This is a genomic window from Stenotrophomonas sp. INTA L402-1 (assembly GCF_059295135.1).
Genome location: NZ_JCAFWP010000038.1, coordinates 1 through 45,262, shown reverse-complemented (window position 1 = coordinate 45,262; position 45,262 = coordinate 1). Strand labels below are relative to the sequence as shown.

Sequence of the window (45,262 nt, the reverse complement as noted above, 5' to 3'; positions counted from 1 at the left end):
CCCCCCCCCCCCCCCCCCCCCCCCCCCCCCCCCCCCCCCCCCCCCCCCCCCCCCCCCCCCCCCCCCCCCCCCCCCCCCCCCCCCCCCCCCCCCCCCCCCCCCCCCCCCCCCCTTTCTCCCCCACCCCCCGGCACCCGCCATCCGCTCGGGTCTGGGGGGCGGGGATTGGTTTATCACCCCCCGCCACTACCGGAACACCCGTGCTGTTGCGCCAGGCGATGGCCGGCGGACGGGAACGCGCGGATTACGGCCCCGGTGGCAGGCGCACTTCGAAACGGGCGCCGCCCAGTTCCTCGGAGCGGCCTACAGCCAGTTCACCGCGGTAGTCCTTGATCAGGTCCTGCACGATCGACAGGCCGATGCCGTGGCCCTGCACGCGCTCGTCGCCACGCACGCCACGCTGCAGCACCTTGCCGATGTCATCCGGGGCGATGCCCGGGCCGTCGTCGTCCACCGCCAGCAGCAGGCCGGCGCGGCGCGCGTTCGGTGCCGGCAGCGGCTGCGCGGTCAGCAGCACGCGGCGGTTGGCCCACTTGAAGGCATTCTCCAGCAGGTTGCCCAGCAGTTCCTGCAGGTCACCCGGTTCGCCGTGGAAGCGTGCGGCCGGGTCGATATCGAATTCGCACAGCACGCCCTTCGAGGCGTAGACCTTCTCCAGGCCACGCACGATTTCCTCGGCGTTGGATTCAATCGGCAGCGGCGCGGAGAACAGCTTGTGACCCGACGACGCCGCACGTGCCAGCTGGTAGGAGACCAGGTTGTTCATGCGCTGCAGCTGCACGTCCAGTTCCTCGCGCAGCGCGCTGTCACCGGCACCACTATCCATCTGCGTGCGCAGCACTGCGATCGGTGTCTTCAGGCTGTGCGCCAGGTCGGCCAGGGTGTTGCGTTGGCGCTCGAGATTCTCGCGCTCGCTTTCAATGAAGGCGTTGATGCTGTCGGTCAGCGGTTCCAGCTCGCGCGGGTGGCGCTCGCTCATGCGCGCGGTCTCGCCACGCTGCACCTTGGTCAGCTCGGTGATCACGCGGCGCAGGGGCCGCAGGCTCCACTGCAGGATAACGGTCTGCAGCAGCAGCAGGATCAGGCCGATACCGCCCAGGTAGAACCAGACCCGGCTGCGGAACACCCGCAGCTGCGCACCCAGCGCACGCGAGTCTTCCATCACGTAGATGGTGTACGGGAATTCGGTGGCGGGATCGGCGTCGGCATCCCACACCAGGCCCAGGCCATAGCGGTACACCGAGCCCTGGCTGCCGTCGATCTGGATCATCGGCAGCGGGCCTTCGAACACTTCCTGGCGCGGCGCCAGCAGGCCGCCGCCGACGGTGGGCAGCATCGGGCCTTCGGCGGACATCGAATTGCCCTTGCCGTGCGGCATCACCACCTGCAGGTACAGGCCGCTGCCCGGCACGTCGAAGCGCGAATCCGGCGGCTGCTCGCGGATGTACAGCGAGCGGTCGCGGGTGAAGTCGATGCCGGCCGCATAGGCGGTGGCGTAGTTCTTCAGGCGCTCGCGCAGGTTCGCCTTCGCCGTATCGGCGAAGGCGGCGTCGAGCGCGTAACCGGCCAGCGCCAGGAACGCGACCAGACCCACGGACGCGGCGAACATCTGGCGCGCCTGCAGTGAGCGCGGCCGCCAGCGTCGGAAGAACCACAGACGGCCGGACATCGTGTTATCGCCAGGGTGAGCCGGCTCAGCCCTCGTTGCGCGGAATCGCGAAACGGTAGCCGCGACCGCGCACGGTCTCGATCGGCTTCAGCTCGCCATCCGGGTCCAGCTTCTTGCGCAGGCGGCCGATGAAGACTTCCAGCACGTTCGAGTCGCGGTCGAAGTCCTGCTGGTAGATGTGCTCGGTGAGGTCGGCCTTGGAGACCAGTTCACCGGCGTGCATCATCAGGTACTCCAGCACCTTGTACTCGTAGCTGGTGAGGTCGACATTGCTGCCGGCCACGCTAACGGTCTGGGCAGCCAGATCCAGGGCGACCGGGCCGCATTCCAGCGTCGGCTTGCTCCAGCCAGCGGCGCGGCGCAGCAGCGCGTTGACACGGGCCAGCAGTTCTTCGACGTGGAACGGCTTGACCAGGTAGTCATCGGCGCCTTGCTTCAGGCCTTCGACCTTGTCCTGCCAGCTCGAACGCGCGGTCAGGATCAGCACCGGGAATTTCTTGCCTTCGTCACGCAGGGCCTTGATCAGCTCCATGCCCGACATCTTGGGCAGGCCGAGGTCGATGATGCCGACATCGAACGGAACTTCGCGCCCCATGTAGAGGCCTTCCTCGCCGTCCTGCGCAGCATCGACGGCAAAGCCTTCGCGCTTGAGCCGGGCTGCCAGGGTCTCACGCAGCGGGGCTTCGTCTTCGACCAGAAGGATACGCATGAACTCTCCCTAGTGTCCTGGGTGTGGCCCGGAGGCCTGTGGGGTACGGGTTGATAGCGACGACTATCCCTGTTCAGGGGTTATCGCCGCGTAGTGATGACATATCCGACCGCGGCGTGCGCGGCTGTGAACGCGACGGGGCGGGGTCGTCCATGTAGCGGACCCGGCCCCGATCGTCCATGTACTTCACCCGGTTGATATCACGACCATCGAACGGCACGCGCTCGGCGCCGAGGATGTGGCCACCGGTGGTGCGCTGCACGCGGCGCACGGCATCGGACAGCGACCGCTCGTCGCCACGGCCACCGCGCTCGCCCCGCTCCATCATCTCCGCCCGCCCCTGGTCGCCGCGCGGCGGCTGTTGCGCCAGCGCCGAAGACAGCGGCACAGCCGACAGGACCACGCAGGTGGCCAGGGCAATGCGGCGATGGAAGGGAGCGGAAGACATCGATGCGATCCTAGCCGAGCACGGCGATTCGTTCAAAAGTCGTAAATCCGGCGCCGGGTTCGAAACCCAGCGTTTTACAAATCTTTTGCAAATTCTTGGTTTACAGCGGTGAATCCGGTCTGAACTTTTCCGGCTTCAACTCCAAGTCGTTCAGCTAAGTGAACATTCGGGACGAATCGCCGCCCCTTGTCAAGTCAGGGATGTGACTGCGGTCACGCTACGGCGCGATCAGATGCACGTTCGGTGACCGCCAGCGCCTGCTCGATCAGGCGCCAATCGGCGCCCGGGCGGTGTGCGCCCTCGCTCAGCACCTGGCGGAATGCGCGGCCGCCGGCCTGGCCGTGGAACAGGCCAAGCACGTGGCGGGTGATGTGCTTCAGCGCCAGGCCTTCGCCCAGCCGCGCTTCCACATAGGGCCGCAGCGCGCGCAGCAGGTCGCCACGGGCCTGCAGCGGGGCGCCGGTATGCAACGCCTCCAGCTGATGCAGCAGATAGGGATCGTGGTAGGCCGCGCGGCCCAGCATCACGCCATCGACGTGCACGGCCTGCGCCTGCACCGCCTCGAGGCTGGCCAGGCCGCCATTGAGCACCACCGGCAGTGCCGGGCGCTCCTGCTTCAAGCGGTAGGCCCAGTCGTATTTGAGCGGGGGAACCTCGCGGTTCTCCTTCGGCGACAGGCCCTTCAGCCACGCGTTGCGCGCGTGCACCACCACCATCGCCGCACCGGCGGCGACCTGACGGTCGACGAAGGCGGCGAACACGTCGTAGTCGTTGTCCTCGTCCACGCCCAGGCGGCACTTCACCGTCACCGGGATATCAACCGCATCGACCATGGCCGCAACGCACTCGGCCACCAGCGCCGGCTCGCGCATCAGGCACGCGCCAAAACGCCCGGCCTGCACGCGATCAGACGGGCAGCCGCAGTTGAGGTTGACCTCGTCATAACCCCATTCGGCGGCGATGCGGGCGGCCTGCGCCAGCAGGGCAGGATCACTGCCACCCAATTGCACGGCCAGCGGCTGTTCGCTGCGGTCGAAGCCGAGCAGGCGCTCGCGATCGCCGTGGATGACCGCGTTGGCGTGCACCATCTCCGTGTACAGGCGTGCGCCCGGCGCCAGCACTCGATGGAACACGCGGCAATGGCGGTCCGTCCAGTCCATCATCGGGGCAACGGACAGGCGCAGGGAATCGGCGTAACGGGCGGTGGCGGACGTCATCGGGGTGTTGATCGTGGAGACTGGCATTGCCAGTGAGATCAATAGTTTACACCGCGTGGCTGAATGCGCCCGGTCAGCCGCGCTGCGAGCGCCGGTTGGGCCCGGCTCCGGCTGGCGGCCGGGGCGGGCTGGGCGGTGGCGGCGGACGCTTCCTGCCCTCGGGGAGCTTGGGGTTCGCGTTCTCCATGGATACGACCAACTGGTCCAGTGGTGGGTTGGAACCCTTCCTCAACTTAGCCATCGTCTGTCTCCTGGAGAATCTCGACCCACTGCACATCCACTGCGTGAATCAGTATGCCATCGAGCTGCGGAAGCTCGACCACGGCGGGGCTGGCCACGTGATCCGCTGCTGGATCGGCACCTTCATCGGGTGGATCCGCATCCACCAGCCAGGCCGGCATCTGCATGTAGAACTGTCCCGCAGCGGGGCTGATCGGCCACTCCTTGGGGTAGCCGGTCAATCGACGGCCATCCTTCAATTGCAGCACCACGAAGGCAGGACGCGTACCCAGCACGCAGTACCACTCGCTCGGGTGGGACGTACGGGTAGTGAAGCCTGCGCGGCGGAGAACCCCATGGAAGAAGTCCTTGTTCGCAGCGAGGGCCAATCCTGCCCCCAGCAGTGCGGCGAGGACAAAACCCCATAGCAGGCTGCTGGACTCGGTCCATGTACCCAGCACAAAGCAGCGACCAGCCAGCAGGAGCAACAGTTCGGTGAACTTCACCAGCACCTGGACGACGAAGGTGAATACCAGCGCTTCCACGGTCCTTTCGAACTGGGGTGGCTTGGGGTGTGAAGTCAGCCCGTAGAACACCCAGGCTGCCAGGAAGCCCGGCAGCAGAAAGGTCAGCAGCGTGGTGGCGTTGTTGAAGAGCGAATCCATTCCGGCAGAAGTACTCCGTCGTGAGGATCACAACGGAGCACGATCGCGGCGATTCTTCCACCTTGGGTGGGGTTCACAGGCTGAAGATGCAGCAACCGCAACAGCGGCCATGGCGTTGCAGTTGCTCCACGAGAGCCGATAGCGTCAATGCGCGCTGCCAGCAGCGCCTTTGCCACCCACCTGCTCAATGAGGGTCTGGCTGGCCGCATTGAGCCCCACCACCGTCACCTCCGCACCGTGCGCGGCCAGCTTTTCCTGCGCCCGCTCCAGCGCGGCAACGGCAGTCAGGTCCCACAGGTGCGCATCGCGCAGATCAATCTGCACCTTCGGCGCCACGTGCTGGTAATCGAACGCTGCACCCAGCTGCCCTGCCGAGGCGAAGAACACCTGCCCGCGCACGCGATAGACCTGCGTGTCACCGGCATCGTCGCGCTGCACATCCAGCATGCGACCAACCTTTCGCGCGAAGAACAGGGCCGATAGCAGCACACCGCTGAGCACGCCCTTGGCCAGGTCGTGGGTGGCCACGGTGACCACCACGGTCAGCAGCATCACTGCTGACGAACTGCGCGGATGCGTGCGCAGGTCGCGCAGCGAGCGCCAGCTGAAGGTGCCAATGCTGACCATGATCATCACCGCCACCAGCGCCGCCATCGGGATCTGCCGCACCAGTTCGCTGCCGTACACCACCAGTATCAGCAGGAACACGCCGGCCACCAGGCAGGACAGGCGGCCGCGGCCACCGGAGGTCACGTTGATCACCGACTGGCCGATCATCGCGCAGCCGGCCATGCCGCCGAGGAAGCCGGTGACCGTATTCGCCACGCCCTGGCCGACGCATTCGCGGTTGCGCTCGCTGGGCGTTTCGGTGATGTCCTCGACGATCTGCAAGGTCATCATCGATTCAAGCAGGCCGACCACGGCCAGTGTGGCCGACACCGGCAGCAGAATGCGCAGCGTCTCCCAGGTGAGCGGCACATCGGGCAGCAGGAAATGCGGCAGGCTGTCGGGCAGCTGGCCCATGTCGCCGACGCTGCGTACGTCTACGCCGAAGCCGATCACCACGGCGGTCAGCACCACAATGGCCACCAGTGGCGACGGCACCGCGCGGGTAATGCGCGGCAGCAGGTAGATGATCGCCAGCGCGGCGGCGCACAGCACGTAGACCGTAGGGCCGCGACCGATCAGCTCGGGCATCTGTGCCAGGAAGATCAGGATCGCCAGCGCGTTGACGAAACCGGTGATGACCGAGCGCGAGACGAAGCGCATCAACGAGCCGAGCTTGAACACACCGGCCAGCACCTGCAGCAGGCCGGCCAGGATGCTGGCGGCGAACAGGTACTGCAGGCCGTGGTCCTTGACCAGGTCGACCATCACCAGCGCCATCGCACCGGTGGCTGCGGAGATCATGCCGGGGCGGCCGCCAGCGATGGCGGTGATGACGGCAATCGAGAACGCGGCGTACAGGCCGACCTTGGGGTCGACGCCGGCGATGAGCGAGAACGCGATGGCCTCGGGAATCAGGGCCAGGGCGACGACGATGCCGGACAGCAGGTCGCCACGGATGTTGCCGAGCCATTGCTGGCGCAGGGGGTAGGACGTTTGCATGGGAAAGCTCCGCGCGCAGGCGGGCGTGGCCGCATGGCGCTGCAGTGGAAAGACACGGGTTCCTGAGCCGGGCAGGCCGGCTGCCGATGTGCGGCAAGGGTCAGGGTGGCGTGATCACTGCAGGCGGGCGTCGGTACGTGGGAGGGACGCAGTCTACGGGAAGCGGCCCCACGGGGGTAGCGCGGATGGCCGGCGAGGCAGCGAAAGGCAGCGGAGCCTGGCTCCGCTCTACAATTGAACCATGGCCGCCAACCGCCCGCAGTTCTTCGACCCCGCCACCGAACAGGGCGTGCTGCGCCTGTCGATCGCCGCCTCTCTGCTGTTGGCCGCGGCGGCGGTGGTGTTCGGCCTGCTGGCCAATTCCTCGCTGATCATCTTCGACGGCATCTACGGCCTGATCGACGTGGTGATGACCTGGCTGTCACTGCTGGTGGCGCGGTTGATCGCGCTGTCCACGCAGACCGATGCGCTGCAATCGCGGCTCAACCAGCGCTTCACCATGGGCTTCTGGCACCTGGAGCCGATCGTGCTGGGGGTCAGCGGCACACTGATGATCGGTGCGGCGCTGTATGCGCTGGTCAATGCGGTGGACGCGTTGATGTCCGGGGGCCGCCACATCGCCCTCGGCCCGGCCATTGCCTTCGCCGGGCTGTCGATCGTGGGCGAAGGCGCACTGGCCTGGTTCATCCTGCGCGCCAACCGTCGCATCGGCTCGGAGTTCATCGCATTGGACGCGAAGAACTGGGTGATCGCGGCCAGCATGTCGGCCTGCTACCTGCTGGCGTTTCTCGGCGGCGTACTGGTGCAGGGCACGTCGCTGGCGTGGGTCGGGCCGTACATCGACCCGGCCATCCTCGCCTTCGTCTGCGTGCTGGTGATGATCGCCCCGATCGGCACGGTGCGCCGGGCGCTGGCCGGCATCCTGCTGGTCACCCCGCCGGAACTGCAGGCCCATGTGGATGCAGTGGCACGCGGGATCGTGGCCAAGCACGGCTTCGTCGAGCACCGCAGCTACGTGGCCCAGGTGGGGCGTGGCGAGCAGATCGAGCTGTTCTTCGTGGTGCCGGAAAACGACCCGCCGCGGCCCTTGGTGGAATGGGACCAGCTGCGCGACGAGATCGGCGATGCACTGGGCGAGGCCTCGCCGGACCGCTGGCTGACCATCATGTTCACCACCGACCGCGAATGGACGATCTAGGCTGGCAGGACGATCGATCAAATTTTTCGTACGCATTGCAACCCAACGTACGCGGAAACCGGGCAAAGTAGGCTCCATCGCAACACCCACCCACCGACCAGGAGCATCCCGATGTCCATCGAAAAGGTTCTGTACACCGCCCAGGCCACCTCCACCGGCGGCCGTGAAGGCCGTTCCGTCTCCTCCGACAACGTGCTGGATATCCAGCTGTCGACCCCGCGCGAGCTGGGCGGCGCCGGCGGCCCGGGCACCAACCCGGAACAGCTGTTCGCGGCCGGCTACTCGGCTTGCTTCCTGGGCGCGCTGAAGTTCGTGGCCGGCCAGGCCAAGGTCGCGCTGCCGGCCGACACCACCGTGACCGGCAAGGTCGGCATCGGCCAGATCCCGACCGGTTTCGGCATCGAAGCCGAGCTGACCATCAGCGCTCCTGGCGTGCCGCGCGAGCAGCTGGAAGAACTGGTGCAGAAGGCACACATCGTGTGCCCGTACTCGAATGCCACGCGCGGCAACATCGACGTGACGCTGATCGTTGCCTGATGCGGTGATGCCGGCCAGCGGCCGGCACTACCACTGCAGAAAAAAATGGGCGGATGCCGGTCGAAACCGAACATCCGCCCATCCCACCTTCGTTGTCCCGCACGGGGGCATGAGGTTGCCGGCCAGCGGCCGGCACTACCAGGTCACTTCTCGCTCGTAATGAGCTGCACGACGCTGGAGAAATCCAGCTTGCCGCGGCCAGCCTGGTGGTTCATCGAGTACAGGTTGCGGGCCACTTCGCCCAGCGGGATCGAGGCGCCGACACTCATCGCCGCTTCCACCGCCAGGCCCATGTCCTTCAGCATCAGGTCACTGCCGAAGCCGCCGCTGTAGCCGCGCGAGGCCGGGGCGTTTTCCAGCACGCCCGGCCACGGGTTGCACACTTCGGTGGCCCAGCTGCGGCCGGTGCTGACCGCCATCATCTGCGACAGCACCTTCGGGTCCAGCCCGTGTGCCACGCCCAGCGCGATGGCTTCACCGGTCACCGCCATGATCACGCCCAGCGCCATGTTGTTGCACAGCTTGGCCACCTGGCCGGCACCGCTGGCGCCGACATGGAAGATGTTCTTGCCCATCGCCTGCAGCACCGGGCGGGCGCGCTCCAGCGCATCCTCCTCGCCACCGACGATGAAGGTCAGGGTGCCGGCCTGGGCACCGGCGGTACCGCCGGATACCGGCGCGTCGATCATCTGCAGGCCACGTGCGGCAGCGGCTTCAGAGACCTTGCGGGCGCTGGCCGGGGCGATCGTGCTGCAGTCGATGACCAGTGCGCCGGCCGGAATCGCGGCAAGAATGCCGTCATCGCCCAGGTACACGCCTTCGACGTGGCGGCTGGCCGGCAGCATCGAGATCACCACCTCGGCATCGGCCAGGGTTTCGCGCGCCGATGCGGCCGCGCTGGCGCCGGCATCGACGGCGGCCTGCACCGCGGCCGGGACCAGATCGAACACGCGCACGGTGTGGCCGTTCTTGACCAGATTGGCGGCCATCGGGCCACCCATGTTGCCCAACCCGATGAATGCAATGCGGCTCATGCAAGGCTCCTTTCAACAAGGGGAGTGCCCAGGTCGGCCAGCGGATGCGCGGCATCGGCCCAGGGGGAAGCGAAGAAGGTGTCGGCCCACGCGCCGGTGGCCTCGGCCAGAGTGGCCGGGTTCCACTGCGGATTGCGGTCCTTGTCGATCAGCAGCGCGCGGATGCCTTCGGCGAAATCACCGTGGGCGGCGCAATGCAGGGCGACGATGTACTCCAGGCGGTAGATCGCGGCCAGGTCCTGGCCGGCACTGCGGCGCTGCAGCTCGTACGACAACCGTGCCGAACCCGGTGCACCGGCGGCGAGGGTCTTCTGCGCCGCCTGCAGCCAGGCATCGTCGGTCTGCAGAGTGGAGATGCGGCCGATGATCGCTGAGAGGTCATCGCCTTCGCACAACGCATCAACCTGCGCCGCATTGGCCAGCAGCGGGCCGGTGGCGGCGTCACTGGCATGCGACTGCAGCAGATGGCTGAGCCGTTCGTGGTTGTGTGCGGCATCGCTGGACCACGCGACCTGCAGCAGCGCATCGAACACCGCGCTGCGGCGTTCTTCGGCCACGTGCACGTCGGCCAGGCCGGCGTAGATGGCGTCGCCCGGATTGAGCAGCGCGCCGGTCAGCGCCAGGAACAGGCCGCCCTTGCCCGGTACGCGCGGCAGCAGCCAGCTACCACCCACATCCGGGAACAGACCGACGGTGATTTCCGGGAAGGCCAGCTTGGAGCGCTCGCTGACCACGCGGTGGCTGGCACCGGACATCAGGCCGATGCCACCGCCCATCACGATGCCATGGCCCCAGCACAGGATCGGCTTGGCATAGGTGTGGATGAGGTAATCGACGCGGTATTCGACGTCGAAGAACTCGGCCGCGTAGTCGTTCTCGCGGATGTCGCTGCGGCCGGCCTCGCGGAAGGCGACCATGCTCTTGTACAGGCTGTGCAGGTCACCGCCGGCGCAGAACGCCTTTTCGCCAGCGCCCTGCAGCACCACCATGGCGATGCCGTCGTCGTCGGCCCAGGCATTCAACTGCTTCAGCAGCAGGTGCGCCATCGGCAGCGAGAAACCGTTGAGCGTGCGCGGCGCATTGAGCGTGGCGATGCCGATGCGCGTGCCGTTGCTGGCGGCGCGCTCTTCGAACAGCACCGGTGCGTCGTCGGCAGCGGTGTCGGTGCTCATGCGTTCTTCCACTGCGCAGCGCGCTTTTCCAGGAAGGCGGTCACGCCCTCGACCTGGTCGGCGGTGTCGAACAGATCGACGAAGGCTTCGCGTTCGGCCACCAGCGCCGAAGCGTGGGTACCGGTGCGGGTGGCCTGCACCAGAGTCTTGCAGGCGGCGATGCTGGTCGGGCTCTGCTTGCCGGCCTTCTTCGCCCATTCCAGCGCCAGCGCCTTGGCTTCGCCCTTGCCGACCTTTTCTTCGGCCAGGCCAATGCGCAGTGCGGTGTCGGCGTTGATGCGCTCGCCCAGCAGGATCATGCGCTTGGCCCAGCCCTCGCCGACCAGGCGCGGCAGGTTCTGGGTGCCACCGGCGCACGGCAGCAGGCCGACGGTGGCCTCCGGCAGCGCGACCTGGGCGTGGTCTTCGATGATGCGCAGGTCACAGGCCAGCGCGCATTCCAGGCCACCGCCCATGGCGTAGCCGTTGATCGCGGCGATCGACACGCCACGGAAACCGGACAGCGCTTCGAAGGCTTCACCGAAGCGGCGCGCGGCTTCACGTGCAGCGGCCTTGTCGCCGGAGGCGAACTGGTTGAGATCGGCACCGGCGGAGAAGAACTTCTCGCCGTCACCGGTGATCACCAGCGCGTAGATCTCGCGGTCTGCGTTGAGCGCGCCGACCAGATCACGCAGCGCCGACAGGCTGTGCACAGTCCAGGTATGCGCAGGCGGGTTGTTCAGGGTGACCACGGCGGTGTGGCCATCCACCTCCACCTTCAGCCCCACGTGCTCCTGGGTACGCCAATCCTTCATCGCAGTTCCTCTTCGGTGTTGAGCAGGTGACGGGCAACGATCACCCGCATGATCTCGTTGGTGCCTTCCAGGATCTGGTGCACGCGGCAGTCACGCAGCAGGCGCTCGATCGGGTATTCGCGGATGTAGCCGTAGCCACCGTGGATCTGCAGTGCTTCGTTGCAGACGTTGAAACCGGCATCGGTGGCGAAGCGCTTGGCCATCGCGCACCACACGTTGGCGTCGCTGGCACCGGCATCGAGCTTGCGCGCAGCGGTGTGCACCATCTGCCGGGCGGCCACCAGCTGGGTGACCATGTCGGCCAGCTTGAACTGCAGGGCCTGGAACTCGGCCAGTGCCTTGCCGAACTGGCGGCGCTCGCCCATGTAGCGGCGTGCGGCATCCAGCGCGCCCTGTGCAGCGCCCAGCGAACAGGCAGCGATGTTGATGCGGCCGCCATCGAGCCCCTTCATCGCCAGCTTGAAGCCGCCGCCTTCCTCTCCCAGAAGGTGGCTGACCGGCACGCGGACGTTTTCGAAGGTGATGCCACGGGTGGGCTGGCTGTTCCAGCCCATCTTCTCTTCCTTGCGGCCGAAGCTGATGCCCGGCAGGTCGGCCGGCACCGCAATGGCGCTGACACCGCCTGCACCGGCACCACCGGTACGCGCCATCACCACCAGCAGTTCGGTGGCACCGGCGCCGGAAATGAAGGCCTTGGAGCCGTTCAGCACATAGAAGTCACCGTCGCGCACGGCGGTGGTCTTCAACGACGCTGCATCGGAACCGGCACCCGGTTCGGTCAGGCAGTACGAGGCCAGCTTGCTGCCCGAGGACAGATCGGTTCCCCACGCATCGCGCAGCGCCGGCTGGCCCCACTTGGACACCATCCACGACGCCATGTTGTGGATGCTGATGTACGCCGCGGTCGACGGATCGACGTTGGCGAGCTCCTCGATGACGACGGCGGCGTCCAGTCGGCTCAGGCCGCTGCCGCCCACTTCCGGGTCCATGTACAGACCGCAGAAGCCCAGTTCACCGGCCTTGGCGATCGCCTCGCGCGGAAAGATGCCCTCCGCATCCCATCGCGCGGCGTGCGGCGCCAGTTCGGCCTGTGCGAAGTCGTGCGCCGCCTCGCGGTACGCCTGCTGCGCTTCTTCCAGTTCCGTCGTCATCGAGTGGCTCATGGCTGCTCCTGCCGTTACTTCAGGCTGATCGTGGTGTTGACGCCGTGGCTGAGCGTCTCGTCATCGAACCAGCGCGCGGTGACCGTCTTGGTCTGGGTGTAGAACAACACCACCTGCTTGCCATACGGACCCAGGTCGCCCAGCTTGGACGCGCGCGAACCGGTGAACGAGAACAGCGGCACCGGCACCGGGATCGGCACGTTGATGCCGACCTGGCCGACGTCGATGTCTTCCTGGAACTTGCGCGCGGCGGCGCCGGACTGGGTGAACAGTGCGGTGCCGTTGCCGTTCGGGTTGCTGTTGACCATCGCGATGGCCTCTTCCAGCGTCTCTGCTTCGAGGATGACCAGCACCGGCCCGAAGATTTCTTCCTGGTAGATGCGCATGTCGGTGGTGACACCGGCAAAGATGGTCGGGCCAACGAAGTTGCCCTTCTCGAAACCATCGACCTGCGGCTTGCGGCCATCGAGCACCAGCTTGGCACCCTGCTCCACGCCCGAGGCGATCAGGCCTTCCACGCGCTCGCGGGCGCTGCAGGAAATGACCGGACCGACGTCGGTGCCGGCGACGGTGCCGCCGCTGACCTTCAGGGTCTTGGCCTTGGTGACCAGGTCCTGCACCCAGTTGCGTGCTTCACCCACCAGCACCAGGGTGGAGGCCGCCATGCAACGCTGGCCCGCGGCACCGAAGGCGGCGCCGACCATCGCGTTGAGGGTCTGCTCCTTGTTGGCGTCCGGCAGCACCACGGCGTGATTCTTGGCGCCCATCATGCACTGCACGCGCTTGCCGGCCAGCGAGGCACGGTTGTAGACGTGGGTGCCGACGCGGGTGGAACCGACGAACGACACGGCCTTGATGTCTGGGTGGTCGCAGATCGCGTTGACCACTTCCTCGCCGCCGTGGACGACGTTCAGCACGCCCTTCGGAATGCCGGCTTCCAGCGCAAGCTCGACCAGGCGCATGGTGACCATCGGGTCCTGCTCGGACGGCTTGAGGATGAAGGTGTTGCCCGTTGCAATCGCCATCGGGAACATCCACAGCGGGATCATCGCCGGGAAGTTGAACGGGGTGATGCCGGCGCACACGCCCAGCGGCTGCATGATCGTGTAGGTGTCCACGCCATTGGCCACGTTGTTGGCCAGTTCGCCCAGCTGCAGGTTGCCGATGGCGGCGGCGTGCTCGACCACTTCCAGGCCACGGAACACATCGCCTTCGGCGTCCGGCAGGGTCTTGCCCTGTTCGGCGGTGAGGATGTGGGCCAGCTCGCTCATGTTCTCGCGGATCAGCTGCTGGTACTTCAGGAAGATGCGCGCGCGGGTGCCGATCGGGGTCTTGCGCCAGGTCTTGAAGGCTTCCTTGGCGGCGGCGACGGCGGCGTCCACTTCGCCGGTGGTGGCGAACGGCACCTTGGCCAGCACGTCCTGGGTGGCCGGATTGATCACGTCCTGCCAGTGGGAGGTGGCCGATTCAACGAACTGGCCATCGATCAGCATGCGGATACGGGGCGCTGCAACAGTCATGACGACAATCCCACAGGGTGCGAAAGATGCTTGGCATTATTCACAGCACCCACCTCGATTTCCGGGCTGAATCCGCTTAATCTGGCCAACACGCCAGACGATTCATGTTAATTCTGTGAATTATTCAGCCCCCCAGCGACAACTTGGCCTGCGCCTGCTGCGGCTGCGCGAGCAGCGCGGCTACAGCCAGGCGGATCTGGCACGGGCGCTGGGGCTGTCGGCCAGCTACCTGAACCAGATCGAGCGCAACAAGCGCCCACTGACCCCGGCTGTGCAGAAGAAGCTGGGCGAGGTATTGGGCGACGTTTCCGCACTGTTCGACGAGGATGAGCCCGCCGCCCTGCAGGAAGCGCTGGGCGAGACCCTGCGCGATCTGGGCCTGGCCGAGGTCAGCGCCACCGAACTGCGCGCGCTGGCCGGCAACCTGCCGCAGGTCAGCCGCGCGCTGCTGGACCTGCACCGCCGCCACCTGGCGCTGCGCGAGCATGCCGCGGCGCTGGAATTCCAGCTGGGCGAGCCCGGTGCCGGCAGCACCCTGCCCGCTGGCGACCAGGTGCGCGAGTTCTTCAACCGCATGCACAACCACATCCCCGAGCTGGATGAGTTGGCCGAGCAGCTGTTCGCCGAGTGTGGGCTGTCACCGGGGCATGTGGCACCACGGCTGCGCCAGCTGCTGGCCGACCGCCACGGCGTGCTGGTGGAGGTGGCCGCACTGCAGGCCGGGCGCGAAAAGCGCCAGTACGACGCCGGCGCGCGGCGGCTGTGGCTGCCCGATTATCTGGAGCCTGGCCAGCAGGCATTCCAGATGGCCGCCGAGCTGGCACTGCACGGCTACCTGCCGCAGATCGACGCGGTGGTGGCGCGTGCCGGCTTCACCGATGACGCGCGCATCGCGCAGGCACGGATCGGTCTTTCCAACTATTTCGCCGGCGCGCTGGTGATGCCGTACATGCGCTTCCTGCGTGCGGCGGAAACCAGCAGCTACGACATCGAACTGCTGGCGCATCAGTTCGGCGTCGGCTTCGAAGCGGTCTGCCACCGGCTGAGCACGCTGGCACGGCGCAGCGCACCCGGCCTGCCGTTTTTCTTCATCCGGGTGGACCGCGCCGGCAACGTATCCAAGCGCCACTCCGCCACCGATTTCCACTTCTCGCAGGTGGGCGGTTCGTGCCCGCTGTGGATCGTCTACGAGGCATTCAACCAGCCCGGCCGCATCCTCACCCAGACCGCGCGCATGCCCGATGGGCGGCGCCACTTCTGGCTGGCGCGACAGGTCAGCAGCGGGCCGGTGGGCCATGGCCAGCCGCGCAAGACCTTCGCGGTGGCGCTGGGCTGCGACCTGCAGCATGCCGAACGGTTGGTGTATTCGCTGGGGCTGGATGTGCAGAGCCCGGGTAATTCGGTGTCGATCGGGCCGGGTTGCCGGGTGTGCCCGCGCGAGGACTGCATGCAGCGCGCGTTCGCGCAGTTGCCGGGGAGGTAGGGAGTTTTGCAGGGCTGCGCCCTGCACCTGCTTCAATTCAAGGCAACAGCAAAAGCAACAGCGGGCCTTCCGTGGGATGGCGGGGTGGGTCCGGTTGCGGGGGACGCTGCAAGTCCCCCTCCGGGGCCCGGCCCAGCCGCTGGCGGCTGTGCGTTCGGGCGCTTGCGAAGCAATGCTTCGCAAGCAAAGCGCCCTCACCCATGTAAGCTCGGTCGCCGCTTGCTCGTGTGCGCAGTCCTGCGCACACGGCAAGACCGGGGTTGGGCGTCCTGCCCAACCCGCCCGAGGCATGCCTCGGGCCCATGCGGCTCACGCCCCCTCAACCGGACCCACCCCGCCTTCGACAGTTTTCCGCGATCTGTCGGAACAGCGTCCGGCCCTGGTAGGTGTCGACCTTGGTCGACACGGATGAATTCGTTCGATATCTGACAGATGTGTCGACCAAGGTCGACACCTACCAACAGCCGCGCGGAACAACAGCCGCAGTTACCAACAGCTGCGTGAACCTGTCGAAGGCGGGGCACTGTGGGTTTGCGGGGTGTGAGCCGCATGGATGCGGCGACCAAGGCTACATGGACGTACTTGCGGCGTCCCCGCACTCCGACACCGCCCCGCCACCCCACGGAATGCCGCTTTGGCTTCGGCCGTTGCGATTGCCGTTGCATTGAGCAGGTGCAGGGCTGCAAGCCCTGCCGAAAACTCCCTTGGGCGTAGAATGCGGCCATGAGCGAATCCCTTGATAACCACCTGGTCCACGGCCGCCGCCAGCGGCCCGATGGTCCGTCGCCGATCGATGTCATCTCGGTCCAGTCGCAACTTGTCTACGGCCACGCCGGCAACAGCGCCGCCGTACCGCCGATGCGCGCACTCGGCGTGCGCGTGGCGGAGATCCCGACCGTGTTGCTGAGCAACGCGCCGTTCTACGACACCACGCGTGGTCGCGTGCTGCCCGCCGACTGGTTCGCCGACCTGCTGCTGGGCACCCACGAGCGCAGCCTGCCGCAGCGGGCGAAAATGCTGGTTTCCGGCTACTTCGGCAGCACCGCCAACGGTGCCGCCTTCGCCGACTGGCTGGACAACATCCTGCCGGTCTGTCCGCAGCTGCGTTACTGCCTGGATCCGGTGATTGGTGACACCCACACCGGCCCCTACGTGGAGCCGGGCCTGGAGGCGATCTTTGCCGAGCGATTGCTGCCGCATGCCTGGCTGGTGACCCCGAACGCCTTCGAACTGAATCGTCTGACCGGTATGCCGGCACTGGCCGAGGCTGATGCCATCGCCGCCGCGCGGACGCTGCTGGACCGTGGCCCGCACTGGGTGATCGCGCACAGCGTGGGCGGTAACCCGGGTGAGCTGGTGACCCTGGCGGTCGGTCGCGAGGAAACCTGGCGCTGGACTTCGCCGCTGCTGCCGGTGGACGTGGCCGGCACCGGTGACGTGCTGATGTCGCTGGTGGTGTCGTTCCTGTTGCGAGGTGAATCGATGCAGCAGGCGATTTCGCGTGCGATTGCCGGTACCCATGCGGCGCTGGAGGCGACTCTGGACAATGGCTTCGAAGAGTTCGACGTGATCGCGGCGGCGCCTGCCGCACTGGCCGAAGGCACGCGCTTCCGTGCCGAACGCGTGGCATGAGCGGTCTGCACGAACGCACGCCGCGCACGGTCGGCATCGTCGGCAGTGCCGGCGCCTATGGGCGCTGGCTGAGCCGCTTCTTCCAGCAGCACATGCAGCTGCAGGTGATCGGCCACGATCCGGCGGATCCGGACTCGCATACGTCGGAACAGCTGCTGGCGCAGGCCGACGTGCTGGTGTTCTCGGCACCGATCCGGCATACGCCGGCTCTGATTGCCGAGTACGTGCGGCAGTCGGCCGGCCGTGAGCAGGACCGGCTGTGGCTGGACGTGACCTCGGTGAAGGAAGCGCCGGTGCAGGCGATGCTGGCCTCTCAAGCCGAAGTGGTCGGCCTGCACCCGATGACCGCGCCGCCGAAGGCGCCGACCCTGAAGGGCCGGGTGATGGTGGTCTGCGAAGCGCGGCTGCAGCACTGGCAGCCATGGGTCGATACGCTGTGCACGGCGCTGCAGGCCGAGTGCGTGCGGGCCACGCCGCAGCACCACGACCAGATGATGGCGCTGGTACAGGCGATGGTGCATGCCACCCACCTGGCCCAGGCCGGCGTGCTGCGCCAGTACCAGCCGCAGCTGGGCGATCTGGCCGCGATGATGCCGTACCGCTCGGCATCGTTCGAGTTGGACACGGCGATCATCTCGCGCATCCTGTCGCTCAACCCGGCGATCTACGAAGACATCCAGTTCGGTAACCCGTACGTGGCGCCGATGCTGGAACGGCTGGTCGGCCAGCTGCAGGCCCTGCAGGCGCAGGTCGGGCAGGGCGACGACCGTGCGCGTGGTGAATTCCGCGAGCAGCTGCTGTCGGCGAACCGCAGTGCCTTCGGCGAGCAGGCGCTGGCGGACGGCAACTACACCTTTGAACGCGTGGGTTATCTGCTGGCTGACCTGACCGAGCGTAATGCGTTGTCGGTGCACCTGCCGGAGGACCGGCCAGGCTCACTGCGTGAGCTGCTGAACGTGTTCGAGCAGCATCGCATCAGCCTGGCTTCGATCCATTCCTCGCGCACGCCTGGTGGCGAAGTGCATTTCCGCATCGGGTTCGTGGCCGGCAGCGATGCGGCGGCGATCACCCGGGCAGCAGCCGACGTGGACGCCAGCGGCATCTGGCGGGTGCTGGGCTGAATTCATCCACAGGCGGTGTGGATGGTTCCTGAGCAAACGTGTGGATAACCTTGCTCAGGCCTTGGCAGCAAAGGCTGTCAAGATGATTGGTGAAAAATTGATCACGCCTTTTGTAGCGTCGAGCCACGCTCGATTGCCCTTGGCAAAAGCGTGTCGACCAAGGTCGACACCTACCAGAGGCAAGAAAGCGGGTCGATCAAGGTCGACACCCGCCGGAGCGGGGCGATACGAAATCGGGTAGCGCCGGGGTCATGCCCGGCGAACCTCAGATCGTCAGTCGCAGCTCGCCGCCACTGGTGGTGAACTCGCGGCCATCGCGCACCAGCGGCCGCCCGTCATCCAGTTCGTAGCGTGGCGTGGCTTCAGAGTGATGCCCGCTGCCATTCGCCTCGGGCTTGAACTCGATGATGATGTGGCTTTCGCCGTTGCTGTCGACGGCGGGGAACTGACGGAACGACATCGTGCACCTCCTTCAGCGGATGCGATTGTTGCGCGGCCAGCTTGGCCGCGCCGATGTTAGCCGGACGTCATCAATCGATGAACTGCAGGCGCGCAAGTTCAGCGTACAGTCCACCTTCGGCCAGCAGCTGTGCGTGCGTGCCCTCGGCGACGATGCGGCCCTGGTCCATCACCACGATGCGGTCGGCCTTGAGCACGGTGGCCAGGCGGTGGGCAATGACCAGTGTGGTGCGGCCCGCCATCAGCCGCTCCAGCGCTTGCTGCACGCTGTGCTCGCTCTGCGCGTCCAGCGCGCTGGTCGCTTCGTCCAGCAGAAGGATCGGCGCATCCTTCAGCAGCGCACGGGCAATCGCCACACGCTGCTGCTGGCCACCGGACAGGCGGGCACCGCGCTCGCCCAGCTCACTGTCATAGCCCTGCGGCAACGCGCGCAGGAAGCCATCGGCCTCGGCGGCACGCGCGGCAGACTCGACTTCGGCGTCGCTGGCCTGCAGGCGGCCATAGCGGATGTTGTCGCGGGCACTGGCAGCGAACAGCGTCGGCTGCTGCGGCACCAGCGCCAGCTGCGCACGCAGCTCGGCCGGGTCGGCCTGGCGCACGTCGATGCCGTCCACGTCGACGCGGCCGCTGGCTGGATCATGGAAGCGCAGCAGCATCGAAAGCACCGTGCTCTTGCCCGCCCCCGAGGGACCCACCAGCGCCACGGTCTCGCCGGGGCGGACGTGCAGGTTGAAGTGATCCAGTGCGGCCTGGTCCGGTCGCTGCGGATAGTGGAACACCACGTCGTCGAACCGGATCTCGCCATGCAGCGGCTGCGGCAGCGCGCGCGGCTGTGCCGGCGCGCGGATCTCGATGTCTTCCTGCAGCAGTTCGCCGATGCGGCCCATGCCGCCGGCCGCGCGCTGCAGCTCGTTCCATACTTCGGCCAGTGCACCCACCGAACCGCCACCGATCAATGCATACAGCACGAACTGGCCCAGCGTACCGGCGCTGAGGCGGCCGTCGATGACGTCGTGCGCGCCCAGCCACAACACACCGACGATGGCGCCGAACACCAGCAGGATGGCGCTGGCGGTGACCAGCGACTGTGCGCCGATGCGGCGACGGGCGGCGCCGATCGCATCACCGAGTGCCTTGTCGAAGCGCCCGCGCTCGTACGGCTCGCGTGCATGTGCCTGCACCGTGCGTACCGCACCCAGGGTTTCACTGGCCAGGCTGTTGGCATCGGCGATGCGGTCCTGGCTGTTGCGTGCGACCGTGCGCAGCTTGCGCGCGCCGATGATGATCGGCAGCACCGCCAGCGGAATGCCAAGCAGCGACCATGCGGCCAGCCGCGGGCTGGTGACGAACAGCATTGCCAGGCTGCCGATGACGGTGACCGTGCTGCGCAATGCTACGGACATGGTCGAGCCGACCACGCTGCGCAGCAGTTCGGTGTCCGCGGTCAGGCGCGAGACCAGCTCTCCGCTGCGGCTGCGGTCGTGGAAGCCGGCGCCCAGCTGGATCAGGTGGGCATACAGCTGGCTGCGCAGGTCGGCCACGACCTTTTCACCCAGCAACGATACGAAGTAGAAGCGCGCGGCCGTGCCCAACGCCATGACGACCGCTACCAGCATCAGCAGGGCGAAGGCACGGTTGATCTGGCCGCCGCTGCTGAAACCGTGGTCGATCATCTGCTTCACCGCCGGAGGCAGGCTCAGCGTGGCTGCAGAAGACACCGCCAGGGCCAGCAGCCAGGCGGTGAACAGGCCGCTGTGGCGGCGCACGAACGGCCAGAGCGTGCGCAGGCTGCCGAGGCGCCGTAGCGGCGGGGTCGAAGCGGGGGCGTCGTCCTTGTCAGTCATCCTGGTCGTCGTCTTCTATGCGGATACGGTCACGGGTGGCGTCGCGCAGGCGGATTTTCAATGCGTCGACCTGATCGGCAGGCAATTCGATCCGCAGGCACACACCATTGGCATCGAACTGTTCATCGCGCTTTTCGGCACCGAAGGCGGGCAGGGTGGCATGCAGGGTACCCAGGTCCTCGAAGCCGGCCAGCAGCTGCAGCCGGGCCATCGCCACCAGCGGCAGGCGCGGGGCGGTGCGCAGGCACTCGGCGGCGGCGCCGCCGTAGGCGCGCACAAGGCCACCGGCACCGAGCTTGATACCGCCGAACCAGCGCGTCACTACCACCATCACCCGGTCGAAACCCTGGCCGTCGATCGCCGCCAGAATCGGACGTCCAGCCGTGCCGGCCGGCTCGCCATCGTCGCTGGAGCGATAGTCCTGCCCATGCCGGTAGGCCCAGCAGTTGTGGGTGGCATCGGCCACCGCAACCTGCTGCAGGAACGCCATGGCCGCTGCGGCGCCATCGATCGGCGCGGCATGGGCGATGAAACGGCTGTGTTTGACTTCCAGCGTGTGGCTGACAGGCTGGGCGAGAGTATCGAGCATTCCCGTCATTCTACGGGGTTGCCGGGTATTCCCGTCCGCTTCAGTCGTCCAGCAGCGGGCGCAGGTCGCGCGGCAGGCGTGCTTCCGGGTACTGCTGCATGTAGCGCTCCAGGCTGGCACGGGCCAGATCGCGCTGGCCGTCGTCGCGTCGTGTACGGATCTTCTGCAGCCACTGCCGGCGCGGCAGCCGTGCGTCAGCGTCCACCTCGGCCTGCACGGCATCCGCGCTCAGGCCCGCATCGCTGCCGCGGCGCATGATGCCAGGTGCGGAACGGCTGGGAGCCTCGCGCTTCATCGAGGTGATTTCTACCCGGTCCAATGCCGGGGCCTGTTCGGCCTGCACGCTGTTGGGCTCTGGCGTACCTGCCGAGCGCGCCTTCAGCGAACCACTGGCGACAACCGGCGCCATCAGCGGCGCGGGTGCCGAGTAGGCGGTGGGAGCCGGAGGCGCAGGGGGGGCTGCTGCCGGCGCTGCGGCCGGCGCGGGCGGCAGGGCCGCAAAGGAGGTATCGGCGGCCGCATCCGCAGCCATCGATCGTGCAGCCTGGGCCGGCGCTTCAGCGGTCCCGGCCGGCGCAGGCTTGCTTGCGCGCGCGATGGCCGGTGCCGGGGCAGCGGCAACCGGGGCTGCCTCGGGTGCTGCGGGCGCAGCGGCCGGTTCCGCAGTCGCCACCGCGCTGTCGGCTGCACTGCGCTCAGCGGCCTGATCGGCAGCCGCGACGTCTTCTGCCGCAGCCGGTGCCGCCGCAACAGCGGCCTCGCCCGCCGGAACCGGTGGCGGTTCCGGACGCAGCTGCCAGGCGATGCCGATGGCGAACACCATCGAAGCGGCGATGCCGAACACCGCCGGCCAACGCGGGCGTGTGCGCTGCGTACGTGGTGCTTCGGGAGAGGCGACCGCATCGGCAGCCGGAGCGTCCACGGCAGCGCGGGCCGCGGCCAGGATGGCGGCGTCCAGTGCGGCGGGCGGTGCCTGTTCGGCGCGACGGCCGAGCAGCCGGGCCAGCTCGCGTTCTTCCGGCGTCAGCGGTTCGTCTCGGTTCATGCGTTCAATCCCGCACGCAGCTTGTCCATCGCATAGCGCAGCCGCGATTTCACGGTTTCCCGGCCTACGCCGGTGATCTGGCCGATCTCCTCCAGGCTCAGTTCCTGATCCAGCCGCAGTTGCAGCACTTCGCGCTGCTCGGGCGGCAGTTGTTCCATCGCCAGCTGGATGCGGCGACGTTGTTCGAATTCGGAAAGCTCGCCTTCCGGGGTCTGTCCATCCTCGATCGCGGCCAGGCGCAGGTCGGCATCGGCCGGGGCAGCCGGCCGGTGGCGGGCGGCGCGCCAATGGTCGTTCAGGCGGTTGTGGGCGATGCGGAACAGCCAGGTGCTGAACGCCGCGTCCGGTTGCCACCCCGCACGGGCGCTGATCACCCGCTGCCAGACGTCCTGGAAGATCTCCTCGGCCAGCGCGTTGTCGCGCAGTTGCCGCAGCAGGAAGCCGAACAGGCGCTTGCGATGGCGCGCATACAGGCTTTCAAACGCGCGCAGGTCGCCACCGGCCCAGGCCAGCATCAAGGCTTCATCGGTTGGCAGTGCGCTGGCTTCCACGGCGTACAGGGTAAGGCCTGCAGGCGATGGCGCATAGCCGGTGGCGAGGGCGGGCAGGGCGAGGGTCATGACTCGGAAGGGGCTACGGTCAGCAGGAAAAACGTACGGGCGCACGATTCGGGGTTTACGGGCTTCCATTGCCCCCCGGGTGGCGCGCTATGCTCGGCGGCTCAGGGGAGGCGACGCACTGACGGCGCCAAGAGATTGTCATTTGTCCACGCATGCTGAACCGGCGGAAGAGCCACCACACGAGGCCGTGCTGAGCACGGCGCTCGTGCGCGCGTTGCATGCGCTTCTGCCGGAAACGGCCGTGGTCCGCGTCGGCTGGGACGACCCGCAGCTTGGCCGTGGCCAGGGTGGCTGGCCGCCGCCAGTGGGTGCCGGCCAGGTGGCCGTGGAGCCGGGAATCGGCGAGGGTCAGCATGGCTGGGAATACGACGGAGCGCGGTTGCTGTTGTCGGTAGCCGGGGCGGCGCCTTCGTCGGCCTGGTGGGGGCTGGCCCGGCAGGCGATGGAGCTGGCCCTGCAGCGTGGCCGCCAGGCTGGGCAGATCAAGGCATTGGAAGAGGCCGAGCGGCTGCAGCAGGCGCTGTTCCAGATCGCAGACCTGGCCGGTGCCGACCTGGAGATGGGCGAGATGCTGCGCCACGTGCATGGCGTGCTGGGCACACTGATGTATGCGGAAAACTGCTACATCGTCGAGTACGACGACGTGCGCGACCAGATCCGCTTCCTGTACTTCGCCGATCAGGTGGATGACTTCGTTGCCGATCCGTCGCAGAGCTACGCCGCCAGCGAAATGCCGCGCAGCCTGACCGTGGCGCTGTTACGCCATGGCCGGCCGCTCAGCGGTCCGTCGCGCGAGCTGCTGGCGCGGGTGGTCGATCAGGAACATGACCCGCAGCGCGGTCCGGAAAGTCTCGATTGGCTGGGCGTGCCGATGCTGCGCGATGGTCGCGTCTGCGGTGCCATCGTGGTGCAGAGTTATGAACATGCCGCGCGCTATGGCGAAGCCGAGCGGGCCCTGCTGGGATTCGTTGCCCAGCACGTGCAGACCGCGATGGACCGACGCCAGGCGCAGGTGCGGCTGGAACAGCAGGTGGAACGGCGCACCCAGGAACTGCGACGCGCCAACCACAGCCTGCAGGACGAAGTAACCGAGCGACGTCGCGCCGAACAGCTGCAGACCGCCCTGTACAACATCGCCGAGATGGCGATGTCGGCCGACAGCCTGGCGCAGTTCTACGGACAGGTGCATGGGGTGGTCGGGCGCCTGCTCGACGCTCGCAATTTCTACATCGCCCTGGTCAACCCGGCCGGCAACGGCCTGGACTTCGTCTATTCGGTGGACGAGCACAACGCCAGCCGCGCGCCGCGACCGTTCAGCCGGGGCCTGACCGAGTACGTCGTGCGCAACCGGCGCCCGCTGCTGGCTTCGCGTGGGCAGATCGACGCGTTGCTGGCCAGCGGCGAAGTGCGCGAATCCGGTACGCGCTCGCACTGCTGGCTGGGCGTGCCACTGCTGCGCGACGACGAAGTGGTCGGCGCGATCGTGGTGCAGAGCTACAGCGAGAACAGCATTTTCAGCGTGCATGACCAGCGCCTGCTGACCTTCGTCGCGCAGAACATCGGCACCGGGCTGGCCCGCCAGCGCGACCAGCAGCGGCTGCGCTCGGCGCATGCCGAGCTGGAGAAGCGCGTGGAAGAGCGAACCCGCGAACTGGCCGAGGTCAACGAAAAGCTGCTCGGCCAGATCGGCGAACGCCTGCGCGCCGAGCAGCGCCTGACCCACCAGGCCATGCACGATGCACTGACCGGCCTGCCCAACCGCCTGCACCTGCTGGATCGCCTGCAGGATGCGCTGGCGCTGGCCAGGCGTGAGGGCGGCCCAGTGTTCGCCGTGCTGTTCCTCGACCTGGACCGCTTCAAGCTGGTCAACGACAGCATCGGCCATGCCGCCGGCGACCGCATGCTGGTGGAAGTGGCCAAGCGCATCGTGTCGATGGCCGGCACCGAGGACGTGGTGGCACGCTTGGGCGGCGATGAGTTCGCCGTGTTGCTGCAGTGCCCGCAGGGCTTGGCGCAGGCGTTGGACTTCGGCCAGCGGCTGCTGCTGGCCCTGCAGGAATCGATGTGGATCGCCGGGCGTGAGCTGTTTCCGTCCGGCAGCCTTGGCATCGCCTTGTGGAACCCGCGCTACCGGACCGGTGAGGAGCTGCTGCGCGACGCCGATGCGGCGATGTATCGTGCCAAGGCACAGGGTCATGATCGTTGCGCGATCTTTGACGAGGACATGCGCGAGCAGGCCATGCGCAGCCTTGATCTGGAAGCCGACCTGCGGCGTGCAATCAACAACCACGACTTCGTGCCGTTCTACCAGCCGATCGTGCGTCTGTCCGATGGCGAGGTAGTGGGGCACGAGGCGTTGCTGCGCTGGCAGCACGAGCGCCGTGGCCTGCTGCTGCCGGGGGCGTTCCTGGAGCTGGGTGAGGAAAGCGGCCTGATCGAGCAGGTCGACTGGCTGATCTACGAACAGGTGATTGCCGGCCTGGCCGAGGGCGGGCAGAGTTACGTCTCGGTGAACGTATCACCGCGCCATTTCCGCTCCGCGGAGTTCAGCGACCGCTTGTTCGGCCTGCTGGACGAGTATGGTGCGGATCCGCAGCGACTGCGCCTGGAAATCACCGAGGTGGCGCTGCTGGATGATGGTCCGCACACCCTGCGCATCCTGCAGGGCCTGCGCGAGCGCGGCATCCAGGTGCAGCTGGACGATTTCGGTACCGGCTTCTCGGCGCTGTCCTACCTGCACCGCTTCCCGATCAGTACGCTGAAGATCGACCAGAGTTTCATCGCCGGCCTGCATGGGCCGGAAGTGCAGAGCACGCGCGCGCTGGTCGAGGGCGTGCTGTCGCTGGCGCGCACGCTGGGCATCGAGACCATCGGCGAGGGCATCGAGACCGAGGCGCAGCAGCAGACGCTGCGCGAACTCGGCTGCGACTACGGCCAGGGCTATCTGCTGGGGCGGCCCGCACCGCGGGGCTGCGCGGCGGTCTGAGCCGCCGCGCAGGAAAGCATCAGCGCAGGGCGGCGCGACGCTTTTCGTCGATCCACTTCGAGGCCTGCGCCGGCTGGTAGTTCTTCATCCACTCCAGCATCGCTTCGATGTCCGAGCCGTACCACAGGTCCTGGCGCTGGTCCGGGTGCAGGAAGCGCTCTTCCACCATGCGGTCGATCATGCCGATCAGTGGGGCGTAGAAACCCTCCACGTCGAGGAACGCGCACGGCTTGTTGCCGATGCCCAGCTGGCGCCAGGTCAGCATCTCGAAGATCTCTTCCATGGTTCCGAAGCCGCCGGGCAGCGTGACGAAGCCATCGGCGAGGTCGAACATGCGCGACTTGCGTTCATGCATCGAACCGACGATCTCCAGCTCGGTCAGGCCGCGGTGGGCCACTTCCCAGTCGGCCAGCTGGCGCGGGATCACGCCGGTCACTTCGCCGCCGGCGGCGAGCACGGCATTGGCCACGGTTCCCATCAGGCCGACATTGCCGCCGCCGTACACCAGGCGCATCCCGTCGCGGGCGATGCGGTCGCCTAGGGCCAGGGCGCGTTCGGTATAGGCCGGCTTGCTGCCAGCGTTGGAACCACAGTACACACAGATCGATTTCATGGATCTTCCTGTCTCTTGGCCGGAAACGAAAACGCCCCATCGCCGACCGCAGAGCGGTCAGGGACGGGGTGTCTATGGAGTATGGACCTTCGCGGTTGCCGTCTGTAGAGCCGAGCCACGCTCGGCTGCCCCTCGTTCAGACCGCGGTGGGCCCCTGTAGAGCCGAGCCATGCTCGGCTGCACTTCGTTCAGACCGCGGTGGGCCCCTGTAGAGCCGAGCCATGCTCGGCTGCTCTTCGTTCAGATCGCGGCTACGGCTGAGTCGAGCAAGCTCGACTCTACAAAGAACGAGACTTACGCCGCCGCTGCCTGCTCGCGGCGCGGGCCTTCACGCAGCGCGCGGCCGACCATCCCCACCAGCAGGTCCAGCTCTTCGCTGTCCATGCCGAAGTGCGGAGTGAAGCGCAGCGAGTTCTCGCCACCGTGGATCACGTTGATGCCGTGCTGGCGCAGCCATTCCTCGGTGGAGTTGGCGCCGTAGCACTTGAATTGCGGCGCCAGTTCGCAGGAGAACAGCAGGCCGGTGCCCTGCACCTTGGTGATCAGTCCGCCCAGCTCGTTCTTCAGCTGTTCAAGCTTGCGCACGGCCTCGGCACCACGCCCGGCGATGTTGGCGCGCACCTGCGGGGTCAGCTGGGCCAGGGTGGCGCAGGCCACGTCCAGCGCACGCGGGTTGCTGGTCATCGTGTTGCCATAGATGCCCTTGCGGTACAGCTGCGCGGCATGCTCGGTCACCGCCAGCACCGACAGCGGGTACTGCGCGGCGTTGAGCGCCTTGGAGTAGGTCTCCATGTCCGGCGGGTCCAGGCCTTCGAAGCCCGGGTAATCGACCACCGAGAGCACGCCATGCGCACGCAGGCCGGCCTGGATCGAGTCGAGCAGCAGCAGGCTGCCATGGGCACGGGTCAGTTCGCGGGCGACGGCATAGAACGACGGCGGCACCGAGCGGCCCGGGTCGCCTTCGCCCATCACCGGTTCCAGAAACACCGCCTCGATGAACCACTGGTTGCGCGCGGCATCCTCGAACACCTTGCGCAGGCCAGCTTCGTCGTACGGCGCCACGGTGATCACCGAATCCTCGCCACGGTAGCTGGCCAGGTGCTGCATGTAGCTCTTGCGGCTTGAGTCCGAATAGAGGGCAGGGCGGTCGGTACGGCCGTGGAAGCTGCCTTTGACCACCACGCGCTTGATCGCAGCACCGGCGTGGCGTGCGCCCGGGTCGGTCTGCAGCTTGGCGTTGACGTCGGCGATGCGCGCGGCCAGGCCGACCGCCTCGGAACCGGAATTCAGGCACATGAAACGGGCGAACGGGCAGCCGCCACGGCGGTGGCCGATCTCGGCGCGCAGGGCGGTGATGAAGCGCTGCTGCGACAGGCTGGGGGTCATGATGTTGGCCATAACCTGCGGGCGGGCCATCGCCTCCAGCACGGCGTCCGGGGTGTGCCCGAAGCCGAGCATGCCGTAGCCGCCGGCGTCGTACAGCACGGCGCCTTTCAGGGTGACCACCCACGGGCCGCGTGCAGCCAGTGCCACGTATGGGGTCACCGCGTCATCGGCGTAGAAATTGACGAAACCGTCCTGCATCGCGTCGATCTGCGCCTGTTCGTCCTGCGCCAGCAGCGGCCCCAGGTCGGCCTGCACGCGCGCGAATTCCTCGGCGGCGGCGTCCACCGCGGCGATCAGCTGCGGGTGGTTGGCGGACAGGGCGGTCAGGGTGGCGTCGTCCAGGCCGGAGGTGAGGCGGGTGCCGGGCTGGTTGCGCAGGGGGGCGAGGCGTTCGATGAAGCTCATTGCAGATCTCCTGAAACAATGGGTCGCACGGGTCTTCAAAAGCAAAACGCGCGTCATCACGCGCGCTTGGGGCAGGCTCGTGCAGCGGACTTCCGACTCGATGCTAGCACTTGTTTTTTTGCGCGATAACCCCGCAGAAACCTGCTGCATAGCAGCATTTTGCGCGACGTTCGCCGCGAAGCACGCCGGCTCGCAGACGCTGGACGTACAATGCGCGCCATTGTCGACCTGTTGCCGCCCACTGCCTTGAAGAAGTCCGATTTCAACTACGACCTGCCGGCTGAACTGATCGCGCAGGCGCCCCTGGCCGAACGTTCCGCAAGCCGCCTGCTGCTGGTGCCTCCGGCGCCCGATGCCTTCACCGACCTGCAGGTGCGCGACTTGCCGTCGCTGCTGCAGCCGGGCGACCTGCTGGTGTTCAACGACACCCGGGTGATCCCGGCGCGCCTGTTCGGGCAGAAGGCCAGTGGCGGCCGCGTGGAGATTCTGATCGAGCGCCTGCTGGGTGGCCAGCAGGCCCGCGCGCAGGTGGGCGCCAGCAAGTCGCCCAAGGCCGGCAGCCGCATCGCGCTGGATGCCGGTGGCGAAGCCGAGGTGCTGGGTCGCGATGGCGAGTTCTACGTGCTGCAGTTCCATGTGCCGGAATCGCTGGAACAGTGGCTGCTGCATGCCGGCCGCCTGCCGCTGCCGCCCTATATCCAGCGCGAGCCGGGTGTGGATGACCGCGAGCGCTACCAGACCGTGTTCGCGCGTGAAGTGGGCGCGGTGGCCGCGCCGACCGCCGGCCTGCATTTCGACGAACCGCTGCTGGCCGCATTGAAGGACAAGGGTGTGGACTTTGGCCACGTCACCCTGCACGTGGGTGCGGGCACCTTCCAGCCGGTGCGTGCCGATGACCTGAAGGACCACGTGATGCACCGCGAGTGGCTGAATGTCGGTGCCGAGCTGGTGCAGCAGGTGCGGCGCACGCGCGCCGCTGGCGGCCGCGTGATCGGCGTCGGCACCACCGTGGTGCGCGCGCTGGAAAGCGCGATGCGCGATGGCGAGCTGCTGCCGTTTGCCGGCGAGACGCAGATCTTCATCACCCCGGGCTACCGCATCCGCAGCGTCGACGCGATGGTGACCAATTTCCACCTGCCGGAAAGCACGCTGCTGATGATGATTTCCGCGTTTGCCGGCAAGGAGCGCGTGTTCGAGGCTTACCAGCACGCGATCGAACAGCGCTACCGGTTCTTCAGCTACGGCGACGCGATGCTGCTGTTCCCGCAGGCGGGGTAGGGCGCTGACCTCTGCCTGCTTGTGGTGGGTGCGCACCGTTGGTGCGCACTTGCAGATGACTGAAGGCCAGGGAAGCCACGCATGGCGTGGCTCTACTGTCTTCGGCGCTGTAGTAAATCCACGCCATGCGTGGATCATTCCTTCCGCAAGTGGGTTCCGCCGGGCTGCTCAGCCCACATCCACCTTGCATTCGCTGAGCGGAACGGACTGGCCGTCGGAGATGATCAGGTGGTCATCTTCAATGCGGGCCAGGCTAAGGCCGAGGTTGCGTGCCCCGGCTTCCACAGCCTTCCGCCATCCATCCAGATCGCCGTGGAAGGAAAGGGCGAGGAAGCGCTGGCCGTTGGGTAGGGTTATCCGGCAGCTGTCCGATACGATGCCACCGCTGCTCGCGGTGAACTCGCCAGCAGAGGCCAGCAATTTGCGGAACTGACTTGAAGCGCTGCTGGTATGGAAATCCTCGTAATAGATGAACTCCACTCCGGCCACAGGATTTATACCCGGGGCGATTCGATCGGCTCGTTGCTCGATTTTTCCCCCAAGAATTGCTTCTAGTACCTCGCGGTCACTTCTATTCATCTTGGGCCTGATTTCCTGGCGAAGTACGTAGTCCGCCCATCTTGGAGGGGCGACCAGTCAGGGCCAAGGCCAGATGCGACAGTCCAGCAGCCGCGTCGCTCAGGTCATTGGTTCCGTTCAGGCCTGAATGGGCGGTCGCCCCGGTTTTGGGAGACAATGGGCGACTATTTGCCTGAACGACCGCTCCATGTCCCGATTGCAGTTTCAGCTCAAGACCCGCGACGGCCGTGCCCGCCGTGGCCGCCTGACCTTCCCGCGTGGCACGGTGGAAACGCCGGCCTTCATGCCGGTGGGGACCTATGGCTCGGTCAAGGGCATCCTGCCGGACCAGGTGCGTTCGCTGGGCGCCGAGATCATCCTCGGCAACACGTTCCACCTGTACCTGCGCCCGGGCCTGGACATCATCGCCGACCACGGCGGCCTGCACGGCTTCTGCCGCTGGGATGGCCCGATCCTGACCGACTCCGGCGGCTTCCAGGTGTTCTCGCTGGCCCACCGCCGCAAGATCACCGAGCAGGGCGTGACCTTCGCCTCGCCCACCGACGGTGCCCGCGTGTTCCTGGGCCCGGAAGAGAGCATGAAAATCCAGAAAGTGCTCGATTCGGACGTGGTGATGATCTTTGACGAGTGCACCCCGTACCCGGCTACCGAGGATGTGGCGCGCCGCTCGATGGAGCTGAGCCTGCGCTGGGCCCAGCGCAGCCGCAACGCGCATGACGAGCTGGGCAACGACGCGGCCCTGTTCGGCATCGTCCAGGGTGGCGTGCATACTGACCTGCGCAGCCGCTCGGCCGAGGCCCTGCAGGCGATCGGCTTCGACGGTTACGCCATCGGTGGCCTGGCCGTGGGCGAGCCGGAGCACGAGCGCAACGCCATGCTCGACCACCTGGACCCGGAACTGCCGGGCGACCGCCCGCGCTACCTGATGGGCGTGGGCCGGCCGGAGGACCTGGTCGAGGGTGTCGCACGTGGCGTGGACATGTTCGACTGCGTGATGCCGACCCGCAACGCGCGCAACGGTCACTATTTCACCTCGTTCGGCACCGTCCGCATCCGCAATTCCCAGTACGCACGGGACATGGATCCGATCGAGCCCGGCTGCGGCTGCGTGGCCTGCACCGGCGGTTACACGCGTTCGTACCTGCGCCACCTGGACCGCTGCAACGAGATGCTGGCGCCGATGCTGGGCACCCTGCACAACCTGTTCTATTACGAAAAGCTCATGGCCGACATCCGTGCGGCCATCGAGGCGGGAACCTTCCTGGCCTTCCGTGAGTCTTTCTACGCGGCACGCGGGGCGGTCGCGCCGCCCCTGTAACCCGAACACCCCCTGCCAAACGGCCCAAGGACGAACGCCCGGGGCCGTGGCATACTTCAAGGCTGACCCAGATCCGCGGTCGACACCCCGTGCCCGTGAAAGGGCCGGAGCGCCGCCCAACCAAAGGACCAACGATGAACCTGCTTGCCTTCCTGATTCCCGCCGCCCACGCCCAGGCCGCCGGCGGCCAACCGCAGGGCATGGGCCTGACCACGCTGCTGTTCCCGGTCATCCTGATCGCCATCATGTACTTCCTGATGATCCGCCCGCAGATGAAGCGGCAGAAGGAGCACAAGGCCATGCTGGAGAAGATCAAGCGTGGCGACGAAGTGCTGACCAACGGCGGCATCGCCGGCATCGTCACCGACATCGGCGACAACTTCATCACCATTGAAGTGGCGGACAACGTGCGCATCCGCGTGCAGAAGGGCGCTGTCGGCAACGTGCTGCCGGCCGGTACCCTGAAGTCGGCCCAGTAAGCCACTCCCTTTCCGATGCACAACCGCGGCGCCGGGGATGGCGCCGCGCGGGACCCAAGCAATGCTCGAATTTCCACGCTGGAAGTACGTCGTCATCCTGATCGTACTGGCGCTCAGCGCGCTGTACGCGCTGCCCAACATCTACCAGAAGGACCCGGCCCTCCAGATCACCGCCAACCGTGGCGGCCAGATCGACGATGCACTGCGTGACCGTGTGCTGGCCGACCTGAAGACGGCCGGTGTCACCACCATCGGTGTCGAGAAGGAAGGGGAAAGCCTGATTGTCCGCCTGCCGGACCTGAAGGCGCAGTCCGCTGCCAGCGACGCCCTGCGTGACACGGTCGGTGAAAAGTACACCGTGGCCCTGAACCTGGCCTCGACCGTGCCGGACTGGCTGGCCAACCTCGGCGGTCGCCCGATGGTGCTGGGCCTGGACCTTCAGGGTGGCGTGCACTTTGTGCTGCAGGTCGACCAGAAGGCCGCCCTGGACAAGCGCCTGGACGCCTACACAGAAGACGTGCGCAGCACGCTGCGTGACGCCCGCATCCCGTACCAGTCGGTGGAACGCCGCGCTGACAACAGCATCGTGGCGAACCTGAGCCCGTCCGCCGGTGACGACGCCGCGCAGCGTGCCCGCACTGCCCTGGTGAAGGCGCAGCCGACCCTCGGCTACGACGTCAGTGGCAATCGCATCACGGTGACCGTGCCGGAAACCGAGATCACCCAGATCGCCAACGGCGCCATCGAGCAGAACATCAACACCCTGCGCAACCGCGTGAACCAGCTCGGTGTGGCCGAGCCGATCATCCAGCGCCAGGGTGCCGACCGCGTGGTGGTGCAGCTGCCGGGCGTGCAGGACACCGCCGAAGCCAAGCGCATGATCGGTGCCACCGCTACCCTGGAGTACCGGGCCGTGGTGGACGGTAATGCACAGGACGCCATCAACTCCGGGCGCATTCCGCCGGAAGCGAAGGTCTACCAGCGTCGTGATGGCGGTGGTCCGGTCCTGCTGAACAAGCGCGTGATCGTCACCGGTGACCAGATGGTCGGCGCGCAGGCGGTGACCGATTCGAACAGCGGCTCTCCGGCGGTCAGCGTGACGCTGAACAATGTCGGCGGCCAGCGCATGTTCGACTTCACCAGCGCCAACGTGAACAAGCCGATGGCGGTGGTCTACACCGAGCGCGTGCCGACCGTGACCGTCGTCGACGGCCAGGAAGTGCGTGGCTTCAAGGTCAACGAGGAAGTGATCTCGGTGGCCAACATCAACGGCGTGTTCGGCAAGAACTTCCAGACCACCGGCCTGCAGAAGAAGGAAGCCGAGGACCTGGCCAAGCTGCTGAAGTCCGGCTCGCTGGCCGCGCCGATGGACTTCGTCGAAGAGCGCGTGGTGGGCCCGAGCCTGGGCGCCGAGAACGTCAAGAACGGTATGCGCGCGGTGGTGTTCGCATTCCTGTTCACCCTGGTGTTCTTCAGCGTCTACTACCGCATGTTCGGCGTGATCACCTCGATCGCGATGCTGTTCAACCTGCTGATCGTGGTGGCGGTGATGTCGCTGTTCGGCGCGACCATGACCCTGCCGGGCTTCGCCGGCCTGGCGTTGTCGGTCGGCCTGTCGGTGGACGCCAACGTGCTGATCAACGAGCGTATCCGTGAAGAGCTGCGTGCCGGCGTGCCGGGCAAGACCGCGATCGTGACCGGTTACGAGCGTGCTTCCGGCACCATCCTCGACGCCAACCTGACCGGCCTGATCGTCGGTGTGGCGCTGTTCGCATTCGGTACCGGTCCGCTGAAGGGCTTCGCGCTGACCATGATCATCGGTATTTTCGCCTCCATGTTCACCGCGATCACCGTGTCGCGTGCGCTGGCGACGCTGATCTACGGCCGCCGCAAGAAGCTCCAGAACGTGGCCATCTGACGGGACGACACGCACATGAAACTGTTTCCGCTGCACATCCTCCCGAACGACACCAAGATCGACTTCATGCGCTGGCGCCATGTCGCGATGGTCGTCACGGTCATCGTGTTCCTGGCCTCGGTTGCCATCATCGGCTTCAAGGGCTTCAACTACGCTCTGGACTTCACCGGCGGCACCCTGATCGAAGCCCGCTTCGACAAGGCCGTGGACGTCGAGCAGGTCCGTACCAAGCTCGAGGAAAGTGGCTTCGACGGTGCCCAGGTGCAGAGCGTCGGTGGCAACACCGATCTGCTGATCCGCCTGGCCCCGCACGGTGAGCACGCTGCCGGTACCGGCGACGCCGCGCACGAGGACAAGGCCACCGCCGCCGCCGTGGTGAAGGCACTGTCCACCGCCGACAACCAGGCCACCGTGCTCCGCAACGAGTTCGTGGGCCCGCAGATCGGCAAGGACCTGGCGATGAATGGCCTGTATGCCACCATCTTCATGCTGGCCGGCTTCCTGATCTACATCGCGGTGCGCTTCGAATGGAAGTTCGCGGTCACCGCCAGCATCGTGGCGATGTTCGATCTGATCGTGACGGTCGCTTACGTGTCCCTGCTGGGCCGTGAGTTCGACCTGACCGTGCTGGCCGGCCTGCTGTCGGTGATGGGCTTTGCGATCAACGATCTGATCGTGGTCTTCGACCGCGTCCGTGAGAACTTCCGCAGCCTGCGCGTGGACTCGATGGAAGTGCTGAACCGTTCGATCAACCAGACGCTGTCGCGTACGGTGATCACTGCGGTGATGTTCTTCCTGTCGGCGCTTGCCCTGTACATGTACGGCGGCAGCTCGATGGAAGGCCTGGCCGAGACGCACATGATCGGTGCGGTGATCGTGGTGCTGTCCTCGATCCTGGTGGCGGTGCCGATGCTGACGATCGGTTTCCTGCGCGTCAGCAAGCAGGACCTGCTGCCGAAGGCGAAGGACATCGAGGCCCTGGCCCGTCGCCCGTAAGCACCCGCTGCACGCAACACACAGAGAACCCCGCGCAAGCGGGGTTTTTTGTGTGCAGGGCTTGCAGCCCTGCACCCGCGGTAGTGCCGGCCGCTGGCCAGCAACAGCAATAGCAACAGCGGGCATTCCGTGGAATGGTGGGGCCATGTGGATTGGCAGGACACGCCGTAAACCCATCCATGGGGGCTCGATGGCGCCATCCATGGCGCCAACGGTCCTGCCAACCCACATGGCCCCACCTCTGACAGATTCCTGCGGCTGTTGGATCGCGCGGCTGTTGGTAGGTGTCGACCTTGGTCGACACATCTGTCAGATATTGAATGAATTCAACCGTGCCGACCAACGGTCGGCACCCACCAACAGCAGCGGCGACATGTCCAACAGATCGCGGAAATCTGTCGAAGGCGGGGTGGGTCCGGTTGCGGGGGTGTCCGCGGCATGGATGCCGCGGCCAAGCCTCCATGGAAGGATTTACGGCGTCCCCCGCAACCGGACCCACCCCGCCAACCCACAGGAACCCAGCTTTCGACGTTGACGTTGCTCTGGCTTCCAGCGGGTGCAGGGTGCAACCCTGCAGAACAAACCCCACCCTACGCCGCCGTCGGTTGTGCAATCTTCCCCCGCGCACTACGATCCTGCGGTTCGCGCGCGCAGGCGCGCGCCCGTATTCCTGCTGAGCGCCCCGTGCGCCGCATCTGCCAACCCGAGGTATCCATGGTCATCAAACCGCGCGTCCGCGGCTTCATCTGCGTCACCACCCACCCGACCGGCTGCGAAGCCGCGGTCAAGCAGCAGATCGACTACATCCGCGCACGTCCGCCGATCCAGAATGGTCCCAAGCGCGTGCTGGTGATCGGCGCCTCCACCGGCTACGGCCTGGCTGCGCGCATCACTGCCGCCTTCGGCAGTGGCGCCGCCACCCTGGGCATCTTCTTCGAACGCCCGGGTAGTGAAACCAAGCCGGGCACCGCGGGCTGGTACAACTCGGCCGCGTTCCACAAGTACGCCGACGAAGCTGGCCTGTACGCCAAGAGCATCAACGGCGATGCCTTCTCCGATGAAGTGAAGGCCAGGACCATCGAGATGATCAAGGCCGATCTCGGCCAGGTCGACCAGGTCGTCTACAGCCTTGCCGCGCCGCGCCGCAAGCACCCGAAAACCGGAGAGATCATCAGCTCCGCGCTGAAGCCGATCGGCGAGCCGATCACCCTGCGTGGCCTGGATACCGACAAGGAAGTGCTGACCGAGACCCATCTGCAGCCGGCCACCCCGGAAGAAATCGCTGGCACCGTCGCGGTGATGGGTGGCGAGGACTGGCAGATGTGGATCGATGCGCTGGCCGACGCTGGCGTGCTGGCCAATGGCTGCACCACCACCGCCTTCACCTACGTGGGCGAAGAGATCACCCAGGCGATCTACTGGAATGGCTCGATTGGTGCGGCCAAGAAGGACCTGGACAACAAGGTGCTGGGCCTGCGCGAGAAGCTGGCCAAGATCGGTGGCGACGCGCGCGTGTCGGTGCTGAAGGCCGTGGTCACCCAGGCCAGCTCGGCCATTCCGACCATGCCGCTGTACCTGTCGCTGTTGTTCAAGGTGATGAAGGAAAAGGGCACGCACGAAGGCTGCATCGAACAGCTCGACGTGCTGTACGACATCCTCTACGGCGGCAAGGCCGATGGCGTGGCGGTCGATCGTCTGCGCCACGACCTGGTCGATGGCGATGGCCACACCGTCGCGCTGGTCGATGACGAAGGCCGCCTGCGTGCCGATTACAAGGAAATGGCCGCGGACGTGCAGGGCAAGGTGGTCGCGCTGTGGCCGCAGGTGACCAACGAGAACCTGTACGAGATCAGCGATCTGGCCGGCTACAAGGCCGATTTCCTGCGCCTGTTCGGTTTTGGCGTGGAGGGTGTCGACTACGAGGCCGACGTCAATCCGGACGTGAAGATCGAAAACCTGGTCGACATGACCTGATCAACGAAGAGGCCGGCGAAAGCCGGCCTTCTCTTTGGGTGGTGCCGGCCAGCGGCCGGCACTACCATCGGTCATCCGAACTCGAAACCCATCTCCGGCAACGCCGGGCCGACGAAGTCGCCCTGCACGTAGTCCACGCCGGCACTGAACAGCAACGTCATCGAATTGGCATCGCTGACGAATTCGGCGATGGTGCGGATGCCGGCTTCCTGCGCGCGCGCGGTGATCTGGCTGATGCGGTCGATGTTCTCGCGGGTGGCCGCAAGGTCACTGGTGAAGCCGCGGTCCAGCTTGAGGAACTGCGGCTGGAAGTGGGCCAGCAGCTGGAACGAATCCAGCCCCGAACCGAACTGCTCCAAGCCGATGCGGCAGCCCAGCGGTGCCACTTCGGCAAGGAACTGCTGTGCACTGCGCAGGTGGGTGAACACCTTCGCTTCCGGTGCATGCAGCCACAGCCGTTCGCCGGGCACACCCTGAGCCTGCAGCTCGCGGCGCAGGGTAGCGATCATCTGCGGGTCGTCGAACGATTCCGGCGTCACTTTCACCAGCATCTGCGTGGCATGGCCTTCGCGTGCACGCTGGCCCAGCACCGCGATGGCCCGTGACACCACCCAGCGGTTGATGTCGGCCAGCAGGCCGTGCTCCTCCGCGATACCGAGGAACGCGGTCGGGCTCAGCAGTTCGCCGTTGTGCTCCAGGCGCAGGTAGGCCTCGTACAGCTCCAGTGACTCGCCCTGCAGGTTCAGCACTGGCTGGTAGTGCAGCTGGAAGCCGTCACCGGCCAGCGCTTCACGGATACGGGCGACCCAGCGCAGCACGCGTTCTTCCTCCACGCGGTCGGCGGCGGCCGGGTCGAAGATGCGGCAGGTGTTGCCCAGTTCTGCGGCGGCCTGCGTGCATTCGCTGGCGCGTGCCAGCACCTGGCCGATACTGGCGATCTTCTCGCCCACCTGCACGCCACCGATGCTGACCGTTACCGTGGCCGAGCGTGCGCCGATGCTGAAGACGTGCGCGGCGTAGGCTTCGCGGATGCGCTCGGCCAGTGCCACGGTCTGCGCGTACGGCCCGGCCTGCAGCACGGCGAAATTGTGTTCGCCGAAGCGGGCCAGCTGCGCGTCTTCGCCAACGACTTCGGCCAGCAGCGCGGCGAGCGCGCCGATCAGGGTGTCGGCCGAGGCCAGGCCAATGTCCGGCAGCAGGCGCGCGTAGTGGTCCGGCTCGATCAGCAGCAGGCCGAACTGGCCTTCGCTGCGCCCGGCCTGGGCCACCGCGCTTTCCAGCTGCAGCATGAAGGTCGGGCGATTGAGCAGGCCGGTGACCTGGTCGCGCTGGCGCAGGTCCTCGACCTCACGTGCCAGCTCGGGGTCGAATTCCATGCGGCGGCGGAGCACCACCTGCAGGCAGGATTCACCTTCGTAGGTGGCAGCGGCAAACTCCATCGTCGCCGGGAACGCGCTGCCATCCTCGTGGCGCGCGTCGAGCTGGTACTGCGGCGGCGGCGCCTCGCCACGGCTCAGCCCCTTCAGCAGCTGCTTGAAGCCCTCCACGTGCTGGGCGGCGACCATGTCCAGCAGCGAGATGCCTTCGATGTCGTCGAAATGCTCGTAACCGAACATCTCCAGATAGGCATCGTTGGCGCGGATGTGCATGCCTTCATGCACGTAGGCGATGGGGTCGCGCGAGGAGGCGATCAACGCATCGCAGCGGCGCTCGGTTTCGCGCATCTGTGCCTCGATGCGGCGCAGGCCACGACGCGCCTGCAGGTCCACCCACTGGTCACGGACCACGGCGAGCAGATGCTCCGGACGTTGGCGCAGGGCGAGGGCACGGATGCCGTGGCTGCTGGCCTGCACCAGTTCATCCTCGTCGATGCGCTCGGCCAGCAGCACCAGCGGAATGTCCTTGCCGCTGGCAGCAATATGCTGGGCCACCAGCGGCAGCGGGATGCCCTGGGAGGGCGAAGCCAGCACCAGGTCGATGGCCTGGCTGGCCAGCACCTGGGCCAGCTCGGCTGCATCCTGCGGACGCCACGGGCGTACCGCGATGCCGCTGTTGCGCAGCGTGCTGACGATGGCTTCGGCATTCTCGCCGCTGTCATCGACGATCAGCAGGCGGATGGTGATGTCGTTCGCGTTCTGCATGCACTGCTCCCCAATCTGCAAATCTAGATACACGATGCGCGGCGAACCGTCCATGCGCGCACCCCTTGCACGCATTGAACGGCGATGTGGTTCACACCACGCCACCGGCTGCGTGGCCGCTGGCCCAGGCCCACTGGAAGTTGTAGCCGCCCAGCCAGCCGGTCACATCCAGCACCTCGCCGACGAAATGCAGGCCGGGTACGCGCTTGGATTCCATCGTCGAGGACGAGACCTCGGCAGTATCCACGCCGCCCAGGGTGACCTCGGCGGTGCGGTAGCCCTCGGTGCCACTGGCCACCAGCGGGAACGCGCCCAGCAGCTGTGCGGCCTGGCGCAGCACCGGCTCGTCCAGCTGGCGCACGGGCCGGTCGGGCAGCCAGTGTTCGCACAACCGCTGTGCCAGCCGCTTCGGCAGTACCTCGCCCAGCACCGTGCGCAGCTCGGCGGCAGGCCGCTCGCGCTTCATCTGGCGCAACCACTCGCCGGCATCGTGGCCGGGCAGCAGGTCCAGCTCCAGCGCGTCGCCGGGTTGCCAGAACGAGGAGATCTGCAGGATCGCCGGGCCACTCACGCCGCGATGGGTCAGCAGCATGAAATTCTGGAAGCTCTTTCCGTTGCAGCGCGCCTCGATGGGCAGAGCGACGCCGCTGAGATCGGCCAGCCGTTCCTGGTGCTTGCCGCTGAGCGTCAGCGGCACCAGCCCGGCGCGGGTCGGCAGCACCTGGTGGCCGAACTGTCGGGCCACTTCATAGCCGAAGCCGGTGGCGCCCATGCTGGGAATGGACAGGCCGCCGGTGGCCACCACCAGCGAGGCGCAATGGAACAGGCCCTGCGTGGTGTGCACGCGGAAACCATCGCTGCCATGCTCGATGCGCTGCACGCTGCAGTCGGTACGCACCTGCACGCCTGCCGCCTGGCATTCGTCCACCAGCATCTTCACGATCTGCTTGGACGAGACATCGCAGAACAACTGGCCCAGCTCTTTTTCGTGATACGCGATGCCGTGCTTGCTGATCAGCTCGATGAAGTGCCAGGGCGTGTAGCGCGCCAGCGCCGACTTGCAGAAGTGCGGGTTGGTCGACAGGAAGTTGGCCGGGGTGGTGCCGGTGTTGGTGAAGTTGCAGCGGCCACCGCCGGACATCAGGATCTTCTTGCCGACCTTGTTGGCATGGTCGATCACCTGCACCTGGCGGCCGCGCTGGCCAGCCGTGATTGCGGTCATCAGCCCGGCCGCACCGGCGCCGACGACAACCACGTCGCAACGGATCGTGCTCATGCCTTGGCGCGCTTGCGCCAGTTCGGGATCACGTCGAGCTGGATCTGGTCGTTGAGCAGCTGCACTTCACCGTCCTGGATCAGCACGCTCCAGCGCATGGCGCGCTGGATCTGCTGGCCCCAGCGCTCGACGAATTCACCGTCCAGATCAACCACCGAGAGATTGTCTAAGCGTGCTAGGCCCTTGCTCTGCTTGCCCCACCAGATCTCCGAGGCGTTGCCGCCGTAGTTGATCACCTGCACCTGGCGGCTGCGATTGCTGGCCTTGCGGATGCGCGATTCGTCCGGATGGCCCAGGTCGATCCACTGCAGGATGTCGCCGGTGTAGTCGTGTTCCCACAGATCGGGCTCGTCATCGGTGCTCAGGCCGCGGCCGAATTCCAGGCGGTCGCCGGCGTTCAGCGCGAAGGCGAGCAGGCGCACCATCAGGCGATCGTCGGTCTCGGACGGGTGCTGGGCCAGGGTCAGGTTGTGGGTCGCGTAGTAGCCGCGATCCATGTCGCTGATCTGCAGTTCGGCCTTGCGGATGGTGGCGGTGAGGGCCATGGGGGGTCCGTGGACTAAAGACGACAATGATAGAGGTTTGCTCCAGGGGTGTCCGTTGCCGGTCTGTCTGCGCAGCGTCAACGGTGGCACTCTTGCGCTCTTTTCCGTGGCCGGAGTGAACGCCATGACCTTGCCCAGCCGCCTGCAGCTGCCACCCGGCCACTGGTCCAGCCTGCTCGATGGCCTGTGCGCGCGTTTCCCGCGCATCGACCGTGCGCAATGGCAGGACCGCTTCGCCCGAGGCCGGGTGCAGGATGCGCAGGGCAGCGCACTGGCGCCGGACATGCCTTGGCAGGTGGGGCTGGAAATCCAGTACTTCCGCGAGGTGGCCGACGAGCCGGTGATTCCCTTCGCCGAGACCATCCTGCATCTGGATGCGCACCTGCTGGTGGCCGACAAGCCGCACTTCCTGCCGGTGACGCCGGCCGGTGGGTATGTACGCGAAACCCTGCTGTCGCGCCTGGTCGCACGCACCGGCAACACCGAACTGGCGCCGCTGCACCGCCTGGACCGGCTGACCGCCGGCCTGGTGCTGTTTTCCACCCAGGCAGGCACGCGTGATGCCTACCAGCGGCTGTTCCGCGAACGGCGCATCGGGAAGACCTACGAGGCGCTGGCACCGGCGCTGCCGGGGCTGGAGTTTCCGCTGCAGCGGGACAGTCGTCTGGTGCCGGGGGAGCCGTTCTTCCGCATGGCCGAAGTGCCGGGCGAGCCCAATGCCCGCAGCCGGATCGAGCTGATCGAGGCCGAGGGGCCGGTCTGGCGCTACCGGTTGCGGCCGGAAACCGGCCGCAAACACCAGCTGCGCGTGCATATGGCGATGCTGGGCGCCCCCATCGAGGGCGATGACCTGTATCCGCAGCTGAGGCCGCGCCCGGATGAAACGGTCGAGTCACCCCTGCAGCTGCTGGCGCAGGGGCTGGCCTTCGACGATCCATTGAGTGGGGAGCCCAGGCGGTTCAGCAGTCAGCGTCGCCTGTGCCTGCCGGGCCAGAGCGGGTAGGGCCGTTCAGCGAACCGGGCGCCGCGCAAGCCAGCGGTCCAGCTCGGCGGCGAACAGCTGCCGGTCGCGCGGGCCCAGCGGCGGTGGGCCCCCGGTCTGCACCCCGGCGCCGCGCAGCTCTTCCATGAAATTGCGCATCGACAGCCGCTCGGCCATGTTGTTCGGGGTGTACAGCTGGCCACGCGGGTTCAGCGCCACCGCCTTCTTCTCCAGCACCAGCGCGGCCAGCGGGATGTCCTGGGTGACCACCAGGTCACCGGCGGCGACCCGCTCGACGATGGCGCTGTCGGCCACGTCCAGGCCCTGGGGGACCTGGATCGAGCGCAGCCAGCGCGAGGGCGGGGTCCGGATCCACTGGTTGGCGACCAGGGTCAGCTCGATCCCAACGCGTTCAGCGGCCCGGAACAGGATGTCGCGAATGACGGTGGGGCAGGCGTCCGCGTCTACCCAGATGCGTGGGAGAGCGGGTTCAGCTTGGGTTTCAGCTTCAGTCATTTACCCAGTGTAGGGTAGGAAAATCCTGAATGGGGACTCGGGGTTAGCCTCGATCGGCTGCCAGCCCTTGTCACGTCTAGCGGGCGGGGTCTGCCCATGAACGTCCGGGCTATCGCTTTTTGCAGAAAACACGCGTATCGTTCGTCCCACTGTGTTTGCTAGGGTCACCGTGAATCGTGGCCTGGTGCAGTTGATCTCACGATCCGCTCATCGATCCGCTTTACCAACGCCTGCAACTCAGTCTCGGCCCCGATACCCGGTGGCTGCGATTTTTTCAACATGTGTTTCAGGAGTTAGTCAAATGTCTGATCGTCAGACCGGCACCGTCAAGTGGTTCAACGACGCCAAGGGCTTCGGCTTCATCACCCCGGAAAGCGGCCCGGACCTGTTTGTGCACTTCCGTGCCATCCAGGGCACCGGCTTCAAGACCCTGCAGGAAGGCCAGAAGGTTACCTTCATCGCCGTCCAGGGTCAGAAGGGTATGCAGGCTGACCAGGTGCAGGCGGTCTAATCCGTCTGCTACCGTTTGGTAGCCAGAACGCCGGAAGCGAAAGCTTCCGGCGTTTTTTATTGCCCGCTGTTTTGTAGAGTCGAGCTTGCTCGACTGTCTCTGAAAAGCAGTCGAGCAAGCTCGACTCTACAAAAGACATGCAGCCGGGCAGGCTAAGATCAGATGAATCCTCCCATCGCGGAACCGTCCATGCGCATCGTCCACCATCTGGAAAACTCCCGTTCCCTGCGCGTGCTGTGGATGCTGGAGGAGCTGGGGTTGGACTACGAGCTGCGTCGCTATCCGCGCGATCCGAAGACGCTGCTGGCGCCGCCGGAACTGCGACAGGTGCATCCGCTGGGCAAGTCGCCGGTATTGCAGGATGGTGAGCTGGTGCTGGCCGAATCCGGCGCCATCCTCGATTACCTTGCCGACCGCTACGACACCCAGCGCCAGCTGTCGCCGTCGCCGACGCCCGCCGAGGGTGCCGAGCGCATCGCTTACCGCTACTGGCTGCACTACGCCGAAGGCTCGGCGATGCCGCCGCTGCTGCTGACCCTGGTGATGGGCCGCATCCGCAATGCGCCGATGCCGTTTTTCGCGCGCCCGATCGCACGCAGCATCGCCGACAAGGCCGAGCGCGGCTTCATCGGTCCGCAGCGGCGCCTGCACCTAGACTGGATGGAGCGCCGCCTGGCCGAAAGCCCGTGGTTTGCCGGCGAGCGCTTCAGTGCGGCCGACATCCAGATGAGCTTCCCGATCCAGGCCGCTGCCGCGCGCGGTGGTGGCCTCGACGACAAGCCGGCACTGCGTGGCTTCCTCAAGCGTATCGGTGAGCGCCCGGCCTACCAGCGTGCCGAGGCCCACGGCGGCCACCTGCAGGCGCTCAGCGGCAATTGAGGCGGGCGGCCGTCGCCCCCATCTTCAGCACCATGGATACCGACAGCCCCCGTTTCGACAACCGTCTGCTGCATACCCTGCCGGGCGACCCCGAATCCGGCCCGCGCAGGCGTGAAGTGCTGGGCGCAGCCTGGTCGCCAGTGATGCCGACCCCGGTGACGGCGCCCACACTGTTGGCCTGGGCGCCGGACGTGGCCGAAATGCTTGGCTTCGATACCGCTGAGGTCGAGAGCGAAGGCTTCGCCCGTGTATTCGGTGGCAACGCACTGTATGCAGGCATGCAGCCTTGGGCGGCCAACTACGGTGGCCATCAGTTCGGCCATTGGGCCGGCCAGCTCGGCGACGGCCGTGCGATCTCGCTGGGTGAACTGGTCGCGCCGGATGGCCGCCACTGGGAGCTGCAGCTGAAGGGGGCCGGACCGACGCCGTATTCGCGCGGCGCCGATGGCCGCGCGGTGCTGCGCTCGTCCATCCGCGAATTCCTGTGCAGCGAGGCCATGCACCACCTGGGTGTGCCAACTACCCGCGCGTTGTCGCTGGTCGGCACCGGCGACGACGTGGTACGCGACATGTTCTACGACGGCCACCCGCGCGCGGAGCCGGGTGCCATCGTGTGCCGGGTATCGCCGTCGTTCCTGCGCTTTGGTTCCTTCGAACTGCCGGCCTCGCGTGGCGAAACCGCGTTGCTGCAGCAGTTGGTCGACGCCTGCATCGCCCGCGACTTTCCGGAGCTCGAAGGGCAGGGCGAGGCGCTGTATGGCGACTGGTTCGCGCAGATCGCGGTGCGCACCGCCGAGATGATCGCGCACTGGATGCGCGTGGGTTTCGTGCATGGCGTGATGAACACCGACAACCTGTCCGTGCTCGGCCTCACACTTGATTACGGCCCTTACGGCTGGGTCGAGGATTTCGATCCGGACTGGACGCCGAACACCACCGACGCGCAGGGCCGCCGTTATCGCTTCGGTACCCAGCCGCAGGTGGCGTACTGGAATCTGAGCCGATTGGCCCAGGCGTTGTCGCCGTTGTTCGCCGATGTGGCGCCGCTGCAGGCCGGTCTGGCGGCCTACCAGTCCACCTTCGTGGCCTGCACCCGTCGCGATGCCGCAGCCAAGCTGGGCCTGGCCGCTGCCGACGATGACGACCTGCAGCTCTACCTGCGCTGGCAGCAGTTGATGCAGGACGGTGCCATGGACATGACCCTGGCCTGGCGCGCGCTGATGCGCCTCGATCCGGCGACACCGGATGCGGCGCTGCTGGCCGCGGTGTACTACGACGAGGCGCGCCAACAGGCGGTGCAGGCACCGTTGCAGCAGTGGCTGCAGGATTATGCGACGCGGCTGCAGGCCGATCCGCTGTCGGCCAGTGAGCGCACGGCGAAGATGGCCGCGGCCAATCCGCTGTACGTGCTGCGCAACTGGTTGGCGCAGGAAGCCATCGATCGTGCAGAGCAGGGCGACCTCGGTGGCGTTCACGCACTGCAGGACGTGCTGCGTGATCCGTACACCGAGCGTGCCGGGCTGGAGCATTTCGCCGGCAAGCGCCCGGCGTGGGCCGACAACCGCGCCGGCTGCTCGATGCTGTCCTGCAGTTCCTGAGGGTGGGTTTCGGCAGGGCTGCGCCCTGCACCCGCAGAGGCCAGGTCAACAGCCAGAGCAAAAGCTGGATTCCGTGATTTGGCGGGGCGGTGTCGGAGTGCGGGGACGCCGCAAGTACTGTCTCTTATACACATCT

General features: G+C 66.8%; 39 protein-coding genes. 16 read left to right on the top strand and 23 right to left on the bottom strand.

Features of this window, described 5'->3' with window-relative positions:
• Positions 1-244: 244 nt before the first annotated feature.
• The 6 genes from AC5O77_RS18255 to AC5O77_RS18230 form a co-directional block, all read right to left on the bottom strand.
• Positions 245-1,669: an ATP-binding protein gene (locus AC5O77_RS18255; RefSeq protein ID WP_494507038.1), complete on the bottom strand. Its 1,425-nt coding sequence runs from the start codon at positions 1,667-1,669 to the stop codon at positions 245-247.
• 25 nt (positions 1,670-1,694) lie between these two features.
• Positions 1,695-2,378 carry a response regulator transcription factor gene (locus AC5O77_RS18250; protein WP_004136763.1) on the bottom strand — a complete coding sequence of 228 codons (684 nt, stop codon included), beginning with the start codon at positions 2,376-2,378 and terminating at the stop codon, positions 1,695-1,697.
• Between the two features lie 73 nt (positions 2,379-2,451).
• Positions 2,452-2,826, bottom strand: a complete 375-nt coding sequence (locus AC5O77_RS18245) for a hypothetical protein (protein WP_032128191.1) — start codon at positions 2,824-2,826, stop codon at positions 2,452-2,454.
• A gap of 212 nt (positions 2,827-3,038) precedes the next feature.
• The gene (gene dusA, locus AC5O77_RS18240; RefSeq protein ID WP_161994209.1) at positions 3,039-4,070 is read right to left on the bottom strand and encodes a tRNA dihydrouridine(20/20a) synthase DusA; all 1,032 of its coding nucleotides are present in this window, start codon (positions 4,068-4,070) and stop codon (positions 3,039-3,041) included.
• A gap of 206 nt (positions 4,071-4,276) precedes the next feature.
• Complete coding sequence (locus AC5O77_RS18235) at positions 4,277-4,927, bottom strand: DUF6338 family protein (protein ID WP_478058857.1); 651 nt, start codon at positions 4,925-4,927, stop codon at positions 4,277-4,279.
• A 144-nt stretch (positions 4,928-5,071) separates the two neighbouring features.
• Positions 5,072-6,535, bottom strand: a complete 1,464-nt coding sequence (locus tag AC5O77_RS18230) for a SulP family inorganic anion transporter (RefSeq protein WP_494507037.1) — start codon at positions 6,533-6,535, stop codon at positions 5,072-5,074.
• 241 nt (positions 6,536-6,776) lie between these two features.
• Here AC5O77_RS18230 and AC5O77_RS18225 point away from each other — a divergent pair, with 241 nt between their 5' ends.
• Both AC5O77_RS18225 and AC5O77_RS18220 read left to right on the top strand, forming a co-directional pair.
• A complete protein-coding gene (locus AC5O77_RS18225; RefSeq protein ID WP_100435539.1) occupies positions 6,777-7,733 on the top strand; it encodes a cation diffusion facilitator family transporter in 957 nt (318 codons plus the stop codon).
• Between the two features lie 111 nt (positions 7,734-7,844).
• Complete coding sequence (locus AC5O77_RS18220; protein ID WP_014035621.1) at positions 7,845-8,270, top strand: organic hydroperoxide resistance protein; 426 nt, start codon at positions 7,845-7,847, stop codon at positions 8,268-8,270.
• A 143-nt stretch (positions 8,271-8,413) separates the two neighbouring features.
• Here the strand turns inward: AC5O77_RS18220 and mmsB are convergent, their stop codons facing one another.
• From mmsB to AC5O77_RS18195, 5 genes are read right to left on the bottom strand one after another with little or no spacing between them, the layout of a single operon-like run.
• Positions 8,414-9,304 carry a 3-hydroxyisobutyrate dehydrogenase gene (gene mmsB, locus AC5O77_RS18215; RefSeq protein WP_004136647.1) on the bottom strand — a complete coding sequence of 297 codons (891 nt, stop codon included), beginning with the start codon at positions 9,302-9,304 and terminating at the stop codon, positions 8,414-8,416.
• On the bottom strand, positions 9,301-10,476 hold the full coding sequence (locus tag AC5O77_RS18210) for an enoyl-CoA hydratase/isomerase family protein (RefSeq protein WP_478058852.1): 1,176 nt from the start codon (positions 10,474-10,476) through the stop codon (positions 9,301-9,303). Before AC5O77_RS18210 ends, mmsB begins: the two co-directional genes overlap by 4 nt.
• Complete coding sequence (locus AC5O77_RS18205) at positions 10,473-11,270, bottom strand: enoyl-CoA hydratase (protein WP_049399842.1); 798 nt, start codon at positions 11,268-11,270, stop codon at positions 10,473-10,475. The genes AC5O77_RS18210 and AC5O77_RS18205 overlap by 4 nt, the downstream gene beginning before the upstream one ends.
• Positions 11,267-12,433, bottom strand: a complete 1,167-nt coding sequence (locus tag AC5O77_RS18200; RefSeq protein WP_478058850.1) for an acyl-CoA dehydrogenase family protein — start codon at positions 12,431-12,433, stop codon at positions 11,267-11,269. Before AC5O77_RS18200 ends, AC5O77_RS18205 begins: the two co-directional genes overlap by 4 nt.
• Before the next feature lie 14 nt (positions 12,434-12,447).
• Complete coding sequence (locus AC5O77_RS18195) at positions 12,448-13,953, bottom strand: CoA-acylating methylmalonate-semialdehyde dehydrogenase (protein WP_049399840.1); 1,506 nt, start codon at positions 13,951-13,953, stop codon at positions 12,448-12,450.
• A 115-nt stretch (positions 13,954-14,068) separates the two neighbouring features.
• Here AC5O77_RS18195 and AC5O77_RS18190 point away from each other — a divergent pair, with 115 nt between their 5' ends.
• The 3 genes from AC5O77_RS18190 to AC5O77_RS18180 all read left to right on the top strand — a co-directional run bounded on the left by AC5O77_RS18190 (position 14,069) and on the right by AC5O77_RS18180 (position 18,189).
• Positions 14,069-15,436, top strand: coding sequence for a helix-turn-helix domain-containing protein (locus AC5O77_RS18190; protein ID WP_478058848.1), 1,368 nt, complete (start codon positions 14,069-14,071; stop codon positions 15,434-15,436).
• Positions 15,437-16,159: 723 nt separating this feature from the next.
• A complete protein-coding gene (gene pdxY, locus AC5O77_RS18185; RefSeq protein WP_478450672.1) occupies positions 16,160-17,068 on the top strand; it encodes a pyridoxal kinase in 909 nt (302 codons plus the stop codon).
• Complete coding sequence (locus tag AC5O77_RS18180; RefSeq protein WP_494507036.1) at positions 17,065-18,189, top strand: prephenate dehydrogenase; 1,125 nt, start codon at positions 17,065-17,067, stop codon at positions 18,187-18,189. The genes pdxY and AC5O77_RS18180 overlap by 4 nt, the downstream gene beginning before the upstream one ends.
• A 265-nt stretch (positions 18,190-18,454) precedes the next feature.
• Here AC5O77_RS18180 and AC5O77_RS18175 read toward each other — a convergent pair whose 3' ends face one another.
• From AC5O77_RS18175 to AC5O77_RS18155, 5 genes are all read right to left on the bottom strand, one after another.
• Positions 18,455-18,649 carry a hypothetical protein gene (locus tag AC5O77_RS18175; RefSeq protein ID WP_005409247.1) on the bottom strand — a complete coding sequence of 65 codons (195 nt, stop codon included), beginning with the start codon at positions 18,647-18,649 and terminating at the stop codon, positions 18,455-18,457.
• 70 nt (positions 18,650-18,719) lie between these two features.
• Entirely contained in the window at positions 18,720-20,492 is a 1,773-nt protein-coding gene (locus AC5O77_RS18170; protein ID WP_494507035.1) for an ABC transporter transmembrane domain-containing protein, read from the bottom strand.
• Positions 20,485-21,081: an IMPACT family protein gene (locus AC5O77_RS18165; protein WP_049400110.1), complete on the bottom strand. Its 597-nt coding sequence runs from the start codon at positions 21,079-21,081 to the stop codon at positions 20,485-20,487. The genes AC5O77_RS18170 and AC5O77_RS18165 overlap by 8 nt, the downstream gene beginning before the upstream one ends.
• Before the next feature lie 40 nt (positions 21,082-21,121).
• Complete coding sequence (locus tag AC5O77_RS18160) at positions 21,122-22,126, bottom strand: hypothetical protein (protein ID WP_494507034.1); 1,005 nt, start codon at positions 22,124-22,126, stop codon at positions 21,122-21,124.
• The gene (locus AC5O77_RS18155; protein ID WP_229301232.1) at positions 22,123-22,641 is read right to left on the bottom strand and encodes an RNA polymerase sigma factor; all 519 of its coding nucleotides are present in this window, start codon (positions 22,639-22,641) and stop codon (positions 22,123-22,125) included. The genes AC5O77_RS18160 and AC5O77_RS18155 overlap by 4 nt, the downstream gene beginning before the upstream one ends.
• Before the next feature lie 247 nt (positions 22,642-22,888).
• On the opposite strand from AC5O77_RS18155, the gene AC5O77_RS18150 reads away from it, so the two are divergent.
• Positions 22,889-25,732 (top strand): bifunctional diguanylate cyclase/phosphodiesterase, encoded by a 2,844-nt coding sequence (locus AC5O77_RS18150; RefSeq protein WP_494507033.1) that lies wholly within the window; start codon positions 22,889-22,891, stop codon positions 25,730-25,732.
• Between the two features lie 19 nt (positions 25,733-25,751).
• Here AC5O77_RS18150 and AC5O77_RS18145 read toward each other — a convergent pair whose 3' ends face one another.
• Complete coding sequence (locus tag AC5O77_RS18145; RefSeq protein WP_189719630.1) at positions 25,752-26,345, bottom strand: LOG family protein; 594 nt, start codon at positions 26,343-26,345, stop codon at positions 25,752-25,754.
• Between the two features lie 294 nt (positions 26,346-26,639).
• Positions 26,640-28,136 (bottom strand): aminotransferase class III-fold pyridoxal phosphate-dependent enzyme, encoded by a 1,497-nt coding sequence (locus tag AC5O77_RS18140; RefSeq protein ID WP_253145989.1) that lies wholly within the window; start codon positions 28,134-28,136, stop codon positions 26,640-26,642.
• Between the two features lie 210 nt (positions 28,137-28,346).
• On the opposite strand from AC5O77_RS18140, the gene queA reads away from it, so the two are divergent.
• Positions 28,347-29,414: a tRNA preQ1(34) S-adenosylmethionine ribosyltransferase-isomerase QueA gene (gene queA / locus AC5O77_RS18135; protein ID WP_049462689.1), complete on the top strand. Its 1,068-nt coding sequence runs from the start codon at positions 28,347-28,349 to the stop codon at positions 29,412-29,414.
• Positions 29,415-29,582: 168 nt separating this feature from the next.
• On the opposite strand, the gene AC5O77_RS18130 is transcribed toward queA, so the two are convergent.
• Positions 29,583-29,993: a hypothetical protein gene (locus tag AC5O77_RS18130; protein ID WP_317217755.1), complete on the bottom strand. Its 411-nt coding sequence runs from the start codon at positions 29,991-29,993 to the stop codon at positions 29,583-29,585.
• 187 nt (positions 29,994-30,180) lie between these two features.
• On the opposite strand from AC5O77_RS18130, the gene tgt reads away from it, so the two are divergent.
• The 5 genes from tgt (at position 30,181) to fabV (ending at position 36,678) form a co-directional block, all read left to right on the top strand.
• Positions 30,181-31,311 (top strand): tRNA guanosine(34) transglycosylase Tgt, encoded by a 1,131-nt coding sequence (gene tgt / locus AC5O77_RS18125; protein WP_494507032.1) that lies wholly within the window; start codon positions 30,181-30,183, stop codon positions 31,309-31,311.
• Between the two features lie 134 nt (positions 31,312-31,445).
• Positions 31,446-31,790 carry a preprotein translocase subunit YajC gene (gene yajC, locus AC5O77_RS18120; RefSeq protein WP_005409257.1) on the top strand — a complete coding sequence of 115 codons (345 nt, stop codon included), beginning with the start codon at positions 31,446-31,448 and terminating at the stop codon, positions 31,788-31,790.
• 61 nt (positions 31,791-31,851) lie between these two features.
• On the top strand, positions 31,852-33,708 hold the full coding sequence (secD, locus tag AC5O77_RS18115; RefSeq protein ID WP_049437257.1) for a protein translocase subunit SecD: 1,857 nt from the start codon (positions 31,852-31,854) through the stop codon (positions 33,706-33,708).
• A gap of 15 nt (positions 33,709-33,723) precedes the next feature.
• The gene (gene secF, locus AC5O77_RS18110; RefSeq protein ID WP_071228983.1) at positions 33,724-34,704 is read left to right on the top strand and encodes a protein translocase subunit SecF; all 981 of its coding nucleotides are present in this window, start codon (positions 33,724-33,726) and stop codon (positions 34,702-34,704) included.
• Between the two features lie 714 nt (positions 34,705-35,418).
• Positions 35,419-36,678, top strand: coding sequence for an enoyl-ACP reductase FabV (fabV, locus tag AC5O77_RS18105; protein ID WP_494507031.1), 1,260 nt, complete (start codon positions 35,419-35,421; stop codon positions 36,676-36,678).
• A gap of 71 nt (positions 36,679-36,749) precedes the next feature.
• Here the strand turns inward: fabV and AC5O77_RS18100 are convergent, their stop codons facing one another.
• The 3 genes from AC5O77_RS18100 to AC5O77_RS18090 form a co-directional block, all read right to left on the bottom strand.
• Positions 36,750-38,819: a GGDEF/EAL domain-containing response regulator gene (locus AC5O77_RS18100; RefSeq protein ID WP_121503054.1), complete on the bottom strand. Its 2,070-nt coding sequence runs from the start codon at positions 38,817-38,819 to the stop codon at positions 36,750-36,752.
• 91 nt (positions 38,820-38,910) lie between these two features.
• Positions 38,911-40,095: a BaiN/RdsA family NAD(P)/FAD-dependent oxidoreductase gene (locus tag AC5O77_RS18095; protein ID WP_478057130.1), complete on the bottom strand. Its 1,185-nt coding sequence runs from the start codon at positions 40,093-40,095 to the stop codon at positions 38,911-38,913.
• Complete coding sequence (locus tag AC5O77_RS18090; protein WP_478057131.1) at positions 40,092-40,640, bottom strand: YaeQ family protein; 549 nt, start codon at positions 40,638-40,640, stop codon at positions 40,092-40,094. Before AC5O77_RS18090 ends, AC5O77_RS18095 begins: the two co-directional genes overlap by 4 nt.
• 124 nt (positions 40,641-40,764) lie before the next feature.
• Between AC5O77_RS18090 and AC5O77_RS18085 the strand changes: the two genes are divergently transcribed.
• Entirely contained in the window at positions 40,765-41,643 is an 879-nt protein-coding gene (locus tag AC5O77_RS18085; RefSeq protein WP_478057132.1) for a pseudouridine synthase, read from the top strand.
• Between the two features lie 6 nt (positions 41,644-41,649).
• On the opposite strand, the gene AC5O77_RS18080 is transcribed toward AC5O77_RS18085, so the two are convergent.
• Positions 41,650-42,138, bottom strand: coding sequence for a YaiI/YqxD family protein (locus tag AC5O77_RS18080; protein WP_010484520.1), 489 nt, complete (start codon positions 42,136-42,138; stop codon positions 41,650-41,652).
• A gap of 301 nt (positions 42,139-42,439) precedes the next feature.
• Between AC5O77_RS18080 and AC5O77_RS18075 the strand changes: the two genes are divergently transcribed.
• The 3 genes from AC5O77_RS18075 (at position 42,440) to AC5O77_RS18065 (ending at position 45,126) form a co-directional block, all read left to right on the top strand.
• Entirely contained in the window at positions 42,440-42,649 is a 210-nt protein-coding gene (locus tag AC5O77_RS18075; protein ID WP_004153307.1) for a cold-shock protein, read from the top strand.
• A gap of 189 nt (positions 42,650-42,838) precedes the next feature.
• Positions 42,839-43,528 carry a glutathione S-transferase family protein gene (locus AC5O77_RS18070; RefSeq protein WP_478057133.1) on the top strand — a complete coding sequence of 230 codons (690 nt, stop codon included), beginning with the start codon at positions 42,839-42,841 and terminating at the stop codon, positions 43,526-43,528.
• 32 nt (positions 43,529-43,560) lie between these two features.
• Entirely contained in the window at positions 43,561-45,126 is a 1,566-nt protein-coding gene (locus AC5O77_RS18065) for a protein adenylyltransferase SelO (RefSeq protein WP_478057134.1), read from the top strand.
• Positions 45,127-45,262: the final 136 nt, after the last annotated feature.

Bases quoted from the DNA above. Each gene is read 5' to 3' on its own strand.
- AC5O77_RS18255 (WP_494507038.1), bottom strand. From the start codon at position 1,669: ATGTCCGGCCGTCTGTGGTTCTTCCGACGCTGGCGGCCGCGCTCACTG.
- AC5O77_RS18250 (WP_004136763.1), bottom strand. From the start codon at position 2,378: ATGCGTATCCTTCTGGTCGAAGACGAAGCCCCGCTGCGTGAGACCCTG.
- AC5O77_RS18245 (WP_032128191.1), bottom strand. From the start codon at position 2,826: ATGTCTTCCGCTCCCTTCCATCGCCGCATTGCCCTGGCCACCTGCGTG.
- dusA (WP_161994209.1), bottom strand. From the start codon at position 4,070: ATGCCAGTCTCCACGATCAACACCCCGATGACGTCCGCCACCGCCCGT.
- AC5O77_RS18235 (WP_478058857.1), bottom strand. From the start codon at position 4,927: ATGGATTCGCTCTTCAACAACGCCACCACGCTGCTGACCTTTCTGCTG.
- AC5O77_RS18230 (WP_494507037.1), bottom strand. From the start codon at position 6,535: ATGCAAACGTCCTACCCCCTGCGCCAGCAATGGCTCGGCAACATCCGT.
- AC5O77_RS18225 (WP_100435539.1), top strand. From the start codon at position 6,777: ATGGCCGCCAACCGCCCGCAGTTCTTCGACCCCGCCACCGAACAGGGC.
- AC5O77_RS18220 (WP_014035621.1), top strand. From the start codon at position 7,845: ATGTCCATCGAAAAGGTTCTGTACACCGCCCAGGCCACCTCCACCGGC.
- mmsB (WP_004136647.1), bottom strand. From the start codon at position 9,304: ATGAGCCGCATTGCATTCATCGGGTTGGGCAACATGGGTGGCCCGATG.
- AC5O77_RS18210 (WP_478058852.1), bottom strand. From the start codon at position 10,476: ATGAGCACCGACACCGCTGCCGACGACGCACCGGTGCTGTTCGAAGAG.
- AC5O77_RS18205 (WP_049399842.1), bottom strand. From the start codon at position 11,270: ATGAAGGATTGGCGTACCCAGGAGCACGTGGGGCTGAAGGTGGAGGTG.
- AC5O77_RS18200 (WP_478058850.1), bottom strand. From the start codon at position 12,433: ATGAGCCACTCGATGACGACGGAACTGGAAGAAGCGCAGCAGGCGTAC.
- AC5O77_RS18195 (WP_049399840.1), bottom strand. From the start codon at position 13,953: ATGACTGTTGCAGCGCCCCGTATCCGCATGCTGATCGATGGCCAGTTC.
- pdxY (WP_478450672.1), top strand. From the start codon at position 16,160: ATGAGCGAATCCCTTGATAACCACCTGGTCCACGGCCGCCGCCAGCGG.
- AC5O77_RS18180 (WP_494507036.1), top strand. From the start codon at position 17,065: ATGAGCGGTCTGCACGAACGCACGCCGCGCACGGTCGGCATCGTCGGC.
- AC5O77_RS18175 (WP_005409247.1), bottom strand. From the start codon at position 18,649: ATGTCGTTCCGTCAGTTCCCCGCCGTCGACAGCAACGGCGAAAGCCAC.
- AC5O77_RS18170 (WP_494507035.1), bottom strand. From the start codon at position 20,492: ATGACTGACAAGGACGACGCCCCCGCTTCGACCCCGCCGCTACGGCGC.
- AC5O77_RS18165 (WP_049400110.1), bottom strand. From the start codon at position 21,081: ATGCTCGATACTCTCGCCCAGCCTGTCAGCCACACGCTGGAAGTCAAA.
- AC5O77_RS18160 (WP_494507034.1), bottom strand. From the start codon at position 22,126: ATGAACCGAGACGAACCGCTGACGCCGGAAGAACGCGAGCTGGCCCGG.
- AC5O77_RS18155 (WP_229301232.1), bottom strand. From the start codon at position 22,641: ATGCTGGCCTGGGCCGGTGGCGACCTGCGCGCGTTTGAAAGCCTGTAT.
- AC5O77_RS18145 (WP_189719630.1), bottom strand. From the start codon at position 26,345: ATGAAATCGATCTGTGTGTACTGTGGTTCCAACGCTGGCAGCAAGCCG.
- AC5O77_RS18140 (WP_253145989.1), bottom strand. From the start codon at position 28,136: ATGAGCTTCATCGAACGCCTCGCCCCCCTGCGCAACCAGCCCGGCACC.
- queA (WP_049462689.1), top strand. From the start codon at position 28,347: ATGCGCGCCATTGTCGACCTGTTGCCGCCCACTGCCTTGAAGAAGTCC.
- AC5O77_RS18130 (WP_317217755.1), bottom strand. From the start codon at position 29,993: ATGAATAGAAGTGACCGCGAGGTACTAGAAGCAATTCTTGGGGGAAAA.
- tgt (WP_494507032.1), top strand. From the start codon at position 30,181: ATGTCCCGATTGCAGTTTCAGCTCAAGACCCGCGACGGCCGTGCCCGC.
- yajC (WP_005409257.1), top strand. From the start codon at position 31,446: ATGAACCTGCTTGCCTTCCTGATTCCCGCCGCCCACGCCCAGGCCGCC.
- secD (WP_049437257.1), top strand. From the start codon at position 31,852: ATGCTCGAATTTCCACGCTGGAAGTACGTCGTCATCCTGATCGTACTG.
- secF (WP_071228983.1), top strand. From the start codon at position 33,724: ATGAAACTGTTTCCGCTGCACATCCTCCCGAACGACACCAAGATCGAC.
- fabV (WP_494507031.1), top strand. From the start codon at position 35,419: ATGGTCATCAAACCGCGCGTCCGCGGCTTCATCTGCGTCACCACCCAC.
- AC5O77_RS18100 (WP_121503054.1), bottom strand. From the start codon at position 38,819: ATGCAGAACGCGAACGACATCACCATCCGCCTGCTGATCGTCGATGAC.
- AC5O77_RS18095 (WP_478057130.1), bottom strand. From the start codon at position 40,095: ATGAGCACGATCCGTTGCGACGTGGTTGTCGTCGGCGCCGGTGCGGCC.
- AC5O77_RS18090 (WP_478057131.1), bottom strand. From the start codon at position 40,640: ATGGCCCTCACCGCCACCATCCGCAAGGCCGAACTGCAGATCAGCGAC.
- AC5O77_RS18085 (WP_478057132.1), top strand. From the start codon at position 40,765: ATGACCTTGCCCAGCCGCCTGCAGCTGCCACCCGGCCACTGGTCCAGC.
- AC5O77_RS18080 (WP_010484520.1), bottom strand. From the start codon at position 42,138: ATGACTGAAGCTGAAACCCAAGCTGAACCCGCTCTCCCACGCATCTGG.
- AC5O77_RS18075 (WP_004153307.1), top strand. From the start codon at position 42,440: ATGTCTGATCGTCAGACCGGCACCGTCAAGTGGTTCAACGACGCCAAG.
- AC5O77_RS18070 (WP_478057133.1), top strand. From the start codon at position 42,839: ATGCGCATCGTCCACCATCTGGAAAACTCCCGTTCCCTGCGCGTGCTG.
- AC5O77_RS18065 (WP_478057134.1), top strand. From the start codon at position 43,561: ATGGATACCGACAGCCCCCGTTTCGACAACCGTCTGCTGCATACCCTG.